Origin of the sequence: Cellulomonas gelida (assembly GCF_006538725.1) — a bacterium.
Taxonomy (GTDB): Bacteria; Actinomycetota; Actinomycetes; order Actinomycetales; family Cellulomonadaceae; genus Cellulomonas; species Cellulomonas gelida.
Genome location: NZ_BJLQ01000003.1, coordinates 170,370 through 225,995 on the forward strand (window position 1 = coordinate 170,370; position 55,626 = coordinate 225,995).

Genomic DNA, 55,626 nt, shown 5'->3' on the forward strand with positions numbered 1-55,626 from the left:
CGGGCGCCCCGGTGTCCGAGACGAACCTGCTGGGCAACTTCATCTACGAGCTCGGCATGAGCCGCCAGGACTTCGGCGGCGCGGCCGCCGTCTCGATCTTCGTGCTGCTGCTCACCGTCGCGCTGAGCTGGCCGTACGTCCGCAGCCTCATGAAGGAGGACGCATGAGCGCCGTCGCGCCCGTCCGCACGCCGCACGTCAGGGCGAGTGCCGTCGCGGCCAAGAAGCACGCCCCCCGGGCGGGCCGCCGCCGGGTGCGCTCGTTCGCGCTCGGGACCCTGGGCGTCCTCGCCTCGCTGCTGTGGGTGTTCCCGGTCTACTGGATGGTCCTGTCGGCGTTCACGCCCGCGGCCTACCTGCGTGCGACGACCCCGCAGTTCCTTCCGCTGCACGCGACCGCGGTCAACTTCCGGCGCGTCCTGGAGGGCGGCAGCTTCACCGCGGCGCTGGGCATGAGCGTGGCGATCACCCTGCTCACGGTCGTGCTGGTGCTGGCCTTCGCGTTCCTCGGGGCGCTCGCGATCAGCCGGTGGAAGTTCCGTGGCCGCACGTCGTTCGTGCTCGCCGTGCTGTTCATCCAGATGCTGCCCGCCGAGGGCCTGTTCATCGCGCAGTACAAGATGCTCTCGGGCGCGCACCTGCTCGACTCGGTGATCGGCGTGACCGTCCTCTACACCGCGGCCATCATCCCGTTCACGATCTGGATGCTGCGCGGCTTCGTCGCGGGCGTCCCGGCCGAGCTCGAGGAGGCGGCCATGGTCGACGGGCTCTCGCGCACGCAGGCGTTCCTGCGCATCACGTTCCCGCTGCTCGCGCCGGGGCTCGTGGCCTCGGGCGTGTACGCGTTCCTGCAGGCGTGGAACGAGTTCACGATCGCGCTCGTCGCGCTGAACTCGAACCAGACTCTGCCGCTGTGGCTGCGCAACTTCCTGTCGGCGTCGGCGAATCGCGGCGTCGACTGGGGCCAGGTGATGGCCGCGTCCACGCTCATCGCGATCCCCGTCATCGTCTTCTTCCTGTTCGTGCAGGGCCGGATGACCTCCGGCCTCGTGTCCGGCGCGGTCAAGGGCTGACGCGCATGTCCCAGCACAGCACGCCCGCCCCCGGCCCGGCCGGGCGCGGCGGGACCCCCGGGCGCGATGCGGTCGGTGTCGACATCGGCGGCAGCAGCACGGTGACCATCCTGCTCGACGACCGCGGGCAGGTCGTCGCACGCGACGTCATGGTCACGCGCACGGGCGCCGAGCAGATCGCGTCCGACGTCGGGCACGCGGTGCGCCGCGTCCTGGCGACCGCGGGTGTCGACCCGGCCGACGTGGCCGGCATCGGTGTCGGGGTCCCCGGCGTGGTCGACCCGGAGAGCGGCACCGTCGCCAACGCGGTCAACCTCGGGATCGAGGGCAGCGCACCGCTCGCGGCGCTCGTCTCCCGCGCGCTCGACGGCCTGCCGGTCCGCCTCGAGAACGACCTCAACGCGGCCGTCCTCGGCACCGCGCAGCACCTCGCGCAGGCGGGTGAGGGCCCGGTCGACGACCTCGCGTTCATCGCGCTCGGCACTGGGCTCGCGGCCGGCCTCATGCTCGACGGGCGTCTGCGTCGCGGTCCTCACCGCGCCGCGGGCGAGATCGGTCACCTGCGGTACGTGCCCGACGGGCTGCCGTGCAAGTGCGGCCAGTCGGGCTGCCTCGAGCGGTACGCGTCCGGCTCGGCGCTCGACGCCGCGTGGCCGTCCCGCACGGGTCGTCCGGCGCCCGTCGAGGTGTTCGAGGCGGCGGCCGCGGGCGACGAGCACGCGGTGCGCGTCCGCGACGAGTTCCTGGCCGCGGTCGCCGGCGCCGTTCGTGTGCTCGTCCTGACGTGCGATGTCGGGCGGATCGTGATCGGGGGAGGGGTGAGCCAGCTCGGCGAGCCGCTGCTGCGGGGCCTCGTGACCGAGCTCGACCGCCAGGCCGCGTCGTCGCCGTTCCTCGCGGCGGCCCACCTGCCGAGCCGCGTGCGGCTCGCGCCGGCCGGCGTGCCGCTGGGTGCGGTCGGAGCCGCGCTCGTCGGACGAGGAGGCCACTGATGGAGGTCGTCATCGCCCCCGGGCCCACGCTGGCCCGGCTCGCGGCCGACGCGATCGAGCGGCTGCTGCGGGCGCGCCCGCAGACCGTGCTGGGGCTCGCGACGGGGTCGAGCCCGCTCGCGGTCTACGACGAGCTCGTGCGCCGCCACGACGAGGCCGGGCTGTCGTTCGCCCGGGCTCGAGCGTTCATGCTCGACGAGTACGTGGGCCTGCCCGCGGACCACCCGCAGCGGTACCGCAACGTCATCGAGTCGGAGATCGCCTCGCGCGTCGACCTCGCGCCGGGAGCGGTGCAGGGGCCGGACGGCAACGCCGAGGACCTGGTCGCGGCCTGCGCGGCGTTCGAGCAGGCGATCGCGGACGCGGGCGGCGTCGACCTGCAGCTGCTCGGGATCGGCACGGACGGGCACGTCGCGTTCAACGAGCCTGGCTCGTCGCTCGCGTCGCGCACGCGCATCAAGACGCTCACGCGCCAGACCCGCGAGGACAACGCGCGGTTCTTCGACGACGACGTGTCGCAGGTCCCCACGCACTGCCTCACGCAGGGGCTCGCGACCATCATGTCGGCGCGGCACCTCGTCCTGCTCGCACAGGGGCGCGGCAAGGCCGAGGCGGTGCACCAGCTCGTCGAGGGTCCCGTCTCCGCGATGTGGCCCGCGACCGTGCTCCAGCACCACCCGCACGTGACCGTGCTGGTCGACGACGCGGCGGCCAGCAGGCTGCAGCTCGCCGACTACTACCGCGAGACGTACGCGGCCAAGCCCGCGTGGCAAGGGCTCTGAGCGCGGTCCGGGTGGGCGTGCGCGCGTCGTCGCAGGTGGCGTCGCGGCCCACCCGGACTGTGGGCGGCGCGGGAGGAGTGTCCGACTCCCGACGTAGACTTCCCCGCATGAGCGAACCGCTGTCCTCGCCCGCCGGCCCCGACGACCCGTTCGGTCCGGACCAGGCGACGGGGACGAGCGTCCTCGAGCGCGCCGAGACGACCGAGCAGGTCGAGCCGGGCGACCACGAGCGCTTCGCGCACTACGTGCGCAAGGAGAAGATCACCGAGTCCGCGGTGACCGGCAGGCCGGTCGTGGCGCTCTGCGGCAAGGTCTGGGTGCCGGGCCGCGACCCGAACAAGTTCCCGGTCTGCCCGGTGTGCAAGGAGATCTACGAGGGGCTCCGGCCGCCGCAGGACGGCGAGGGTGGCTCCGACGGATCGTCGGGCGGCTCGGGCGGCGGACGCCGCTGGGGCTTCGGCCGCGGCTCGTCCGGACGTTGAGCGCCGCCTTCGAACCGTCCACCACCCACGCGTCGTCGTCCGCGGCATCACACCTGCCGCCGGCCTTCCCGTCGCGTGCGCCGTGGGGGACGGCCGGCAAGCTGCGCGCCTGGCAGGCCGAGGCGCTCGAGCTCTACCGCGCCCGCTCGCCGCGGGACTTCCTCGCGGTGGCGACCCCGGGTGCGGGCAAGACGACGTTCGCGCTGCGCATCGCGACCGAGCTCCTCGAGGCCCGCGTGGTGCGGCGCGTGACGGTCGTCGCGCCCACGGACCACCTCAAGCGCCAGTGGGCCGATGCCGCGGCACGCGTCGGGATCCGGCTCGACCCGGGCTTCAGCAACGCGCAGGGCCGCCACGGGCACGGCTTCGACGGCGTCGCGGTGACGTACGCGCAGGTCGCGAACAAGCCCGCGCTGCACGCGGCCCGCACGAGCGCCGCGCCCACCCTCGTGATCCTGGACGAGGTCCACCACGGAGGTGACGCGCTGTCCTGGGGCGACGGCGTGCGCGAGGCCTTCGAGGGCGCTACCCGGCGGCTCGCGCTGACCGGCACGCCCTTCCGATCGGACACCGCCGCGATCCCGTTCGTGCAGTACGAGCGCGACCAGCAGGGCATCCGGCGCTCGGTCGCGGACTACAGCTACGGCTACGGCGACGCGCTGCGCGACCACGTCGTGCGCCCCGTGATCTTCCTGTCCTACTCGGGCAGCATGCGCTGGCGCACCAAGACGGGCGACGAGATCAGCGCGCGCCTGGGCGAGGCGCTCACCAAGGACATGACCGCGCAGGCGTGGCGCACCGCGCTCGACCCGGGCGGTGAGTGGATCCCCGCGGTGCTCGCCGGCGCGGACCGGCGGCTGACCGAGGTGCGCCGCACGGTGCCGGACGCGGGCGCGATGATCATCGCGACCGACCAGACCGACGCGCGCGCGTACGCCGGGCACCTCGCACGGCTCACGGGGGAGTCGCCCACGGTCGTGCTGTCCGACGAACCGGGTGCGAGCGACCGGATCGACGAGTTCTCGCGTGGCGACTCGCGCTGGCTCGTCGCCGTCCGAATGGTCTCCGAGGGTGTCGACGTGCCGCGTCTCGCGGTGGGCGTCTACGCGACGAGCACCGCGACGCCGTTGTTCTTCGCGCAGGCGGTCGGCCGGTTCGTGCGTGCGCGCAAGCGCGGCGAGACGGCCTCGGTGTTCCTGCCGTCGGTGCCGCAGCTGCTCGCGCTGGCGAACGCGCTCGAGCTCGAGCGCGACCACGCGCTCGACCGGCCGAAGACCGCGGAGGAGGACGGCGCCGGGTTCAACCCCGAGGACGCGCTGCTCGCGGCGGCGAACGCCGAGCGCAACGGCCCCGACGCGGTCGGGTCGGACGGCATCCAGGGGTCGTTCGAGGCCCTCGAGGCGCAGGCGTCGTTCGACCGCGTGCTGTTCGACGGGGGCGAGTTCGGCACGGGCGCCGAGGTCGGTTCCGACGAGGAGCTCGACTTCCTCGGGCTGCCCGGGCTGCTCGACGCCGACCAGGTCTCGGCGCTCTTGCGGCAGCGCCAGGCCGACCAGCTCAAGGGTCGTCGCGCCCCGCGCGACCAGGCGGCCGAGCTCGAGGCGATGGACCACCGTCGCCAGGCCGAGCTGCGCAAGGAGCTCGCGCAGCTCGTGGGGGCGTGGTCCCGGCGCAGCGGGCAGCCGCACGGTGCGGTGCACACGGAGCTGCGGCGACGGTGCGGGGGCCCCGAGGTCGCACTCGCGGACCCGGGCCAGCTCGAGTCGCGCGTCGCGATGCTGCGGAGCTGGTTCGTCGGCAAGCGCTGATCGTCGGTGAGCGCTGATCGTCGGGAGCGCTGATCGTCGGCAGGGCCGATGGCGCCTCGGGGCAACCGCTCCACACTTCTCCGCGGCGCCCTCGACCACAATCCCCGTCTCACGATATGGACAGCCGATGAAGGGCGTCTTCCGTGAGAAGTCGCAGGTCACAGCCGTGGGAGCGCGTGCCATAGCAGGCCTGTCGGCGTGCGCAAGTCGTCAGTTCGGCGTGCCGAGGAGCGTCCACCGCGGGACTGTTGAGGTGCTTCGGGACCCGGAACACCGGATCCCGTCCCTCGCCGGCAGCAGTCCTGCCGGCCGACGAAAGGAGTACGCGATGCCCTCGTGGCTCATCCTCGTCATCATCGGCGTCGTCCTGGTCATCCTCGGCTTCAGCGGGGTCGGCACGTTCCTGCTGTGGATCGGCGTGGCCGTGCTCGTGATCAGCCTGATCCTGGCCCTCGCAGGGGGCCGCCGCCGCGTGTAGCGACGCGACACGTCGCCGGCACCCCCGTCCGGCGCACCTCAGACACGTCGAACGCCGACCGCTTGCGATGAGCGGGTCGGCGTTCGGCGTTCCCGGGCCCGCTGGACGGGCGGGAGCAGTCCGGGCCGGTCGGCTCAGGCGGGGAGTCGGCTCAGGCGGGCAGGTCGGCTCAGGCGGGGGGCAGCGCGAGGGTCACGGTCGGGAGGGCCGCCTCGTCGGCCGACAGCCGGCGCGCCCCCCGCGGGAGCGCCGCGCGGGACAGCCGGTGCCGCTCGGCCGCGGTCCGCACACCGTCTGCGCCGGTCCAACGGTCGTCGACGTGCCCGTCGACGACGAGCGGCACGTGCAGCGGCCGCAGCTCGCCCGGCCCGTCCGTCGCGGCGAACGCCTCCCGGGCGACGTCCCACGACGCGGAGACCGCGCGGACGCGGTCGTCGTCCCCGGCCACGAGCACCTCTTCGACGTCGCGCCCGTCGACCGAGCGCCGCGCGGCGGACTTGCGCCCCCCGACGCTGGTCTTGGCGGTCGACGCCTTCGCGACCGGCTGCATCACGCCGGTGGCGTCCTCGCGCGCGACGAGCTTGTAGACCATGCCGCACGTCGGAGCGCCCGAGCCGGTGACGACCGACGTGCCGACCCCGTACGAGTCGACGGGCGCGACGGCCAGGGCCGCGATGGCGTGCTCGTCGAGGTCGGAGGTCACGGTGATGCGCACCTCGTGCGCGCCTGCGGCGTCGAGCTGGGCGCGGACCTCGTGCGCCAGGACGCCGAGGTCGCCCGAGTCGAGGCGCACGGCGCCCAGGCCGGACCCGGCGACCTCGAGCGCGCGCGCGACCCCGGCCTTCACGTCGTAGGTGTCGACGAGCAGCGTGGTGCCGGGGCCGAGCGCGTCGACCTGGGAGGCGAACGCGGAGCGCTCGTCGTCGTGCAGCAGGGTGAACGCGTGCGCGGCCGTGCCGATCGTCGTGAGCCCGTACCGGCGGCCCGCCTCGAGGTTGGACGTCCCCGCGAACCCCGCGACGACCGCCGCGCGCGCCGCCGCGACGCCCGCCCACTCGTGCGCACGCCGTGAGCCCATCTCCAGGCAGGGACGGTCGAGCGCCGCGCTCGTCATGCGGGAGGCGGCCGAGGCGACGGCCGAGTCGTAGTTGAGGACGGACAGCACCAGCGTCTCGAGCAGCACGGCCTCCGCGAACGTCCCCTCGACGACGAGCAGGGGCGAGTGCGGGAAGAACACCTCGCCCTCCGCGTAGCCGACGACCGTGCCGCCGAACCGGTAGCCCGCGAGGTACTCCAGGGTCGCGTCGTCGACGACGCGCTCGCTCGCGAGCCACTCGAGCTCGGCCGCGCCGAACCGGAACTGCGCGAGCTCCTCGAGCACGCGGCCCGTGCCGGCGACCACGCCGTAGCGGCGCCCGTGCGGCAGCCGGCGCGTGAACACCTCGAACACGCAGCGACGGTCGGCCGTGCCGTCACGCAGCGCGGCCTGCAGCATCGTCAGCTCGTACCGGTCCGTGAGCAGCGCCGAGCTCGACAGCGTCGTCATGCGCACACGGTAGGCCGAAGCACGTCCGCCGCGCGCTGCCTAGAGTGGACTCGTGAGCTCCGCACCCCACCTCGACGAGGTCGTCGCGTCCGACGCCCAGGCGTCGTTGGACGCCCCGTGGGTGACGATCGTGTGGAACGACCCGGTCAACCTCATGACCTACGTGACCTACGTGTTCGAGACGTACTTCGGGCACCCGCGTCAGGTCGCCGAGCACCTCATGCGGCGCGTGCACACCGAGGGCCGGGCCGTCGTGTCGCGCGGCACGCTCGAGGCGATGGAGGTCGACGTGCAGGCGATGCACGGGTTCGGCCTGTGGGCGACCGTGCAGAGCAGCAGTCGGTGATGCGGGGGTTCGTCGCGCGCCAGCAGGAGTACGTCGCCCGGCTCGACGCCGACGAGCGCGCGGTGCTGGCGGGGATCGCCTCCGAGGTCGGCGTGCTGCTGGGTGCGACACCGTTCCGCAGGGCCGCGCGGGTGGCGCAGCAGACCGCACCCGACCCGCAGGTCGACGAGAGCGACGACGAGGACGACGAGCCAGGCGACGTGCTCGACGACGGCCCGCCGCTGTCGGCGCTGGGCTGGCCGTGGCAGCGCCCCGTCGAGCGGCCCACCGACTCGGCCGTGCGCCGGTTGCTGCCGGACGCGAGCGAGGACCCCGAGCAGGCCGCCGAGTTCCGCCGCCTGACCGACGCCGACCTGCGCGAGCGCAAGATCGCGGGCCTGCGCACGTGGTGGCAGGCGCTGCGCGCACCCGGGGGCCGGCACGGCGACGCGGTCGCGGTCACCGCCGCCGAGGCCCCGGCCGTCGCGGCCGCCATGACCGACGTCCGGCTCGTGCTCGCGGACCGCCTCGGTGTGCGCACCGACGAGGACGGCGAGCGGATCTACCAGGAGCTCACCGAGCCCGTGCCGCCCGGGTCGGGGGGCAGGGACAGCGAGGCGATCGCGGTGCGCCGCGCGTTCGTCGGGGTCTACGCGATGCTCTCCGAGCTCCAGGAGACGCTCGTGGGCGCGATGCTCGAGCAGTCCCGTGCGCGTCGGACGTCACAGGGTGGCGCGGACGGCCCGCGCGGCACCGGCGGTTAGGCTCATCCGCGTGAACGACGCGCCCATCGGGATCTTCGACTCCGGCGTCGGGGGCCTGACGGTCGCGCGAGCGATCCTCGACCAGCTCCCGAACGAGTCGACGCTCTACATCGGCGACACCCTGAACACGCCGTACGGCACCAAGCCGCTCGCCGCGGTGCGGGCGTTCGCGCTCGAGGTCATGGACGACCTCGTCGACGCGGGGGTCAAGGCCCTGGTCATCGCGTGCAACACGGCGTCGGCCGCGATGCTGCGCGACGCGCGCGAGCGCTACACGCTGCGGCGCGGCATCCCCGTGGTCGAGGTGATCCTGCCCGCGGCCCGTCGCGCGGTCGCCGCCACGCGCACCGGCAAGATCGGCGTGATCGCCACCCGCGCCACGGTCGAGTCGCTCGCGTACGACGACGCGTTCGCGGTCGCGCCGGGCGTCTCGCTGGTCACGCAGGCGTGCCCCCGGTTCGTGCAGCTGGTCGAGGCGGGCGTCACGTCAGGCCCCGAGGTGCTCGCCGTCGCGCACGAGTACCTCGACCCGGTCCGTGCCGCGGGCGTCGACACGCTCGTGCTGGGCTGCACCCACTACCCGCTGCTGACCGGCGCGATCTCCTACGTCATGGGCGACGAGGTCACGCTCGTCTCGAGCGCCGAGGAGACCGCCAAGGACGTGTACCGCACGCTCGTGGCGCACGGCCTGGAGCGCACGGCCGACGAGGGGCCGCCGCAGCACCGGTTCCTCGCGACCGGCGACCCCGACTCGTTCCGCATCCTCGCGCGCCGGTTCCTCGGCCCCGAGGTCGACTCGGTCGAGCGCCTCGGAGCACTGCGATGAGCGCGGCTGAGACGGGGGAGCTGCGGTGAGGCTCGTCGTCCTCGGGTGCGCCGGGTCGTACCCGTCGGTGGCCGCCGCCGCCTCGTCGTACCTGGTCCAGGCGGACGACGCCCACGGCCGCACCTGGAACGTGCTGCTGGACCTGGGCAACGGCGCGCTGAGCCCGCTGCAGCGCTACGGCGACCCGACGACCCTGGACGCGATCGCGGTGTCGCACCTGCACTCCGACCACGTCGCCGACCTCGTCGTGCTCAACGTCCTGCGCCGCTACCGCCCCGACGGCCCCCTCCCGGCGATCGACGTGTGGGGTCCGGACGGGACCGCGGAGCGACTCGCGGAGATGGCGGGCAAGGACCCCGCGACCGGGCTCGACGGGCAGTTCCGATTTCGCACGTGGGACCCGGCGGCGCCCGTCGTCGTCGGGCCGCTGACGCTCACGCCCGTGCCCGTGGAGCACCCGGTGCCCGCGTTCGGCGTGCTCGTGACCGGACCCGCCGAGGGCGAACCGACGCGCGCCGTGACGCTCGGGTACACGGGCGACACCGACGAGTGCGCCGGGCTGGACGTCCTCGCGGCCACCGACCTCCTGCTGTGCGAGGCGGGCTTCCGGGACGAGCTCGACGACGACCTGCGTGGCATCCACCTGACCGGCGCGCGCGCGGGCCGCGCGGCGCACCGGGCGGGCGCCGGACGCCTGGTCCTGACGCACCTGACGGCCTGGGAGGACCCGAGCGACGTGGTGGCGCACGCGGCCTCGTCGTACGCGGGCCCGATCGACGTCGCCACTCCCGGGGCGACCTTCCGCCTGTAGGTCCCGCGGACGGCTCGGGCGGTCGAGGTCGTTAGGCTCGGGGCATGTCTGCTTCTCCCGTGACCTCTGCGCGCCCGGACGGCCGTACCCCCGACGAGCTGCGCCCCGTGACGATCACGCGGCGGTTCCTGTCCGCGGGCGAGGGCTCGGTCCTCGTCGAGTTCGGCGGGACCAAGGTGCTCTGCGTCGCGTCGTTCACCGAGGGCGTGCCGCGCTGGCGCAAGGGGTCGGGTCAGGGCTGGGTGACCGCCGAGTACTCGATGCTGCCGCGCGCGACCGACAGCCGCTCGGACCGCGAGTCGGTCCGCGGCAAGATCGGCGGCCGCACGCACGAGATCTCGCGGCTGATCGGCCGCTCGCTGCGCGCGGTCATCGACGTCGGCGCGCTCGGCGAGAACACGATCGTGCTCGACTGCGACGTGCTGCAGGCCGACGGCGGCACGCGCACCGCGTCGATCACGGGTGCGTACGTGGCGCTCGCCGACGCGGTCGCGTGGGCCAAGGAGCGGGGGATCATCGCGCGGGGCCGCACGGTGCTGCGCGACTCCGTCTCGGCGGTGAGCGTGGGCATCGTCGACGGCGTCCCGGTGCTCGACCTGCCGTACGTCGAGGACGTGCGCGCGGACACCGACATGAACGTCGTGGTCACCGGGTCGGGCGCGTTCGTCGAGGTCCAGGGCACGGCTGAGCACGCGCCGTTCGTGCGTTCCGAGCTCGACGCGCTGCTCGACCTGGCGCTCGCCGGGACGTCGCGGCTGGCCGCGCTGCAGGCCGCCGCGCTCGCGCAGCCGGCGTCCGACGGGTCCGCGACCCGTGCGGCCGAGCCGGAGGCCGCGCAGGGGTCGGGCTCAGCCGGCGCGACGACCGCGGCGCAGGCGTGAGCGTGCCCGCAGGCGCCCGGCTGGTGCTGGCGACCCACAACGCCCACAAGCTGGGTGAGCTGCGCGCGATCCTCGCGCCCGTGCTGCCGGGTCTGCCGCCCGAGGCGGTCGTCGGCGCACGGGACGTGGGCGCGCCCGAGCCGGTCGAGGACGGCGTGACGTTCGCGCAGAACGCGCTGCTCAAGGCGCGCGCGCTCGCGGCGTTCACGGGTCTGCCCGCCGTGGCCGACGACTCCGGCCTGGCGGTCGACGTGCTCGGCGGCGCGCCGGGGATCTTCTCGGCGCGCTGGGCCGGTCGGCACGGCGACGACGCGGCGAACCTCGCGCTCCTGCTCGCGCAGCTGTCCGACATCGCCGACCCGCACCGCGGCGCGCGGTTCGTGTGCGCGGCCGCGCTCGTCACGCCCGACGGGTTCGAGCACGTCGAGACCGGCGCGCTCGTCGGCACCCTCGCGCACGCGCCGCGCGGCACGGGCGGGTTCGGGTACGACCCGGCGCTCGTGCCGCTCGGCGAGACCCGCACGTGCGCCGAGCTCAGCCCGACGGAGAAGAACGCGATCAGCCACCGCGGGCAGGCGTTCCGCGCGCTCGCGCCCGTCGTCGCCCGCGTGCTCACGGGCGGCCCGACGCACGACCCGGTGGCTGATGCCGCCCGGTGACCCCGCTCGTGGCGGCGTGCAGCTCGTCGCGGACGCCGTCTCGTTCGGGTACCCCGGACGCCCGGTGCTGGACCGGCTCGACCTGACGGTGTCCGCGGGCGAGCGCGTGGGCCTCGTGGGCGAGAACGGCGCGGGCAAGACGACGCTGCTCCGCGTGCTGGCCGGCGACCTCGTCCCGTCGTCGGGCACGGTGCGCCGGACCGGCACGCTCGCCGTGGTCGACCAGGAGCTCGTCGTGACGCCCGGCGACACGGTGGGCACGCTCGTCGCGGCGACGGGCGCCACCGTGCGCGCGGTCGCGGCCGAGCTCGAGGCCACCATCGCCGCGTTCGACCACGAGGACGGTGACCTCGCCGCGCTCACGGCCGCGATGACCCGGTACGAGCAGCTGGCCGCGTGGGACGCCGACCGGCGCGTCGACGAGGCGCTCACGCGGTTCGGGGCGCCGCGCGACCCGGACCGCCGCCTGGACACGCTGAGCGTCGGCGAGCGTTACCGCGTGCGACTCGCGTGCCGGATCGGCGAGCGCGCCGACGTGCTGCTGCTCGACGAGCCGACGAACCACCTCGACGCCGCCGGGATCGACTACCTGACCGGGCTGCTGCGCGAGTGGGCCGGCGCGGTCGTGATCGTCACGCACGACCGCCAGCTCCTCGACGACGTGATGACCGCGATCCTCGACCTGGACCCCGCGATGGACGGCCGTCCTGCGCTCTACGGCGCGACGCGGTACGCGGACTACCGGTTCGCCAAGGACCAGATGCTGCGGCGGTGGCGCGCGCGGTACCGGCAGGAGCGCAAGCGCGCGGTGCAGCTCGCGCAGCGGCTCGACGCGTCCTACGAGGGCCTGTCCGACGAGTGGCGCCCGCCCAAGGGGTCGAACAAGCACCGGCGTGCCACGGGCGCACGCATCCACGTCAAGGCGGCCGACCGGCTGGTCCAGAAGCTCGAGGCGCAGGCGGTGGCCGTGCCCGTCCCGCCTCCGTCGTTGGTCTTCCCGGACCTGCCGAGCCTGCCGCGCCGGGCCTCGACCGGTGCGGACCCGGACCGGCCGCTCGACCCCGACGCCGACCGTCAGGCCTCGCACGGCGGCCCCCTGCTCGAGCTCCGCGCGCCGCGCGTCGTCGGGCCGCACGGGCCCCGGCTCGACCTGCCCGGGCGGCGGCTCGAGGTCGCCCCGGCCTCGCGCCTGCTCGTCGTCGGGCCGAACGGGTCCGGCAAGTCCACGCTGCTCGCCGCACTCGCCGGACGCACCGAGCTCGACCGCGGCACGCGGGCGCTCGCACCGGGCGTGCGGCTCGGGGTGCTCGCGCAGGAGGGACCCACCGAGCACGCCGACGTCGAGGGCGCGCCCACGGGCGGCCCGACCGCGTTCGACGCCTACGCGCGGCACGCGCTCGACCTGCTGGACGGCGGGCTGCTCGACCCGGACCAGCTCGTCCCCGTCGCGGCGCTCGGCCTGCTGACCGAGGAGGACCTCGAGCGGCCGGTGCGCGAGCTCTCGGTCGGTCAGCGCAGGCGGTTCGACCTCGCGTGCGCGCTGCTCGCTGCGCCGCACGTGCTGATCCTCGACGAGCCGACCAACCACCTGTCGGTCGGGCTGGTCGACGAGCTCACGAGGGCGCTGCGCGCGACGTCCGCCGCGGTCGTCGTCGCGACGCACGACCGGCGCATGCGCGCCGACCTCGCGGACTGGCCGGTGCTCGACCTGTCCTGAGCCCGGCGGTGTCAGCCCAGGCGACCCACGTGCGCCATCGCCTGACGCAGCAGCACGCCCTGCCCGCCGGTCATCTCGACCTGGACCTGCTCGGCGCACGCCTCCTCGGGCGTGAGCCAGGCGAGGTCGATCGCGTCCTGCTGCGGGCGGCAGTCACCCAGCACGGGCACGACGTACGCGAGCGACACCGCATGCTGGCGCGGGTCGTGGTACGAGGTGATGCCGGGCGTCGGGAAGTACTCCGCGACCGTGAACGGCTGCGGCGCGGCGGGGATCTGGGGGAGCGCGACCGGCCCGAGGTCCTTCTCGATGTGCCGCACGAGCGCGTCGCGCACCCGCTCGTGGTACATCACGCGCCCCGAGACCAGGGCGCGCGACATCACGCCCTCACGCGTCACGCGCAGCAGCAGCCCGACCGCGACCACGTCGCCCGAGTCGTCGACGCGCACGGGGATCGCGTCGACGTACACCAGCGGCATCAGGCCGCGGATACGGGCGATCTCCTCGGAGGGCAGCCACCCCGCGGGGCGCTCGGGGGTCGGGGGGTAGTCGGCCGTCTCGGTCACCGTGCCGTTCTACCTCGTCGCGCCGCCACGCCGCCACAGGCGCGCAGGCGGTGTCCGAACCTCATGGGCCCGCCACGGGCGCGTCCGCCCCGGTGGCGGGAATAGTCCGGCCCGGTGGACGCTTGCACGAGGCGCACCCGAGATTCCAAGGAGGGCCGGATGGCCACCACCACACTGACCGCCGAGACGATCGGTCAGACCATCAGCGAGAACGAGATCGTGCTCGTCGACTTCTGGGCCGAGTGGTGCGGGCCGTGCAAGCGGTTCGGACCCGTCTTCGAGGCCTCGTCGGACACCCACCCCGACGTGGTCCACGCCAAGGTCGACACGGAGGCTGAGCAGCAGCTCGCCGCCGAGCTCCAGATCTTCTCGATCCCGACGCTCATGGCGTTCCGGGACGGGATCCTCGTGTTCAACCAGGCCGGCGCGCTGCCGGGCCCGGCGCTCGAGCAGGTCGTCCAGGCCGTCAAGGACCTGGACATGGACGAGGTCCGCGCGAAGATCGCCGCGACGTCCGACGGCCAGGCCTGATCGCCCCGGCGCCACAGCACGAGACGAGCCCACTCCCCGTTGGGGGTGGGCTCTTCTCGTTCCTGACGGGCCCCGACGAGCGCGCCGGGTGACGGTGGTGGTCAGCAGCCCACGCGGGTGCTCGCGATGACGACGTCGTCGAACCAGAGCGTGTCGGCGCCCTCGCCGTAGGACTCCCACCCGAGCCGCAGGTCGGTGAGCCGCGGGGACCAGGGCTTGCTCAGCCACTGGCCGTCGAGGTCGTGCGTCGGCGTGCCGTCGACGATCAGGCCCGGCACGGCCCAGCCGTCGAGCCACGTGGTCAGGCGCCCCGTGGCACCCTCGACCAGCGCCTCGGCGCAGTGCCACGACCCGCCCGCCGGCAGCTGTGCGGTGCGGGACAGGCCCGCGGGGCTCTGCTCGGGCAGCGTCGCGTCGTCCGACGAGCGGTTCCACTGCATCAGGGAGTTCTGCCCACCCATCCGCAGGTCGCGGTTGCCGTCGTTCGCGTCCCGCATGGCCAGGTACGTCGTGTGCTGCACGGGCAGGGCCGTGGTGTGGCGGACCCAGAACCGCACGTACACGGTGCTGCCCAGCGCCGAGGTGGGCTGTGCCTGGACGAACACGTGGTTGCAGTACCCGGCGCCGCCGTCGACGCGCAGCGACTTGCCGCCGCTGTGCGCGACCGTCGAGTCGACCGACGCCCGTCCGCTGCCGGAGCAGTCGGGGTACGTGACGGCCCAGGTGCCTGACGGCGTGCTGCTCGCCTGCGTCTCCAGCCCGTCGCAGAACAGCGCGGTCCCGCACTCGGTGGGCGTGCCCGTCGGGTCGGGGGTCGGCGTCGGTCCCTGGGTCGGCGTGGGCGTGGGTGTGGGCGTCGGGGTGGGCGTGGGTGTCGGGGTGGGCGTGGGTGTGGGTGTGGGCGTCGGGGTGGCCGACGGGCTCGGGCTCGTCGTCGTGCCGCCGTTGCACGCGACGCCGTCGAGCGCGAAGTCCGTCGGCGCGGTGTTCGTCCCGCTCCACGTCCCCTGGAACCCGAACGACGCCGTCTCGCCGGCCCGGAGCTCGCCGTTCCACGGCGCGTGGGTGACGGTGACCGCGGAACCCGACTGCGTGAGCGTCGAGCTCCACGACTGCGTGACCCGCTGGCCGGACGGCCAGGTCCACGTCAGGCGCCACCCGTGCGTCGCCTCGCTCGGCGTCACCCGCACGTCGGCGGTGAACCCGCCGGGCCACGAGTTCACGCTCCACGCCACCTGACAGCTCCCCGCGGCCTGCGCCGCGCTGCCGACGGCGACGCCCGCGAGGGTCGTCCCGATGAGCGCCGCGGCGGCGGTGACCGCCGCCAGAGCCGTGCGCCAGAGCCTCGTCGTGCGGTGCATGGTGGTCCGTCCCCTCGCCGGGGCCCGTCGTCGCACGAGCCGCAGCGACGCGGGCCGTGTGCCCCCGAGGCAGCGTGCTCCCGATGCACGGCCCGGCGGAAGCGCTCAATCGCTTCACCCGTACGAGTGACACCACGAGGCGGGGGTGCGTCACGCGGACGCGGAGGGCGTGGGGCGGACGGGCACGACGACGCGCCGCGCGCGCCGTGCACTCTGGGTGCGGGAGGCGGGACTTGAACCCGCACGCCCGTGAGGGCACCAGGACCTAAACCTGGCGTGGCTGCCGTTTCACCACTCCCGCCGGCCCGCCGATCCTCCCACAGCGGGCGTGCGCGTCAGTCGAGACCGAGATCGCGCCGCAGCTTGGCGACGTGGCCCGTGGCACGCACGTTGTACTGCGCGAGCTCGACCGTGCCGTCGGCGTCGAGCACCACGGTCGAGCGGATCACGCCCGTGACGGTCTTGCCGTAGAGCTGCTTCTCGCCGTACGCGCCCCACGCCTCGAGCACCTGGCGCGACTCGTCGGACACGAGCGGGAACGTCAGCCCCTCCTCGGCGGCGAACGTCTCGAGCTTGGCGACGGGGTCGGGCGAGACGCCGACGACCGCGAAGCCGGCACCCTGCAGCGCGGACAGGGAGTCCCGGAAGTCGCACGCCTGCTTGGTGCACCCCGGGGTGCCCGCCGCGGGGTAGAAGTACACGATGACGCGTCGGCCGCGCAGGTCCGACAGCGTGAGGCTGCCACCGTCGGCCGTCGGGAGCGTGAAGTCGGGTGCGGTGTCGCCGACGGCGAGGCGGGGCATCGGGGCTCCTTCGAGGTGCGTGCAGGTCAGGTGCCAGCCTAGGCGGCGGCCGCGGGTCCGACGACGTGCGCGAGATACCGTGCGGGTGTGACCGCAGCGCACTCCGACCGCCCTGACAGCACCACCAGCACCACCAGCACCCCCAGCCCCGCAGGCACCCCTGGCCCTGCCGGGACCGCACCCGCGGCGTCCGCCGCCCCGACGGTCCGGCGCTCCGAGGCGGGTGCGCTGCCGATCCGCATGCTCAACGACCGCGTCCTGGTCGAGCTGGACTCCGCGGGTGCCGAGCGACGCTCCGCGGCCGGCATCGTCATCCCCGCGACCGCCACGGTCGGCAAGCGGCTCGCGTGGGCGCACGTGCGCGCCGTCGGGCAGCACGTCCGGCAGGTCGAGGTGGGGGACCGCGTGCTGTTCGACCCGGACGAGCGCGCCGAGGTCGAGCTCGAGGGGCAGACGTACCTCCTGCTGCGGGAGAAGGACGTCCACGCGGTCGCGGCGCCGCGGGCGACGGGCGAGGGCACGGGCCTGTACCTGTGACGGTCGCCGTCCGACGACGGGGGCGTCGTGGCGGCCTGCCCGTGACCCTCGTCACGGGCAGGCGTACCGGTTCGCTCCCGGGGCCAGGTGCCTGCTAACGTTTCCTCCCGCGCGGCACTAGCTCAACTGGCAGAGCAGCTGACTCTTAATCAGCGGGTTCAGGGTTCGAGTCCCTGGTGCCGTACCACCTCGAAAGGCCCCTGACGCTCTCGCGCGTCGGGGGCCTTTCGGTTCGTCGGCGCAGGTGATGGGGCTCGGGCGGGTGGCTCGGCTGCTGCCCTGGGTACGCTTCGAGCGTGACCACGCCCTCGAGCACCACCACGCCCTCGAGCACGCAGCCCGCACGACTGGCTCTGGCGACCTGCGCCGAGCTGCCCGAGCTGGACCCCGACGACGTCCCGCTGCGCGAGGCGCTCGAGGCGCGGGGCATCGCCACCGACGTCGTCGTGTGGGACGACCCGACCGTCGACTGGGGCACGTACCACCACGTCCTGATCCGCTCCACGTGGGACTACTCGCAGCGCCCCGTGCAGTTCGTCGACTGGACCCGCCGCGTGGAGGCCTCCAGCACGCTGCTCAACCCCGCGGCCGTGGTGCAGTGGAACATCGACAAGACGTACCTGCGCGACCTCGAGGCGCGCGACGTCCCGACCGTCCCCACCATCTGGCTCGACCCTGCGCGCAACTTCGACTCGCGCGCGATCCACACGCGGTTCCCGGCCTTCGGCGACTTCGTCGTCAAACCCACCGTGAGCGCGGGCTCGCGCGACACCGGTCGGTACCGCGCGGACGAGACGCCCCAGCGCTCGCAGGCGATCATGCACGCCAAGAACCTGCTCGGGGTGGGGCGGTGGGTGATGATCCAGCGCTACCTCACGCAGGTGGACTCGGTCGGCGAGACCGCGCTGGTCTTCGTCGAAGGCGAGTTCTCGCACGCGGTGCGCAAGGGCGCGCTGCTGTCCGGGCCGTACAAGGAGGGCTCCGACGAGGGGCACCTGTACCGCGAGGAGACGATGTCGCCCGTCGAGCCGAGCGAGCGCGAGCTCGAGCTGGCGCGCACGGTCGTCGCCGCGCTGCCCGACGTCCTGGGGCTCGACGGCCCGCTGCTGTACGCGCGCGTCGACCTGATCCCCGACGACGAGGGCAACCCGGTGCTGCTCGAGCTCGAGCTCACGGAGCCGAGCCTGTTCTTCGCGCACGCGGCGGGGTCGCTCGAGCACTTCGTCGACGCGGTGGTCGCACGCGTCACAGCCTGACCGGCGGCACCGTGTGCGAACCGGTGCCGCAGAGCCGTTACACTCATCCACGGCTCGGTCTCACCGGGACGTGGTGGCTATAGCTCAGTAGGTAGAGCACCTGGTTGTGGTCCAGGGGGTCGCGGGTTCAAGTCCCGTTAGCCACCCCATACATGACGAAGGGCGCCGACGATGTCGGCGCCCTTCGTCATGTCCGGCTGGTCGTCATGTCCGGCCGGACGTCACGTCCGCCCGGGACCCGACCCGCGCGGCTCAGGCCTTGGTGACCGAGGTCGCGACGATCTGCGCGGCGATGCGGCGGGCGGCGTTCGAGTCGGGGCCCGGGGCGGCCGGGAACAGCGCGGCGCGGTAGTAGCGCAGCTCGTCGATGCTCTCGAGGATGTCGGCCAGCGCGCGGTGCCCGCCGTTCTTGGGCGGCGAGGCGAAGTAGACCCGCGGGTACCAGCGGCGCGCGAGCTCCTTGATCGACGACACGTCGATGATCCGGTAGTGCAGGTGGCCGACGAGGTCCGGCATGTCGCGCTCGAGGAACGCCTTGTCGGTGCCGACCGAGTTGCCCGCGAGCGGCGCCTTGCCCGGGTCCGGCACCCACGTGCGCACGTAGTCGAGCACCTGGCGCTGTGCGTCCTCGAGAGTGGTGCCGGTCGGCAGCGCGTCGAGCAGGCCCGAGGTCGTGTGCATGGTGCGGACGAACTCGCCCATCTGCTCGAGCGCCTCCGGCGGCGGGGCGATGAGCAGGTCCACACCTTCGCCGAGCACGTTGAGCTCGGAGTCGGTGACGACGACCGCGACCTCGACGAGGGCGTCGGCCGCGAGGTCGAGCCCTGTCATCTCGCAGTCGATCCACACGATGCGGTCGGCGCTCTCGTGGCCGTTGGGCTGGCTCGTCGTACTCGTCACTCGGGTCAGCCTAGGGCGGCGGGCGGTCTGCTGCCGCCAACGGCTCTCCGGGAGGTGCGTCAGCGGCGCTCGTCGGGCCGCTCGTCGTGCTCGTCGTCGGGTGCGTCCGACGACGGGACCGTCGAGGCGACCCAGGCGGCGAGCGGGACGAAGAGCAGGACGGCCACCCCGACGACCACCGACGTGCTCGCGGACGTGCCGGCCCAGCGCAGGACGACGGCGATGACGCCGCCCGCACCGATCCCGACGAGCAGACGCTCGAGCCACACGGTGACCCGGGTGCGCGGATCGACCGGTGGCGTGCTCCCGGCGTGGCGACCCATCAGCGGTCCCGACCTCGCGCGCCGTCGGTGCGGGCCTGACCTGCGTGCATGGCGACATCGTGGCACGCGCGGCAGTCGAGGGCCGTCCACCACGCGGCGCGTGCTCACACGGGCGCGCGGCACCCCTCCGGACGCGAGAACGGGCGTGGCCCGGCAGGGGGCCACGCCCGTTCGTGGGGCTGGTCGTGCGTCGCCATCGTCAGAAGGCGGCGCGGACGTGCGCGGGTGGCCGCGCGGCGACGAGGGACCGGCGCGCGCGACGGCGTTCCGGTGGATGGCTCGAGGCGTGCGCTAGATCGTGCGCGCGCTCGTCGCGACGACGCGCGAGCTCGGAGCGGGCCTGCAGCTCGCGCTGCTGGGTCTGGAAGAGGTCGAAGGACAAGAAGGCATGCATGACGAAGCTCCTGACGAAGGGTGGATGAGTTGCGGTCGAGCCGCAGACGAGCCGCCGGCCGATGACCCTCGGCGCGACGACTGAGCAGGACCACTCGACCACGCGCCTGATACCTCGGTCACGTTCTTTTCGGCGGCCGGCTCGACCGCCCGCCCGCCCGCCCGCCCTGCTCGACCGGCCGGACGCAGGGGACCTGCTCGGCTCAGTCCGTGCCCGCGGCCTCGTCCTCGAGCCGACGACGGTCGAGCACCGCGGTCCAGCGACGCCCGGAGTCGATGATGCGCTCCTTCTTCCAGCGGCTCATGACCCGCGACACCGACTCGGGCGTCGAGCGGGCGAGGCCCGCGAGGTCGGCGCGCGACAGGGGGACCTCGAGCAGCACGCCCGCCGCGCCGCGGTCCCGGCCCAGCTTGTCCGCGAGGCGCAGCAGCGTCGTCGCGACGCGCTGCGCGACGGTGTCGGTGGTCTGCCCGCCGATGTCGCTGTGGGCGCGCGCCAGCCGCGCGGCCACGTCGTCGAGCACGCGCAGCGCGACCACGGCGTGCTCGCTCAGCACCTCGCGGAAGTCGGCCTGGTCGATGCGCAGCGTGCACGACCCGACGAGCGCGGACGCCGTCTGCAGGTGGTACGGCTCGCCCAGCGTGCCCATCGCGCCGAACAGCTCGCCCGGGACCAGGATCTCCGTGACGGTGGCCGTGCCGCCGAGTGTGACCTGCGACAGCTTCACCGTGCCCTCGGCCACCAGGTAGAGCGCGTCACCGGGGTCACCCGCCGCGTAGATGACGTCGTCCGCGGCCCACGAGCGCGTCTGCATGCGCCGGTCGATGCCGTCGAGATCGGGCTCGCTCAGCCCGCGGAAGTACGGCGCGCGGGCGAGGACGGCCATCCGGACCGGGCGCGGGCACCGGTGCGGCAGCGTGACCTCCCGCAGCGGGATGGTGCGCCGCGCGCCGCGCGGAACGCTGTGGCGCGCACGGGCGTCCTGGGCTGTCATCGCGTCGCTCCACGGCAGAGGCCTCCGGGGCCGCGAGGTCCGCCCCGGCGTCCCGCCACGCTACCGCGCACGGGCCGGGACCCGGGCTCGCCCTGGCCCTGGCCGGTGTGCGGCTGATGGGCGACGCGCGGTTGATGGACGATGCGCGGTCGACGGACGGTGCGCGGTCGACGGACGGTGCGCGGTTGATTGACGGCGGTCATGGTGGCCGCACCTGCGTCTTCCTAGCGTGACGTGTGCCGGGACATCCCCGGCGACCCGTCCACCAAGGAGCCAGACCATGTCCGCCACCAGCACCCAGACCGCCGCCAGCACTCAGACCGCCGACAGCACCGTCATCCGCACGGTGCTCCGCGCCGAGGGGTTCAGCTGCCCGTCGTGCGTCGCCACCATCCGGAAGCAGGTCGGCCGCCTCGCGGGGGTCCGTTCCGTCGAGGTGCGGTTCGCGTCCGGCCGCGTCGAGGTCGAGCACGACCCGGCCGTCACCACGGTCGACGAGCTCGTCGCCGCGATCGCCCAGGCGGGGTACCGGGCGGCTCCCGCGGCGTTCTGACACGCGCGGCCGCCGCCCCAGCCCCTGCCCGCTGCCACTCCTGCACACCCCAGCGGATCTGACTCGAAAGGCCTCGTCGTGACCTCCCTGCTCCTGCGCCCGCGCGACCCCCGCGTGCGGCTGGCCGCCTCCGGCCTGCTCGTGGCCGCTGCCTCGGTGCTGTCGCTGGTGGCGGGCGTGAACCCGTTCGCCGGCGGCCACGCCGAGGCCGTGCCGCTGTCCGGCACGCCCGGCCTGCTCGTCGCCTCCGACGGGCTCATGGTCGTCGCGGCCGTCGTCGCGGGTGGGCCGATCCTCGCCAGCGCGGTGCGCGCGCTGGCGGTGAAGGTCGTGAGCATCGACCTGCTCGTCTCGACGGCCACGGTCGGAGCGATCGTCATCGGCGAGTACTGGGAGGCCGCCGCGGTGACCTTCCTGTTCGCGCTCGGGCACTGGCTCGAGGCGGCGACCGTGAGCAGGACCCGCTCGGCGCTCGCCGAGCTCGTCGCGGTCGCACCGCAGACCGCGGTCGTCGTGCGCGAGGGCACGCAGGTCGAGGTCGCCGCGACCGCGGTGGCGCACGACGAGATCGTCCTGGTCAAGAACGGCGCCAAGGTGCCGGTCGACGGGGTCGTCGTGGCCGGTGTCGGCGCGCTCGACGAGGCGTCGATCACGGGCGAGTCGATCCCGGTCGAGAAGGCGGCGGGCGACCGCGTCTACGCCGGGACCGTGTCGGCCGGGGGGTTCCTGCAGGTGCGGGCCACCGGGATCGGCGCGGACACGACCCTCGCCCGCATCATCCACCGCGTCGAGGAGGCGCAGGACGCCAAGGCGCGCACCCAGACGCTCACGGAGTCGTTCGCGGCCTGGTACACCCCCGCGGTCATCCTGCTCGCGGTCGTCGCGGGGCTCGTCACGGGCGACGTGGTCCTGGCGCTGACCCTGCTCGTCATCGGCTGCCCCGGGGCGCTGGTCGTCTCGATCCCCGTGGCGGTCGTCGCCGGGATCGGGCGCGGCGCCCGCGACGGCATCCTCATCAAGGGCGGCGAGCACCTGGAGCGGTCGGCGCGGATCAGCGCCGTCGCGCTCGACAAGACCGGCACCCTGACCGAGGGCGCACCGCACGTGACCGACGTCGTGGTGCTCGCCGCGGACCTGACGCGCCGCGACGTGCTCGCGTGGGCCGCGCGCGCCGAGGCCGGCTCCGGGCACCCGCTGGCGCGGCCGATCCTCGACGCCGCCGCGGCCGAAGGGGTGCCGGTCGACGCGCTCGCGGAGCACACCGAGCCCGTCGTCGGCAGGGGCGTCGTCGCGACCGTCGACGGCCGCCGGGTCGCGGTCGGCAACCTGCGGCTGCTCGACGGCGTGGAGCGCGACGACCGCGCTGCGGCCGAGGTCGAGCGGCTCTCGTCCGCCGGTCGCACGCCCGTGGTGGTCGCGCTGGACTCGCGGGTCGTCGGCGTCGTCGGTGTCGCGGACACGGTCCGGGCCGACGCGCGCGCGATGGTCCGGCGCCTGCGCGCGGCGGGGGTGACCAGGGTCGTCATGCTCACCGGGGACACGCGCGGCGTGGCCCGCGCGGTCGCCGCGCAGGTCGGGATCGACGACGTGCGGGCCGAGCTGCTGCCCGAGGACAAGCTCGAGGTCGTCGCGCGGCTCCAGGCCGACGGGCACACGGTGGCGATGGTGGGCGACGGCGTCAACGACGCGCCCGCGCTGGCCACGGCCGACATCGGTGTGGCGATGGGGGCGGCGGGCACGGCCGTCGCCGTCGAGACCGCCGACATCGCTCTCATGAAGGACGACCTCCTGAGCCTGCCGCGGGCCGTCGACCTCGCGCGGCGCACCGTCGCGGTGATGCGCCAGAACATCGCGATCGCGCTGGTCACGGTCGTGCTGCTCGTCGTCGGCGTCGTGGCCGGAGGGGTCACGATGGCGGTCGGCATGCTGGTGCACGAGGCGTCCGTGCTCGTCGTGATCGCCAACGCGGTCCGGCTGCTGCGGCGCCGCGCGGACGACGACCGCCCTGCCGCGCCGCACGTCGCCGCCGGACGTCGGTGGGAGGTGAGCGAGGCGGTTCAGTAGCCTGTGCGCGGGGTGCACCCGCCGCGACCTCGCCGCCGAGGCCGGACGGGTGCGCCGTGTGTCCCGCCCCCGTAGCTCAGTGGATAGAGCAGCCGCCTTCTAAGCGGTCGGTCGCAGGTTCGAGTCCTGCCGGGGGCACACCGCACCCGCACCCCGCCGCGCGCGCGGCGAAGGCGCCCAGGATTCGGGACGAATCGGGACGGCGTCGCCCGCGTGGCGCGTTTGTGCAGGTCATCCCTCGCCGCGACAATGGACGCCGTGAGCGTCCGGCCCGACACGACGGCAGCACAGCCCGCGGGAGACGCCCCGGCGGGCGCAGCCGCGAGCCTGCTGACCGACGGTCCGGCAGGCGGTGGGGCACGTCATGCCCTCCCGGAGGTCGAGGACGCCGACCGGCGCGCCGGTCGCCACACCGCCGACGACCCGCGCTCGATCCTCGCCCGGCCGCTCGCCGCGGGCTCGTTGCTCGACGCCGTGCGGGACCTGCGACGCGACGTCGAGGAGACCAGCTTCCCGCTCGACCTCCCGGGGACGGACGCCGCGCGCGCCTCCCGGGCACGCCTCGTCGACCAGCTCGGCGAGCACCTCGTGCCGCGCCTGACGGAGCTGTCGGCGCCGGCCGTCGTCGTCGTCGCCGGTTCGACGGGTGCGGGCAAGTCGACGCTGGTCAACTCGATCGTCGGGCGCGAGGTCACGACCGCGGGCGTGCTGCGGCCGACGACGCGCGAACCCGTCCTCGTGCACCACCCGGGCGACGCCGACCTGCTCGAGGCGCACCCGCTGGTCGGCACCGCGCAGGCGGTCGCCGACGAGGCCGTGCCGCGCGGGATCGCGCTGCTCGACGCACCCGACCTGGACTCGGTGCTCGACGCCAACCGCGACTCCGCGCACCGGCTGCTCGAGGCGGCCGACCTGTGGCTGTTCGTCACGACCGCCGCGCGCTACGGCGACGCGCTGCCGTGGCGCGTGCTGCAGGACGCGGTGGCCCGCGGGGCGTCGATCGCGATGGTGCTCAACCGCGTGCCCCCGGCGTCGCTGCCCGCGGTTCGCGGCGACCTGCTCGCACGGCTGCGCGAGCACGGCCTCGCCGGGTCTCCGCTGTTCGTGGTGCCCGACCAGGGTCCGCACGAGGGGCCGCTCGAGCCGCGCGTCGTGGCGCCCGTGCAGCGCTGGCTGCTCATGCTCGCGGGCCCGGACCGGGCGCGCGCGGTGATCGGGCGCACGCTGCGCGGGTCGCTGACCGCGCTGCGCGCCTGGGTCGACGAGCTGGCCGAGGCCGTGCAGGACCAGGCCGACGCCGCGGCGCACGTGGGCACGCTGCTCGACGAGGCCGTCGTCGAGCCGCTCGGACGCGCGAGCGCGGCGGTGGCGAGCGGCGACGTGTCCCGGGGCGCCGTGGGCGTCCGATGGGCCGAGCTGACCTCGCCGCGCGGCGCGATCGGCTCGGTGGTGCGCGGCGGCAAGGTGCGCGGCTCGGGTCGTCGGCAGGCCGAGCGCGAGCACGCGATCGACGCGTTGCGCTCCGAGGTCACGCATGCCGCGACCGCCGTGCTGACCGCCGCCGCGCGCGACGCCGACCGTGACCTGCGGGCCGCGCTCGCCGACGGCCCGCCGGGAGCGGTCGCCGTGCTCGCCCGGTGGGCGCCGCGGCCGACCGGACCGGACGGCGCCTCCGAGCAGGCGGCGCGCGCGTGGGTGGGCCAGGGTGTGCGCGCGGTACGCGCAGCGCTCGCGGACGCCGGCGTGGACCCCGCGACGCGCAAGCGACGCGAGAAGGCGGTCAAGGCGCTCGGCGAGGAGTCGCTCGCGTCGGTGGCGCTCGCCGCCGCGGCGGGCCTGGACGACGCACGCGAGACGCTCGCGACGCTCGTCGGACCGGACGCCCAGGCAGTGGTGAGCGACCTGCGCGACGACCTCGACCGACGCGCGCGTGCCCGCGTCGCGCTCGTGCGCGCGGAGGCCGCCGGACCGCTGGCCGACCCCGACCTCGCCTCCGACGCCGCGTCGCGCCTGCGCCTGCGGCTCGCCGTGATCAAGGGACTCACATGAGCGTGCCGACGACGAGCGTGGCGGTGGGTGAACAGACCCGGGCGCTGCAGGCGCGGGTCGGGGCGCTCGAGGACGCGCTGGACGAGGGCGGCACGCGGCTCGACGCGGACGGCGTCGCCGAGGCCCGTGCCGCGATCGCCCGGCTGCGCGAACGTCTCGAGCTCGGGGTGGACCACACCGTGGTGGCGCTCGCGGGCGGGACCGGCTCGGGCAAGTCCAGCCTGTTCAACCGGATCTCCGGGCTGCAGTTCGCCGAGGTCGGCGTGCGCCGCCCGACGAGCTCGCAGGTCACGGCATGCGTCTGGGGGCCGGGAGGCGACGCCGTGCTCGACTGGCTCGGTGTGCACGCCGAGCTGCGGATCCAGCGCGAGAGCCTGCTCGACGGCGAGACCGAGGCCCCGCTGCGCGGGCTCGTCCTGCTCGACCTGCCGGACCACGACTCCGTCGAGCCCGCGCACCGCGAGGTCGTCGACCGCCTGCTGCCGCAGGCCGACCTGCTCGTCTGGGTGGTCGACCCGCAGAAGTACGCCGACGAGGCGCTGCACGCGGGCTACCTACGCGCGCTCGCGGGCCAGGACACCTCCATGCTCGTCGTGCTCAACCAGGTCGACACCGTGCGCGAGGAGCAGCGCGAGTCGCTGCTCGCCGACGTGTCGCGGCTGCTCGCCGACGACGGCCTGCCCGACGTGCCCGTGGTCGCGGCCTCCGCGGAGACCGACGAGGGCGTGCCCGAGCTGCGCTCGGGCCTCGCGGCCGTGGTCGCGGGCCGGTCGCTCGCGGCGCGTCGGGCCGAGCAGGAGGTCACGGCGACCGCGCGTCGGCTCACCGAGGGCGTCGCGACGCGCGAGCCCGCACCGGCCGCGCTCGCGACCGGGCCGATCGTGTCCGCCCTCGCCGAGGCCTCCGGGATGGACGCCGTGACCGATGCCGTGGCGGCGGCCGTGCGCGGCCGTGGCGTGCGGGTCCCGCAGATCGTGCCGGTGCACCCGGACGCGGTGCGCCTCGCGCGCGACTCGTGGCTCGCGGGCGCGACCGCGGACCTGCCCGCGCTGTGGGCGCGCGCGGTGCGCGAGCGGGTCGCGAGCGCGCAGGACCTGGGCCGGCACCTCGGCGAGGCGCTCGGCGACGTCACGGTGACCGTGCGCCGCTCGCGCGCCGCTGCGCTGCTGACGGGCCTGGGGGCGGTGCTCGGCCTGGCGGCGCTCGTCGTCGGCGGGATCGGCGTGGGCGAGCTGGTCGGCGGCAGGGGAGTGGGCGTCGCGCTCGAGATCGGGGTCGCGTGCGGCGTCCTCGCGGTGGTGAGCGTCGTGGTCGCCCGGCTCGTGCGCGGCCGTGCGGCGCAGCGCAGCAGCCAGCGCGTGCGCGACGAGGGCCGGGCCGCGATCGAGGAGGTCGCGAGACGCGACCTCGTCCAGCCCGCCGCCGAGGTCGTGGCCGAGCACCGGCGCGTGCGCGGCCTGCTCGAGGCCGCGCGCGGCTGACCGCGATCCGACCCCAGCCCCGACCGTCGTCGCCCTCGTCCCCAGACCCGGACGCCGCCACCCCGCTCGCCGCCCTCCGGCCGCGAGGCTGCGGGCACGCGCTCCGAACTCACGGGGCCACCGCGCAGGGAGGCAGCATGAGCAACGGGACCCTCGACCTCACGGTCACGGGGTGGGTCGGCAGCGAGGTCACGACGCTGCCCGCACAGGACGGGCGGGCGGCGTACACGACGTTCCGTCTCGGCAGCACGCGTCGCTGGTGGAACCGGCAGACGGGGCAGTGGCAGGACTCGCAGACCGAGTGGTTCCAGGTCAAGGCGTGGCGTGCGCTCGCGGTCAACGCTGGGCTCTCGCTGCGCAAGGGCGTGCCGGTCGTGGTGCAGGGGCGGCTCTCCACACGCGAGTGGCAGGACCAGGGCGGCGCGCTGCGCACGTCGCTGGTCCTCGAGGCCACCGCGATCGGCATCGACCTCAGCTTCGGGACGGTCGGCCCGTTCCAGAGGACGCTGTCCGGCGTCGCCACGCAGTCGCCCGACGAGGTGCGCGACGAGCGCCCGGTCGACCTCTCGCGTCTCGCCGAGGTGGCCGACGGGACCGCGCGTGACGAGCGGCTCGTCGACGAGAGCGACGTGCTCCGGTTCGAGGACCGTGACGACCTGACGGGTGACTCTGCGGCTGACCCGGCCGTGGGCGACGCCGAGCTCGTCGCAGGAGGGCTCGGCGGTCGGTGAGCGTCTAGGCTGGGGCACCGCGACCCGACGACGACCGGCCCGCACGTCCGCGACGTGCGCGGCCGGCGTCGACGGGTGATCGCCGATCGCGCCCCGAGGGCGCGATCCCCAGAACCCGAGCATCGAGGCGGAGAACCGAGCCAGTGGCTGAGTTCATCTACAGCATGTACAAGGCGCGCAAGGCGCACGGAGACAAGGTCATCCTCGACGACGTCTCCCTCAACTTCCTGCCCGGCGCCAAGATCGGCGTCGTCGGGCCGAACGGCGCGGGCAAGTCCACGATCCTGAAGATCATGGCCGGGCTGGACCAGCCGTCGAACGGCGAGGCCCGCCTGAGCCCCGGGTACACGGTCGGCATCCTGCAGCAGGAGCCGCCGCTCAACGACGACAAGACGGTCCTCGGCAACGTCGAGGAGGGCGTGGCCGAGATCAAGGGCAAGCTCGACCGCTACAACGAGATCTCCGCCCTGATGGCCGAGCCGGACGCCGACTTCGACGCCCTGCTGGTCGAGATGGGGCAGCTCCAGGAGGCGATCGACGCGGCCGACGCGTGGGACCTCGACGCCCAGCTCGAGCAGGCCATGGACGCGCTGCGCTGCCCGCCCGCGGACGCCGACGTCAAGATCCTCTCGGGCGGTGAGCGGCGCCGCGTCGCGCTGTGCAAGCTCCTGCTCGAGAAGCCGGACCTGCTGCTGCTCGACGAGCCCACGAACCACCTGGACGCCGAGTCCGTGCAGTGGCTCGAGCAGCACCTGAAGTCGTACGCGGGCGCCATCCTGGCCGTCACGCACGACCGGTACTTCCTCGACAACATCGCCGAGTGGATCTGCGAGGTCGACCGCGGTCGCCTCTACCCGTACGAGGGCAACTACTCGACCTACCTGGAGAAGAAGCAGGAGCGCCTGCAGGTCCAGGGCAAGAAGGACGCCAAGCTCGCCAAGCGCCTCAAGGAGGAGCTGGAGTGGGTGCGGTCGAACGCCAAGGGCCGCCAGACGAAGTCCAAGTCCCGCCTCGCCCGCTACGAGGAGATGGCGGCCGAGGCCGAGCGCACGCGCAAGCTCGACTTCGAGGAGATCCAGATCCCGCCGGGCCCGCGCCTGGGCAGCCTCGTCCTCGAGGCGACCAAGCTGGAGAAGGGCTTCGACGGGCGCACGCTCATCGACGGTCTGAGCTTCACGCTGCCGCGCAACGGCATCGTCGGCGTGATCGGCCCGAACGGAGTCGGCAAGACGACGCTGTTCAAGACGATCGTGGGGCTCGAGCCGCTCGACGGCGGCGAGCTCAAGATCGGCGAGACCGTCTCGATCTCGTACGTCGACCAGTCGCGTGGCGGCATCGACCCCAAGAAGACGCTGTGGGAGGTCGTGTCCGACGGGCTCGACTTCCTCAAGGTGGGCAACGTCGAGATCCCGTCGCGCGCCTACGTCGCGTCGTTCGGGTTCAAGGGGCCGGACCAGCAGAAGCCCGCGGGCGTCCTGTCGGGTGGTGAGCGCAACCGTCTCAACCTCGCGCTCACGCTCAAGCAGGGCGGCAACCTGCTGCTGCTCGACGAGCCGACCAACGATCTCGACGTCGAGACCCTCGGGTCGCTCGAGAACGCGCTGCTCGAGTTCCCCGGCTGCGCCGTGGTGGTCTCCCACGACCGGTGGTTCCTCGACCGGGTCGCGACGCACATCCTCGCCTACGAGGGCACCGAGGAGGACCCGGCGAACTGGTACTGGTTCGAGGGCAACTTCGCGTCCTACGAGGAGAACAAGATCTCGCGCCTCGGCGCCGACGCGGCGCGTCCGCACCGCGTGACGTACCGCAAGCTGCGTCGCGACTGACGCGCGCGGGCACACGCCCCACGAGCACATCAGGTGCCCCGGTCCGCTCCTCGGGCCGGGGCACCCGTGCTCGGGCAGACTGGCCACGTGCCAGAACCCGAGGTCGCGGGCCCGTCCGGCGCCTCTGACGACGTCACCGGCGCTGCGCTCGTCGCCGCGCTCGAGCGGCTGCGCAGCCGCCTCGTGGCGCTCGAGCTCCCGCTGGACGCCCCGGGCGTCGAGCAGGCGAGGGCCGACCGGGCCGCGGCGATCGACCAGCTCGACGACTACCTGCTGCCGCGGCTGCGCGCGCACAGCGCCCCGCTGCTCGTCGTCGTCGGCGGCTCGACCGGCGCCGGGAAGTCGACGCTCGTGAACTCGCTGCTCGGCGAGCAGGTGTCCGCGCCGGGCGTGCTGCGGCCCACGACGCGCGCGCCGGTCCTGGTGCACCACCCGCTCGACGAGCGGTGGTTCTCGACCGATCGCGTCCTGCCCGGGCTGCCGCGCGTGGCGGCGTCCCGGTCGTCGTCGGGCACGGTCCGGCCCGAGGTCGGTCGGCCGGACGCCGCCGACGACGACGGTGCCGCCCACGGCCGCGCGCTGCGCCTCGTCGCGTCCGACGCGCTGCCGCCGGGCCTCGCGCTGCTCGACGCGCCCGACGTCGACTCGGTCGAGGTCGCCAACCGCGTGCTCGCGAGCCAGCTCCTCGACGCGGCCGACCTGTGGCTCTTCGTGACGACCGCGGCCCGCTACGCCGACGCGGTGCCGTGGGAGCTCCTGCACCGGGCCGTGCAGCGCCACGCGCAGGTCGCGCTCGTGGTCGACCGCGTGGACCCCGGAGCGCGCGCCGCGAGCGACGACCTGCGCCGCATGATGCAGGAGAACGGGCTCGAGCAGGCCCCGCTGTTCGTCGTCGCCGAGGCAGCGCTCGTCGAGGGGCTGCTGCCCCCGGAGGCGGTCGCGGAGGTCGCGACGTGGCTGACCGCGCTGGGCGCGGACGCTCCCGCCCGCGAGGCCGTCGCGCGCGCGACCCGCGACGGCGTCGTGGACGACCTCGCCGGGCGCGCGCAGAGCATCGCGGCCGCGGGCGATGCGCAGGTCGCGGCCGACACCCGGCTGCGCGGCGCCGTCGCCGGCGCGTACGGGGACGCGGCGGCGACGGTCCGCGAGGCGACGTCCGACGGCGCGATGCTGCGTGGCGAGGTGCTCGCCCGCTGGCAGGACCTCGTCGGGACGGGCGATCTGCTGCGCTCGGTCGAGGAGGGCGTCGGGCGGTTCCGCGACGCCGTCGGGAGGTTCTTCCGGGGTCGGCCGACGCCGGTCCCGCCCGTCGAGCATGCCATCGCGGTGGGGCTCGCGGCGATCGTGCTGGATGCGGCCGACGAGGCGGCCGAGCGCGCGCACGCGGCCTGGCGGGGCGACCCGGCGGGTGCCGCGCTGCTGACCGGGCTCGACCTGGCGCGCGGCTCGGCGGGCCTGCGCGGCCGCGTCGACGCCGAGATCCGCGCGTGGCAGTCCGACGTGCTCGCGCTCGTGACCGACCAGGGCGCGGCGCGTCGCGGGACCGCGCGCGGGCTCTCGTTCGGCGTCAACGCGCTCGGCGTGAGCCTCATGGTGCTCGCGTTCGCCTCGACCGGCGGGGTGACGGGCGTCGAGGTCGGCATCGCCGGCGGCACCGCGATCGTCGCGCAGCGGCTGCTCGAGGCGGTGTTCGGCGACGACGCGGTGCGCCGGCTCACGGTCCAGGCCCGCGACCTGCTCGACGCGCGCGTCCAGCGGCTGCTCGACGACGAGGCCACGCGCTTCACGGCCCAGCTCGACGCGCTCGGCGCCGCCGACGCTCGGGGCGACGCGCTGCGGGACGCGGGTCGCGACGTGGCGCACGCGGCGCGCGCGGAGCGGGCGAGCCGACCGGCCGTGGCGAGGACCGCGACGCCCGCGGGCGGTGGACGCGCGCTGCGCGGCGCAGGGCAGGGTGCCGGGCAGGGCGCCGGGGCCGGGCCCGCCGAGTCCGGGCACCCGGGGGAGGGCGACGCGCGCACAGGGCTGTGGCAGCGGCTGTTCGGGCGGCGGACGCGAGGTGAGGACGCGTGAGCCTGACCCTCGAGGAACGCTCCGAGGCGCTGGCAGCCGCGGTCGACGCGGGTGACGGACGGCTCCCGCCGGCCCTCGTGGACGGCGCGCGTGCGCTGCTGCTCCGGGTCGCGCAGCGCGTGGGGCTGTCGTCGGAGCACACCGTGGTCGCGCTCGCGGGGGCGACCGGCTCGGGCAAGTCGTCGTTGCTCAACGCGCTCGTGGGGATGGACCTCGCCGAGACGGGGGTGCAGCGACCGACCACGTCGCACGCGCTCGCGGTCGTCGTGGCAGCCGACGACGAGGGTGCCCGTGATGCGACGCGTCGTGCCTCACCGCGGCCCGACACCGCGCCCGGTGCGGTGGGGCCGCTGCTCGACTGGCTCGAGGTCGACCGTCGGCACACGGTCGTCGCGTCGCGCGAGGTCGGGGGCGGGTCGCACCGGCGCCGGTCGGACCGACGCGCACCCACCGCCGGGACGGTCCCGCCGGGCCTGGTGCTGCTCGACCTGCCCGACCACGACTCGGTCGTCGTCCAGAACCGCTTCCGCGCGGAGCGGCTCGTCGACCGCGCCGACCTGCTGGTGTGGGTCGTCGACCCGCAGAAGTACGCCGACGCCGCGCTGCACGAGCGGTACCTGCGCACGCTCGTCGGGCACGACGACGTCGTGGTGCTCGCGCTCAACCAGGCCGACCGGCTCAGCGCGGCCGAGGCGGACGCGGTGCTCGCCGACCTGCGTCGCCTCGCGGCGCTCGACGGGCTCACCCGCGCCCGGACGCTCGCGGTCTCGGCACGCACCGGCGAGGGCGTCGACGCGCTGCGGGGTCTCGTCGCGCGGGCCGTCGAGCGGCGTGAGGCGACCACGCAGCGGTACGGCGCCGACCTGCGCGCGGTCGCCGAGACGGTGGTCCGCGCGTGCGGCGAGCCGACGCCGTCGCGTGCCCGGGCGAGCACCGACACGCTGCTCGACGCGCTCGAGGACGCCGCGGGCGTGCCGACGGTCGTGGACGCGGTCCGCCGCTCGGCCGTGCGCCAGGCCCGCGCCCGCACCGGCTGGCCGCCGGTCCGCTGGCTCGCGCGACTACGGCCCGACCCGCTCCGACGCCTGCGCCTGGCGCCCCGTCCCGAGCGGCAGGCCGAGCTGACCCGCACGTCGCTGCCCGCGGCCGGTCCCGGCCCGCGCGCGCTCGCGGCGACCGCGGTGCGCGAGCACGCGCGCGACGCGCTCGCGGGTGCGCCCGACGCATGGGTGCTCGCGGCGCGTGCGAGCCTCGACGTCGCCGCGCTCCCGGACGCGCTCGACCACGCGGTGGCGCGCACGCCGTTGCTGCCCGAGCGTCCGGTGTGGTGGTGGCGCGCGCTGGGGGCCGTGCAGTGGGCGCTGCTCGCGGCGGCGCTGGTCGGCGGGCTGTGGCTTGCCGGGCTCGCGCTGCTCGCGTACCTCAGGCTCGACGAGCCGGTCACGCCGGTGTGGGGGCCGGCGCCCGCGCCCACGGTGCTGCTCGTGGGCGGGGTGCTCGCGGGCGTGCTCCTCGCGGCGCTCGGCGCGCTCGCGGCGCACGTGGGCGCGCGTCGCCGTGCGCGAGCGGCGCGCCGACGACTGCGCGCGTCCGTCCGCGAGGTCGCGCAGCGGCTGGTCCTCGACCCGCTCGCGGCACAGGTCGACGCGCTCACGCGGTGCCGGAGCGAGGCGACGCGCGCCGCCGCACGCTGAGCGAGTTCGTCGTCGTCGCCCGCCGCGGGGGAGGATGCCGGGTGGCGCGGCGCACGCCCGCCGCGGCGAGGAAGGACGTGCATGGCCAGGCTCGAGATCCCGGTGCAGCTGCGTTGGTCCGACATGGACGCGTACGCGCACGTGAACAACGTGGAGATGCTCCGGCTCCTGGAGGAGGCGCGCATCGAGGTCTTCTGGCAGCACCCCGTGGGTCCGGACGGCGAGCGCGCCGGGACGCGGTCGACCGCGGTGATCGATGCGGGCCCGGGTGCCCAGGTCGCGACGTTCATCGCGCACCAGGAGATCCAGTACGTCAAGCCGCTCGGCTATCGGCGTGCGCCCGTGGTCGTCGAGCTGTGGATCGGTCACCTGGGCGGCGCCAGCCTGGACGTCTGCTACCAGGTGCGCGACCTGCCCGCCGCGGACCCCGCGTCGGTGGTGTACGCGCGGGCCGTCACGACGCTCGTGCTCGTCGACGCGGCGACGGGCTCGCCCACGCGCATCGGCGCGCACGAGCGAGCCGCGTGGGAGCCGTACGTCGAGGAGCCCGTCGTGATCCGCCGCCGAGGCTCGCGATGAGCGCCGAGGTCCCGGTCACCGGACAGGTGCTGGTCCGCGAGGGTGTGTTCCGGCTGCGCGTGCCGGACGGCTGGGCGGCGACCGGGCTCGAGGGTCACCGCTACCGGCTGCGCTGCCCCGACGTCGACGCGTCGATCGACGTGTCCGTCCACCGTGGCGAGGCCGCCGCACCCGACGCCCGTGAGACGGTCCGCGCGTTCGCGCGGTCGGCCGGGGCCGACGAGCCCGCGCTCGTGCCGCTGCACGGCGACGACGAGGCGACGGCGTCGCGCGCCGGCGCGCGCTGGGCCGACGGCGACGGCTGGCGCGTGGTCGCCGCGCTGAGCCACGGACGCGACGTGGTGCTCGCCGCGGGCGTCGCGGGCGACGAGGACGCGCGCTCGGCGGTCGAGCGGATCGTCACGACGCTCGAGCCGCACGCGCGCGAGCGTCGCTGGTGGCGCCGGGGCTGACCGGCGTGGCCCGCGCCGCCGCGCGCTCAGGGGCTGCGGCGCACCATCGCGCGGTGGGCGCGCTCGGCGGCCGCGGCGATGTTGCGCTGCATGCCGCCGAAGACGACGCCGTGGAACGGCGCCACGGACCACCAGTACACCTGCCCGGCCAGGCCGGTGGGGTGGAACAGGGCCCGCTGGACGAACACGACGGGCGCGCGCGTCCACGCCTCTGCGTCGCTCTCGTCGCCCGGGTCGTCGTCGGGCGGCTCGACGCGTAGCTCGAGCCACGCGAGCCCGGGCACGCGCATCTCGGCGCGCAGGCGCAGCAGCCGACCGGGCTCGAGCGCCTCGACGCGCCACCAGTCGACGGCGTCGTCGACCAGGAGGTGGCCGGGGTCGCGTCGGCCGCGCCGCAGCCCGGGCCCTCCCGCGAGCCGGTCGACGAGGCCGCGGACCCGCCACGCGAGCGGCCACGAGTACCAGCCGCGCTCACCGCCCACGGCCTCGATCACGCGCCACAGCGCCGCGGGCGACGCGTCGACCTGCACGCGTCGCTCGTCGACGTACAGCGACCCGCCTGCCCAGTCCGGGTCGCTCGGCAGCGGGTCGGAGGGCGCGCCCGCGACGGACGCCGACGACCAGCGCGTCGTGACGGCGGCCTCCTGCACCCGGTGCAGCGCGAGGCGCACCGCGCGCTCGAACCCGACTACGCCGCCGGGCGGGTCGGGGACGTGCGCGGCGATGTCGTGCTCCTGGCACACGACCTCGTGCACGAGCGACTCCACGAGCGGTCGCGCGAGCCCGCCGGGCACGGGCGTGACCAGCGAGACCCACAGGCTCGACAGGCGGGGCGTGAGCACCCCGACCCCCACGATGAGCCGCCTGCGCAGCCCGGCGACCTGCGCGTAGCGCTGCATCATGTCGCGGTAGGTCAGCACGTCGGGGCCGCCGATGTCGAACGCGCGGTTGACGTCCGCGGGCATCGCCGCCGCGCCGACGAGGTAGCGCAGGACGTCCCGGATCGCGATCGGCTGGATGCGGTTGTCGACCCACCGCGGCACCGTCATCGCGGGAAGCCGCTCGGTGAGGTAGCGCATCATCTCGAACGACGCCGACCCCGAGCCGAGGATCACCGCGGCACGCAGCACGGTCGTGGGCACGCCGCTGGCGAGCAGGATCTCCCCGACCTCGGCACGTGACGCCAGGTGCGCCGAGAGCTCCTCGTCGTCCGGTGTGAGGCCGCCCAGGTACACCAGGCGGCCCACGCCGGCCGCGTGGGCGGCCTGTGCGAAGGCGGTCGCGGTGGAGCGGTCGCGCTCGGCGAACCCGCGGCCCGTGCCGAGCGCGTGCACGAGGTAGTACGCGACGTCGGCGCCGCGCAGCGCGGGACCGATCTCCTCGGGACGCGCGGCGTCGGCCCGGACGACCTCGACGTCGTCGTACCAGGGGCGTCCGCGCAGGCGGTCAGGAGTCCGCGCGAGCGCGCGGACGCGGTAGCCGGCGGCGAGGAGCTCGGGGACGAGCCGACCGCCGACGTAGCCCGTCACGCCCGTGACGACGGCCAGCGGCGCGTCGGCGCGCGGTCGCCCGCTCGCGTCCGTGCCCGGGACGAGCCCGACGAGCGTGTCCGCGACGGGCTGCGGTGCGAGGTCGGGTGGCAGGGTCATCGTCGCAGTCTGCGGTCGCGGACCCGCGCGCGCACCCGGAGCGCGCCTCAGGTCAGCAGAGCGAGCGTCTCGCGCTCGGCCACCGCCTGCGAGCGGGTCGGCCGGATCGTCGTGCCGCGCTCCCACAGGTCGACCACGCGCGGGTCGATGTACGACGCGCGGCACACGGCGGGGGTGTTGCCGAGCTCGTCGGCGACGTCCTGCACCACGCGCGTCACGACGCGGCGGCGCGCACGGTCCGACGACGGGGCGGCACCGGCCGCGGCGAGGCCACGCGCGGCCAGGACGGTCGCGTGCCACGTGCGGAAGTCCTTGGGCGTCGCGTCCTCGCCGAGCCGCGCCTTGACGTACGCCGAGACGTCGGCGCTGGTCACGTCGTGCCAGCCGGCGTCGTCGCGCCACGCGAGCAGCTCGTCGCTGTCGTCGCGGCGGCGCACGAGCGTGCGGACCAGGCGCGCGACGTCGTCGTCCTCGACGACCGTGTCGCGGACCTGACCCGACTTGGCGGGGAAGTGCAGGTGCACACGTCCCGGGTCGTCCTGCGTCACCGGAGGCAGGACTCGCACGTGGTCCTTGCGCAGCGTCGCGAGCCCGTACGACCCGTGCCGCGCGGCGTACCCCTCGCCGCCCACGCGCAGGTAGGCGAGGTCGAGCAACCGGAACGCGAGCGCGAGCGCCTTGTCCCTCGGGAAGCCGTCCAGCTGCAGGTCGCGGCGCACGCGGCGGCGCGCAGCGGGCAGCCGCGCCGCGACCTCGAGCACGTGGTCGTGCTTGAGGCGGTCGCGGCGGGCGCGCCACTGCGCGTGGTACAGGTACTGCCGCCGACGAGCGTCGTCGAGGCCCGCCGCCTGGATGTGCCCGTGCGGCAACGGGCAGATCCAGACGTCCTGCCACGCGGGCGGGATCGCGAGCGAGACGATCCGCGTCAGGTGCTCGTCGTCGGTGATCCGGACGCGGTCCAGGTCGAGGTAGACGAACCCCGACCCGGCACGGCGTCGCGTCCAGCCGGGCGCGTCGATCCGGACGCGGCGTAGTCGCACCATCCGCGCAGTCTCACCCGGCGTCCGGGCGCCCGCCCGTCGGACGCTCGACGGCAGGCGCCTCGACAGCGGGGACCTCGACAGCGGGGACCTCGACAGCGGGAGCCGCGACGCGCGTGCCCGTGCGGCGCGCCCCGATCCGGGCCGGCCACCAGGCGCGGTCGCCCAGGTCGTGCACGAGGGCCGGGACGAGCAGCGAGCGCACGACGAAGGTGTCGAGCAGCACGCCGAACGCGACGAGGAAGGCCAGCTGCACCAGGAACAGCAGCGGGATGACGGCGAGCGCCGCGAACGTCGTCGCGAGGACCACGCCGGCGGACGTGATGACGCCGCCCGTCACCGCGAGCCCGCGCACGACGCCCACGTGCGTGCCGTCGCGCACCGACTCCTCTCGCACACGCGTCATGAGGAAGATCGAGTAGTCCACCCCGAGCGCGACGAGGAACACGAACGCGAACAGCGGGACGGTCGGGTCGGCGCCCGGGAAGTCGAAGACGTGCTCGAACAGGATCGCGCCGAGCCCGAGCGTCGCGGCGAACGAGAGCACGTTCGCGACGAGCAGCAGCAGCGCGGCCACGACCGAGCGCAGCAGCAGCATGAGGATCAGGACGATCACGACGAGCACGATCGGCACGATCACCTGCAGGTCGCGCTGCGCGGCGTCGATCGTGTCGACCTTCTCGGCCGCTGCGCCACCCACGAGCGCGTCGGGCGACGTCGCGTGCGCCACGGTGCGCACGTCGCGCACGGTGTCCTGCGCCTCGACGGTGTCGGACGGGGCGGTCGTGGTCACGTCGAGCCGGATGTCGCCGTCGACGACGAGCGGCGGCGCGTCGCCGCTGCCGGGCGCACCCGCGGGGGCGCCGGTGTACGGCGCGACGGCCTCGACGCCCTCGACCGCGGCGACCGCCTCGCTCACCGCGGTCGCGTCCGCCTCCGGCACGATGACCGTGATCGGCTGGACCGCACCCGCGGGGAAGTGCTCGGCGAGCACCTGCTCGCCGGTCACCGCGTCGACCTCGGTGCGGAAGACGTCGGAGTCGCTCGTGCCGGACGCGTCGAACGTCGGCAGGAACGCCGCGAACCCGAGCAGCACGACCGCGGTCACCACCCACACCCGCCGCGCGCGGTGCGCGACCCACCGGGCCAGTCGCCCCCACAGCCCGCCCGCGCCCTGCGTGGTGACGTCCGGCGCGGCGGGGGCGTCGGCGGCGGCCGGGCGCGGGACGCGCGGCCAGAAGAAGCCGCGCGAGCGCCGACCCGCGACCAGCAGGATCGCGGGGAGCAGCGTCAGGGCGGCGAGCAGTGCGGACGCGATGCCGATCGCCGCGACCGGTCCGAGGCTCCGGTTCGAGCCGAGGTCCGAGAGCAGGAGGCACAGCACACCGGCGATGACGGTGCCGGCGGACGCCGCGATCGGCTCGAGGCACGCGCGCCACGCACGCCGCATCGCCTCCGCAGGGTGCTCGGCGTGCCGCAGCTCCTCGCGGTAGCGAGCCACCAGCAGCAGCGCGTAGTCGACGCTCGCGCCCACGACCAGGATCGACAGGATGCCTTGCGCCTGCCCGTTGAGCACGATCGTGCCCGCGTCCGCGAGGGTGTACACGACGAGCCCCGCCAGGCACAGGCCGAAGACGGCGGTGAGGATCACGACGAGCGGCAGCAGGGGAGAGCGGTAGACCACGACGAGGATGAGCAGGACCGCGACGAGCGCGACGATCAGCAGGACGCCGTCGATGCCGCCGAACGCGGTCACCAGGTCGGCGACGAAGCCCGCGGGGCCCGTGACCCAGGCGTTGAGGCCGAGCTCGCCGGCGGAGTCGGCGCTCGCGCCGAGCTCGTCCAGCAGCGTCGCGCGCAGGTCGGTGACGAACGCGTTGGTGACGGACTCCTCGTCGCCGATGAGGTCCTCGGCGCGGTCCGCGTCGAGCGAGTAGATGACGAGCAGGGCCTCGCCGTCCTGCGAGGGCGTGACCACGGGCTCGGCGGTCAGGTAGTCCGCCCACGTCTCGTCGGTGCCGGGCACGGCGTGGTCGGGGAACGACTGCGCGACCTCGGTCACCGCCGCGACCTGCTCGTCGGAGACCGGGCCACCGTCCTGCGGGGTCAGGACGACGAGCGCGGGCAACGCGGGGGACTCGACGAACTCCCGGCTCGCCTCGGCGGCGAGCGTCGACTCGGCCGACGACGGCAGGAACGCGGCGGCGTCGTTCGTCTGGACCTGCGACAGCTTGCCCTGGGCGGCGCCACCGAGGGAGCCGATCAGGAGCCAGGCGACGATCGCCACGAGGATCAGGAGGGCACGGGTCAACGACGGACGGAGCGACGGCATGGACCGCAGCATGCGGCACCGCGGGCCGGTGCGCGCGTCGAACGCGCGCTACGTCCGGAAGGTGAGGAACGTCGCAGGTGGGGGCGGGTTCCGCGGCCCTGCGACGCAGCCTCAGGGGACCCGGATCATGCCCTCCTGGGCGATCGACGCGACGAGGATGCCGTCCCGCGTGAACACGCGCGCCGCACCCAGCCCCCGACCACCCTGCGCGCCGGGGGTCGACTGCACGTACAGCAGCCAGTCGTCGACGCGGACGTCGCGGTGCCACCAGATCGCGTGGTCGAGGCTCGCGATCGCCATCCCGGGGGTGACCCACGAGCGGCCCGCACGGCGCAGCACGGGCTCGAGCATCACCTGGTCGCACGCGTAGGCGAGCAACGCGCGGTGCAGCAGCTGGTCGTCGGGCAGGGGCGAGCGCGCGCGGATCCACACCATCTGCCGGCCCGTGCGCTCGGGGGCCGGACCCAGGTAGAGCGCACCCTCGACGTGCCGCACGTCGAACGCCGACTCCTGCGACCAGAAGCGAGCGACCGGGTGGTCGATCGGGCCGAGCACGTCGAACACCGAGCGCACGTCCTCGGGGGCCGGGACGTCGTGAGGCATCTCCTCGGCGTACTCGATGCCGTCCTGCTCGACCTGGAACGACGCGGTCATCGACAGGATCGGCTCCCCGCGCTGCAGCGCGTGCGTGCGGCGGGCCGAGAACGAGCGACCGTCGCGCAACCGCTCGACGGCGAACGTGATCGGCTCCTCGATCACGCCCGCGCGCAGGAAGTAGCCGTGCAGCGAGTGCGGCAGACGGTCGCCCTCGACGGTCGCGCCGGCCGCGAGCAGCGTCTGCGCCAGCACCTGGCCGCCGAACACACGGCCGTGCGGCTGCGGCAGGCTCGTCCCCGTGAACCGGTCCGGGTCGGTCGCGTCCGGCTGCAGGCGCAGGGCGTCGAGGACCACGGTCGTGGGGTCGGGCGTCGTCATGCCCCGCACACTCTCACGAGCCTCACTCATCGAACGTGTTGATCATCGAGTGGGCCGCGCGCTCGAGGTAGTCCCACAGCTCGGCGCGGTGCAGCGGCGCCAGGTCGAGCGAGTCGACCGCGGTGCGCATGTGCGCGAGCCACCGGTCGCGCGCGGCCGGGTTGACCTTGTACGGCGCGTGCCGCATCCGCAGGCGCGGGTGGCCCCGCTCCTGCGAGTAGGTCGTCGGGCCGCCCCAGTACTGCTCGAGGAACGCCGTCAGACGGTCCTGGGCGGGGCCCAGGTCCTCCTCGGGGTACATGGGCTTGAGCAGGGGGTCGGTGGCCACACCCTCGTAGAACTTCGCGACGAGTGCGACGAACGTCTCGTGGCCGCCCACGGCCGCGTAGAAGGAGTCCGGTCTCACCGAGCCATCCTCACACGCAGGCGGCCGCCGTCGGACGGCCCCCGCGTGTGAGGTCGCACCCAGCGGCGCGCTACAGGCCGAGCTCGGCGAGCACCGGGAGCGCCGCGCGCACCGTCTCGCGCGCGTCGGCCGCGGACTCGGCCGCGAGCGCGAGCGTCGCGAGGCGCACGCACTCGTCGTACGTCGTCGTCTGCAGGACCGCCGCGACGTCCGCGATCGCGCGCGGCGTCATGGACAGCGACGAGACCCCGAGCCCGACGAGCACGACCGCGAGCGCCGGCACGGCCGCGGCCTCGCCGCACACGCCCACGGGCCGGCCCTGCGCCGCGCCGCCGCGGCACGTCTCGGCGACCAGGCGCAGCACCGCGGGGTGCCACGCGTCGGACAGGTGCGCGACGGCGCCGAGCAGGCGGTCGGCGGCCATGGCGTACTGCGTGAGGTCGTTGGTGCCGATGCTCGCGAACGCCGCGTGCGCCAGGATCCGGTCGGCGACCAGCGCGGCGCTCGGCACCTCGACCATGACGCCCGCGGTGGTCAGGCCGTGCTGCGCGCAGCGGGCCACGAAGTCCTCGGTCTCCGCGACGGTCGCGACCATGGGCGCCATGACCCACACGTCGGCGGTCTCGGCCGCCGCCGCGCGGGCGATGGCCGTGAGCTGGTCCTCGAGCACCTCCGGGTGCGTCGCGGCCGTGCGCAGGCCGCGGACGCCGAGTGCCGGGTTCGCCTCGTCGTCGGCCGTGAGGAACGGCAAGGGCTTGTCGGCGCCCGCGTCGAGCGTCCGGATCACGACCTTGCGGCCCGCGAACGCGGCGAACACCTGGCGGTAGGCGGCCACCTGCTCGTCGATGCTCGGCGCCTCGTCCCGGTCCAGGAACTCGAACTCCGTGCGGAACAGGCCCACGCCCTGCGCGCCGGCGGCCGCGGCGTCGGCGGCGTCCGCGGGTGCGCCCACGTTGGCGAGCAACTCGACGCGGCGCCCGTCGGCCGTCCGACCGTCGCCGTCGAACGTGCGTGCCACCGCCGCGAGGGCCTTGGCCCGTGCGACCTGGTCGTCGTCGGGGTGCAGCGTGACGGTGCCCGCGCCGCCGTCCACGACGAGCAGGTCGCCGTCGGTGACCTGGGCGTCCAGACCGCGTGCGGCGACGACGGCCGGGATGCCCCGGGCCCGCGCGAGGATCGCCGTGTGCGCGGTCGGGCCGCCCGCGGACGTGGCGATCGCGAGCACCCGGGCCGTGTCGAGCGTCGCCACCAGGGCGGGGGCGAGGTCGACCGCGACGAGGACGAACGGCTCGTCGCGCTGCGGGATCCCGGGCGCGGGGCGACCTGTGAGGTCGGCGACGAGCCTGTCGCGCACGTCGTGGATGTCGCGCGTGCGCTCGGCGAACAGCCCGCCGAGCGCCTCGAACTGCGCCGCGACCTCCTCGGCGGCCTCCCACACCGCGCGCTCGGGCACGAGGTGGTCCTGCATGACGCGCTGCACGGCGTCGGCGACGAGCGTCGGGTCCGCGGCGATCGCGGCGGTCGCGTGCAGCACGTCGGCCGCGTCGCCCTCGGCTCCGTCGGCGGCCGCGTCCAGCGCGGCGCGTACGCGCTCGGAGGCGAGCGCGATGCGGTCCGCGGCGGCGCGGTGGTCGTCGCTCGGCGGGAGCCGCCGTCCGGACGGCGGCTCGGTGACCGGCGGGGGCATCAGCACGGCGGGCGCGACGACCCGGCCGGGGCTGACCCCCAGGCCCTGGAGCACCGTGGGGGACGGGGTGGTACTCACGTGCTGCGACCTCCGTGTCGTGGTGCTCGCAGTGTGGCCCGCCGCCGACCACCGCCGCCACCCGGACACGCGGGGGGCGGCGGGCGGGCTGAGCGTTAGGCTGGTGGTGCTGCGACGGCCAGGTCGCGCAGGGCAGCTCCAGGCGCACGCGCCCGGAGCGGAGCAGAGCGGGAGTCGCATTGAGCAAGGCAGAGCAGATCCTCGCGGCGCTGGGCGGCGACGGGAACGTCGTCGACCTCGAGCCGTGCATCACGCGCCTGCGGGTCGAGGTCAGCGACGCCCAGCTCGTCGACGAGCAGGCGCTCAAGGCCTCCGGCGCGTTCGGCGTCGTGCGCTCGGGTCGCATCGTGCAGGTGATCGTCGGCCCGGAGGCCGACAACCTCGCTGCCGAGCTCGACTCGCTGCGCTGACCGGGCACCGGCCCGCCCACCCACGTCGATGAGCGAGCTGCGCATCCTCGCGCCCGTGCCCGGGGTCGTGCACGCGATCGGTCAGGTCCCCGACCCGGTGTTCGCCGAGCAGATCGTCGGGCCGGGCATCGCGATCCTGCCCGACCACGTCGCACGGCTCGACGTGGTCGCGCCGTGCGACGGCGTGATCGGTGCGCTGCACCCGCACGCGTTCGCGCTCGAGGTCGACGCCGAGCGCTCGGTGCTCGTGCACCTGGGCATCGACACGGTGAGCCTCGCGGGCCTCGGATTCGAGCTGCTCGTGCAGCGCGGCGAGACCGTCACGGCCGGGCAGAGGCTCCTCACGTTCTCGCCGGTCGACGTCGCCGCGTCCGGCATGTCGACGATCTGCCCCGTCGTCGCGCTGCAGGCCGACCCGGCGGCGATCCGTCTCGACGCCGCCGCGGGCGACCGCGTGAGCGCGGGAGACCCGCTCCTCACCTGGAGCTGACCCCCGTCACCTGGAACTGACCCCCGTCGGCTGGACCGGCGAGACCTCAGCTCGCCGGCGGGTCCTGGCGCGGCGTGCGCAGCGCGTCGTCGAGCGGGGTGTCGTGCGGGTCGCGCGGTGCGTCGTCGGCGGACCGCTCCTGCGGATCGCGCGGTCCGTCCTCGGTCGACGGGTCCTGCGGGTCGCGCCCGGCGTCGTCCACGGACGGGTCCGGGGTGGCACGTGACGCGCGGTGCGTCGCGAGCGCGTCGCGCTGACCCGCGAGCGGGACGTCGGCTTCCTCGAGCACCCGGCGCGCCGCGGCGCGCAGCGCCCGCGCGACCTCCCACTGGCGGGCCGGGGTCGTGCGCAGCCGCATGCGCAGCGTGATCGCCTCGGCGGTGAGCCGCTCGATGCCCGTGATGGTCGGCGCGCCCTGCACGGCCGGTCCGACCTGAGGGTCGGCCGCGACCTGCGCCGCGGCCTGCTCGAGCAGCTGCTGCACCTGGTCCAGGTCGGCGAAGTAGTCCACGTCGATCTCGACGACCGCGGTCGACCAGCCCTGCGTCTTGTTCCCGACGCGCACCATCGTCCCGTTCGGGACGTACCAGAGCGTGCCGTCGCCGTCGCGGACCTTGGTGATCCGCAGCGTGACGGCCTCGACCGTGCCGGTGGCCGGGCCCACGTCCACCACGTCCCCGACGCCGTACTGGTCCTCGAGCAGCATGAACATGCCGGTGAGGAAGTCCTTGACGAGGCTCTGCGCCCCGAAGCCGAGCGCGAGCCCGACGATGCCTGCCGAGGCGACGAACGGCGCGATGTTCACGCCGAGCGTGTCGAGGATCAGGAAGACGGCGATCGCGCCGACGAGGACCGCGGCGGACGAGCGCAGGACCGAGCCGAGCGTCCGGGCGCGCTGCGCGCGACGGGCCGTCGCGAGCGGGTCGACCTTGAGCAGCGTCTGGCCGACGCCGGACCCGCCGAGCGGCTTGAGCACCCCGCGCTCGGTCACCGGGGTGCCCTCCGCGATGTGCTCGGTCACCCGCCGGATCGCTGCGCGCAGCAGCATCAGCACGAGCGAGCTGACCACGACGATCACGAGGATCGTGAGCGGCACGCCCGTGAGCCAGTCCCACCACGCGGCCGGCGAGAGCTCAGCCGGAGGGGCGACGGGGTCGGTGGTCCCGCTGGGGGACGGCGCGGGCTCGCCGACGACGCCCGCCCACAGGGCGCTCATCGTGCCTCCTGCCCGACGAGCACCGCGTCGCCGCCGAGCACGGACGGCCCGACGAGGGCGGCCGCGTCGACCAGACCGGTCTGACGCCCGACGAACTGGAGCTGTTCGACGCTGAGCCCGATCGTGCGCGACAGCGCGCGACCGCCGTGCCCGACCCCGGTCTCGCGCCGCACCAGCACGGGGGCGTCCTGCCACGGCGCGGACGTCGCGTGCTGCAGCGCGGCCGCGAGCTTGCGCGCGTGCAGCGGGTCGACGCGCGTGTCGCCCTCGAAGACCGTGAACAGGGTCGCGGGGTACGCGGTGCCGTCGGTCACGTGGTGGTAGGGCGAGTAGCCGAGCAGCCAGCCGAGCTCGGTCGGGTCGTCGGCGTCGCCGTACTCCTCGGTCCACGTCACGCCCAGGCCGAACCGCTGGTAGCGGACCATGTCGAGCAGGGGCGCCGAGCACACGACCGCCGCGAACAGGTCCGGCCGCTGCGTGAGGGCGGCGCCCACCAGGAGGCCGCCGTTGGACCCGCCCCAGCACGCGAGCTGCGCGGGCGTGGTCCAGCCCTCGGCGACGAGCGCCTGCGCCACGGCGTGGAAGTCGTCGAACACGTTCTGCTTGTGCTCGCGCATCCCCGCGCGGTGCCAGTCCTCGCCCTCCTCGCCGCCGCCGCGCAGGTTCGCCACGACGTACACGCCGCCCGCCTCGACCCACGCGAGCGTGCTCGCCGAGTACGCCGGGTCGAGCGAGATCTGGAAGCCGCCGTAGCCGTACAGGATCGTCGGGCGCGGGCCCGTCGGGCGTCCGTCGTCGTCCACGAGGTCCGCGCGCGCCACGACGAACGCGCGCACGACCGTCCCGTCGGGCGAGGACACGGCGACCTGGCGCACGCGCACGTCCGGCACGTCCGCGACGACGCCGGGCGCCGCGGCCCACAGCGTCACCTCGCGCGTCGTGGCGTCGAACCGGTGCACGCGGGGGACGGTGGTGTGGTCGGTGTAGGAGAACCACACGTCGGGTCCGCCCTCGGGACGGGTCATCAGGCCCGAGACGGACCCGAGCCCCGGCAGTGCGACACGGCCGGCGTCGTCGGGCAGGCGCTCGCCCGTCGCGGGGTCGTGCACGGTGATCTCGGAGACCGCGTGACGCCGCCAGGACGCCAGGAGCAGCCGGGGCGTGGTGTCGTCGCCCCCGCCGTCGGTGAACGCGACGTCCTCGAGCACCGCGGTCTCGTCCTGTGCGACGAGCGTGCGCCAGTGCGTCACGCCGGGCTCCGTCGGGTCCGTGACGACGACGCGGCCGCGCGGGGCGTCGAGGTCGGTGTGCACGTACAGGCGGCCGTCCCGGCCGACCCACGCGCCGCTGCGCGCGTCGAGCCCGACCGCGACGTCGACGAAGACCGGGGCGTGCGCGGGCGAGGCGTGCAGGTCCGCGATCCACACGTCGTTGCGTGGCGCGGTCCCGGCCGACGCGGACACGACGAGCCAGCGCCCGTCGCGCGAGACGGACACGCCGTAGTAGTTCGTCAGGTCCAGGCCGTCGCCGAACACCTCGACGTCCTGCTCGGCGGGTGTGCCCACGCGGTGCAGCCACACGCGGCGGTGGTACTGGCGCTCGTCGTCCGGCAGCAGCTCGGGTGCGAGCCGGCGCACGTAGAAGAACGCCTCGCCGCCGGGCAGCCACGCGACGGGGGAGTAGCGCGCGCGGTCGATCGGCCCGTCCACGACCTCCCCCGTGGCGACGTCCAGCACGCGCAGCACCGACTCCTCGGTGCCGCCCGTGGACGTCTGGAACGCCAGCAGCGAGCCCTCCTTGGACGGCTGCCACGCGTCGAGCGTGGTCGTGCCGGCCGGGTCGAGGGCCATCGGGTCGACGAGCACGCGCTCGACCTCGGCGGCCGGCGCCCCGGTCGCGTCCGTCGCGCCCGGACCGGGCTCGACGACGACCACGACCGCGTGCTCCTGGTCGCCCGCGCGCCGCGAGAAGAACCGTCGCTCGCCGCGCCACGCCGGAGCGCCCACGAACCCGGCGCCGAGCAGCTGCTGCAGGCGTGCGGTCAGCGCCTCGGTGGCGAACGGTGAACCCTGCGCGACCTGCGTCGCGCGGTACTGCGCGTACAGCTCGTCCTGCGCCCGGGACCAGGCCTGGGTCGCCACGGCATCGGCGTCCTCGAGCCAGCGGTAGGGGTCGGCCACGGTGCGGCCGTGCAGCTCGTCGCGGTGGTCGTCGCGGTGCGCGGCCGGGTACGTCGCGGGAGGCGTCATGGTCCGCAAGGTTACGACGAGCGACGGTGTGCGCGACCGTCCGCACGGCCGCCCGAGCGAGACTCGCACGGTCCCGGCACGGGGCCCGCGCCGCGCGCGGACGGCTCTGGCAGGATCGTCGTGTGGTCGACGACTCCCCGGCACCCTCCGACGCGCTCCTGCGGCTCGCCGCCGCGCACGGGGTCGTGCCCGACCACTGGGGGTTCCACGGTGACCTGCGGCGCGCCTCGTCGGCGACGCTGCGCGCGATCCTCGCGGCCCTGGGGGTCGACGCGAGCTCGCCCGAGCGGATCGACCTCGCGCTCGCGCACGTCGACGACATGCCGTGGCGGCGCGTCGTGCCGCCCACGACCGTGGTGCGCGCCGGGCGGGAGCAGCACGTGCCGGTTCACGTCACGCACGGCGACCCGGTGCACGTCTGGCTCGAGCTGGACGCCGAGGCGGGCGGCGGTCGGCGCGACCTGGGGCAGGCGGACGTGTACGTCGAGCCCCGCACGGTCGACGGCCGGCAGGTCGGGCGCGCGACCTTCGTGATCCCCGGCGACCTGCCGCTGGGCTGGCACTCGATCCACGCGACCGGACCGAGCGCGGCCGCGCGCGGCGTCGTCGTCGTGACGCCCGACCGGCTCGAGCTGCCCGCCGGGCTGCGCGACGGACGCGCCTGGGGCTACATGGCGCAGCTCTACTCGGTGCGGTCGCGGCGCTCGTGGGGCGTGGGCGACCTCGCGGACCTCGCGGACCTCGGCTGGCTCGCGGCGCGCGAGACCGGCGCCGACTTCCTGCTCATCAACCCGCTGCACGCGGCCGAGCCGGTCGCGCCGCTCACGCCCTCGCCGTACCTGCCGAGCACCCGACGGTTCGTCAACCCGATCTACGTGCGGCCCGAGGCGGTCCCCGAGGCCGCTTACCTCACCGCTGCCGACCGCGCGCTCGTCGAGTGGGCCGCCGAGTCCGTGCTCCCGCTCGACCTCGAGGCCGGCCCGATCGACCGCGACGCGGCGTGGACCGCCAAGCGCACCGCACTCGACGTGATCTTCGCCCACCCGCGGTCGCAGCCGCGCGAGGCCCAGCTCGCCGCGTTCGTCGCGGAGCAGGGACCCGGGCTGCGGACGTTCGCGCTGTGGTGCGCGCTCGCGGAGAAGTACGGCAGCGAGACGATCCCGCCCGAGCTCGCGGACCCGGCGTCGCCGGCGGTGGCAGCCGAGGCGGAGGCGCTCGCGGACCGGGTGGACTTCCACGTCTGGCTGCAGTGGGTGGCCGACGAGCAGCTCGCGGCGGCGCAGCGGGCGGCCCGCGAGGGCGGCATGAGCATCGGGATCATGCACGACCTCGCCGTCGGCGTGCACCCCGCGGGTGCGGACGTCTGGTCGCTCGGCGACGTGCTCGCGCGCGGCGCGACCGTCGGTGCGCCTCCGGACATGTACAACCAGCAGGGCCAGGACTGGTCCCAGCCGCCGTGGCGGCCCGACGAGCTCGCGCGCGCGGGCTACGCGCCGTACCGCGACATGCTCCGCACCGTGCTGCGCCACGCGGGCGCGATCCGCATCGACCACGTGATCGGCCTGTTCCGGCTGTGGTGGATCCCCACCGGCGCCGCGCCGGGCGACGGAGCGTACGTCCGCTACGACCACGAGGCACTCGTCGGGATCCTCGCGCTCGAGGCGCGCCGTGCCGGCGCGATCGTGATCGGCGAGGACCTGGGCACGGTCGAGCCGTGGGTGCGCGACTACCTGTCCGAGCGGGGCATCCTCGGCACGTCCGTGCTCTGGTTCGAGAACGGTCCCGACGGCCAGCCGCTGCCCGCCGAGCACTACCGCCGGCTCGTCCTGGCCACGGTCACGACGCACGACCTGCCGCCCTCGGCGGGGTACCTCGCGGGCGAGCACGTCGCGATCCGTGAGCGGCTGGGTCTGCTCACGGATCCCGTGGCGGTGGTCCGCGCGCAGGCCGAGGCCGAGCGTGACCGGATGCTCGCCGCGCTGCGCTCGCGCGGCCTGCTCGGGCCCGACCCGTCCGAGCGGGAGGTCGTCGAGGCGTTGCACCGCTACGTGATGGCGACCCCGTCGGTGCTCGTCGGCGTCGCGCTCGCCGACGCGGTCGGGGAGCGGCGCGCGCAGAACCAGCCCGGGACGGACCAGGAGTACCCCAACTGGAAGGTGCCGCTCGCGGACTCGGTCGGGCAGGTCGTGCTCGTCGACGACCTGTTCGCCAACGCGCGCCTGCGCAGCCTCGCGGCGGTCCTCGACTCCTGAGGCTGGGTCGCCGGGCCCCCGCCCGACGATGGTCCTGCCGCTGTGCCGGGCCGGCCGGGCCCGAGCGTGCTGCTTCAGGCCCGGCCAGGCAGGGTCACCCTGCGGTCAGGCGCGGCGGCGGTCGGCCTCCTGCGCCGCGAGCGCGCGGCGCACGCCGTCGCGCGACTCGATGACGAGACGGCGCAGCGCGGGCGGGGCGTCGACGTGCGACTCGAGCCACGCGTCGGTGTGCGCGAGCACGTCGGCCCGCTCGTCGTCCGCGAGCGTCGTGGGGTAGAGGCCCACGACGACGTTCTGGGCGATCTCGTTGGTCTTGTCCTCCCACACGGTCGTCAGCGCGTCGAAGTAGGGGCCGACGAACGGCAGCAGCAGCCCCCGGTCGCGCACGCGGGTCAAGCCCGCGATCGTGGCGACCTGGATCGCGTTGGGCAGGTCGCTCTCGACGGCTGCCGCCCACGCCGCCGACTTCGCGGCAGGGGTGGGGATCGCGGCCCGGGCTGTGGCGGCGGCGCGCTCGCCGGTCGCCGTGGGGTCGTCCGCGAGCTGCGCGGCGATCTGCGTCTCGTCGGCGCGTCCGCCGGCCACGAGCGCGGTCAGCAGCTCCCAGCGGAGGTCGGTGTCGATCGTCAGGCCCTCGAACGAGGTCCGACCGTCGAGCAGGTCGGCGACCGCGTCGAGGTGCTCGGCGGTCGTGGCGCGCGCGGCGAAGCCCTTGACGAGCTGGAGCTGCAGGTCGGAGCCTGCGGCCGCGCCGCGGGCGAGCTCGAGCAGGCGGTCGGCGGCGGCCAGCGCGGTCGCCTCGCGGTGCTCGGGCGCGACGTAGAGGTCGAGCGTCGTCGTCAGCTGGCGCAGCAGGACGAGCACGACGGTCGAGTCGGTCTCGTGCGCGAGGTTGCCCAGGATCAGGTCGACGTAGTCGCGGCCCGGCGTCTCGCCGTCGCGCGTCGCGTCCCACGCCGCGGCCCAGATGATCGTCCGGGGCAGCGAGTCGTCGAAGTCGGACAGGTGCTCGATCGCCGCGGACAGCGACAGCTCGTCGAGCCGGATCTTGGCGTAGGCGAGGTCGTCGTCGTTCACCAGGACCAGCAGCGGGCGCTGGTTGCCGAGGAACGCGGGGACCTCGGTGCGCGGCCCGTCGATGTCGAGCTCGGCGCGCTGCGTCCGGACCAGCCGGCCGTCCACCAGGTCGTACCCGCCCACGGCGATGCGGTGCGGCCGCTGGACGGGGTGCTCGGCGGGGACCTCCTGGAGGATCGCGAACGACGTGACGATGCCGTGCGTGTCGACCTCGATCGAGGGGCGCAGCAGCGTCACGCCCGCCTTCTCGAGCCACAGTGCGGACCACGGCGACAGGTCGCGGCCCGAGGTCGCCTCGAGCTCGGTGAGCAGGTCGCGCAGCTCGGTGTTCCCCCACGCGTGCTTGGCGAAGTACGCCTGGACGCCCGCGAAGAACTCGTCCTGGCCCACCCACGCGACGAGCTGCTTGAGCACGCTCGCGCCCTTGGCGTAGGTGATGCCGTCGAAGTTGACCTCGACGTCCTCGAGGTCGCGCATGTCGGCGACGATCGGGTGCGTCGACGGCAGCTGGTCCTGCCGGTAGGCCCACGACTTCTCGAGCGAGGAGAACGTGGTCCACGCGTTCGTCCACCGCGTGGCCTGCGCGGTCGCGAGCGTCGAGGCGTACTCCGCGAACGACTCGTTGAGCCACAGGTCGTCCCACCAGCGCATGGTCACCAGGTCGCCGAACCACATGTGCGCGAGCTCGTGCAGGATCGTCACCGCGCGGCGCTCGACGGTCGCCTCGGGGACCTTGGAGCGGAACACGTAGCCCTCGAGGAACGTGACCGCGCCGGCGTTCTCCATCGCACCCGCGTTGAACTCGGGGACGAAGAGCTGGTCGTACTTCGCGAACGGGTAGGGCGCCGCGAACTTCTCCTCGTAGAACGCGAAGCCGCGGCGCGTGACGTCGAGGATCTCGTCGGTGTCGAGGTACTGCGCGAGCGACCCGCGGCAGTACACGCCGAGCGGGATCTCGCGACCGTCGGAGCTCGTGAGCGAGCCGTGCTCGTGGTGGTACGGCCCGGCGACCACGGCGGTCACGTACGACGACAGGAGCGGCGTGGTCTCGAAGGTCCACGTGGCCGTGCCCTCGTCGCGCCCGCCGTTGCGGTTCACGCCGTCGGGGACCGGGACGGGGTCGCCGACCTGCGGGTAGTTCGACACGACGACCCAGTGCGCCGGGGCCGTGACCGTGAACGTGAAGGCCGCCTTGAGGTCGGGCTGCTCGAACACCGCGAACACGCGGCGCGAGTCCGCGACCTCGAACTGCGAGTAGAGGTACACCTCGTCGTCGACCGGGTCGACGAACCGGTGCAGGCCCTCGCCGGTGTTCATGTACGCGCAGTCCGCGACCACGACGAGCTCGTTCTCGGCCGCGAGGCCGTCGAGCTGGATGCGGGACTCGGTGAACACCTGCGCGGGGTCCAGCGCGCTGCCGTTGAGCGTGATCTCGTGGACCGTCGGCGCGATGAGGTCGACGAACGTGCTCGAGCCGGGGATGGCCGAGAACCGCAGGACCGTCCGGGACGAGAACGTCGTCGGGCCGGTCGTCAGGTCGAGCGTCACGTCGTACGTGTGCGTCGTGACGGTCGCGGCGCGGTCGCGCGCCTCGGCTCGCGTGAGGTTCTCGGCGGGCACGGGTGCTCCTTCGCTCGGGGTGCAAGCTGCGCACGGCCCCGGTTCGGGCCGTGCGCCGATCATCCCACGCGTGCACGCGCGGACCCGGCGCGGCGTCTCGCCCGGTGAGGCGGCGGGAATGCCCGCGGCACGTGCGCGATTGTGGCTGACGACCGGCGATCGCCGGCCGCGCCGCGTCTGCGCGCGATCGAGCTGCTGCGAACGGAGACCTTGTGAGCGTCACGCCCGTCGTCGACTTCTGGTTCGACCCCGCCTGCCCCTGGGCGTGGATGACGTCCCGCTGGATCGACGAGGTCGCCGCCCAGCGCGACGTCGAGGTGCGCTGGCACGTCATGAGCCTCTCGGTGCTCAACGAGGGCCGCGACCTGCCCGAGAACTACCGGCGGCTCATGGACGAGTCCTGGGCGCCGGTGCGCGTGATCGTCGCGGCCGCGCGCGACCATGGCGACACCGTGATCAAGCCGCTGTACGACGCGATGGGCACGCGCCGCCACCCGGGCGGTCGCAGCGACACCGCGGCGATCATCGCCGAGTCGCTCGAGGAGGTCGGGCTGCCCGCCGAGCTCGCCGCGGTCGGCGGGACCACGGACGTCGACGACCTGCTGCGCGCGTCGCACGGTGAGGCGATCGCGCTCGTCGGCGACGAGGTGGGCACGCCCGTCGTCGCGATCGACGGCGTCGGCTACTTCGGTCCCGTGGTGACGCCCGCGCCGACCGGTCAGGCCGCGCTCGACCTGTTCGACGGGCTCGTGCTCATGACGCGCGTGCCGGGCTTCTACGAGCTCAAGCGCACGCGGACCTCCGGCCCGATCCTCTGACGCGTCGGCTGGTCGGGGTGCGCCGAGCGCCCCGACCAGCGCGACTGGCACGCCCCGTGCCGGTGGTGTGATGCTGTCCCGGCACGTCCCGCACCGGCGGGCCGTCGGCGCTGCGACGAACGCGCGCGGGCCACGTGCGCACACCACAGGAGGCACAGGCGATGGCGACGCAGCGGACGATCCGGACGTGGATGGCCGTCGACGCCGTCCTCGTGGTCGTGCTGCTCGTGCTCGTCGTCGGCCGCCTCGCGGGCGGTTCCGGCACCGACGACCAGGCCGGCCCCTCCGCGTCGCCCACCGTCCAGGTGCAGGGCCCGACCGCGCCCTCGACCGAGCCGGTGAGCTTCCGGCTGCCGAGCGGAAACATCGCGTGCACGCTCGCCCCGGGCGGCGTGACCTGCACGATCGCGAGCTTCACCTACAGGCCCCCGGCCGTCGCCGGGTGCGACGGCGACACCGGGCACGTGCTCGTGCTCAACGCCGACGGGTTCGCGTTCGACTGCGTCAACGGCCCGGCCCCCGCGGTGGCGGGCGACGACGTGCCCGTCCTCGAGTACGGCTCTCAGGTCACCTCGGGCGCCTACACCTGCTCGAGCGCGACCAACGGCGTGACGTGCACCGACGACCAGGGCGTCGGCTTCGTCCTCGCGCGTGCCTCCTGGCGAGAGCTGCCCTGACCCGAGGGCCGGGCAGCTCCCGCCGGCGACACCTCACCAGATGCGCACGCGCTCCTGCGGCGCCAGGTACAGGGCGTCGCCCGGCTGGACGTCGAACGCCGCGTAGTACTCGTCGACGTTGCGTACCACCCCGTTGCAGCGGAACTCGTCGGGCGCGTGCGGGTCGGTCGCGAGGCGGCGGATGACCTCCTCGTCGCGGCCCTTGGTGCGCCACGCCTGGGCCCAGCCCAGGAAGAACCGCTGCACGCCCGTGAGCCCGTCGATGACGGGGGCCTCCTCGAGCGGGCGTCCCAGCGCGATCCGGTAGGCCTTGAGCGCGATGGACAGCCCGCCCAGGTCGCCGATGTTCTCGCCGATCGTCAGCGCGCCGTTCACGTGGTGCGACCCGCCGAGCTGCGTGGGGGAGAACGCGTCGTACTGCGCGATCAGCGCGCTCGTGCGGCGCTCGAACTCCGCGCGGTCGTCGGCGGTCCACCAGTCCTCGAGGCGGCCCGTCCCGTCGTACTTGCTGCCCTGGTCGTCGAACCCGTGCCCGATCTCGTGCCCGATCACGGCGCCGATCGCCCCGAAGTTCACCGCGTCGTCGGCGTCGGCGTCGAAGAACGGCGGCTGCAGGATCGCCGCGGGGAAGACGATCTCGTTCATGCCCGGGTTGTAGTAGGCGTTGACCGTCTGCGGGGTCATGAACCACTCGTCGCGGTCGATCGGCTTGCCGATCTTCGCGAGCTCGCGATCGAGCTCGAACGCGTTCGCGCGGCGCACGTTCCCGACGAGGTCACCGGCCGCGACCTGCAGCGCCGAGTAGTCGCGCCACTTCGCCGGGTAGCCGATCTTCGGCGTGAACGCGTCGAGCTTGGCGAGCGCCTTGGCGCGCGTGTCCGGACCCATCCAGTCGAGCGCGGTGATCGACTCGCGGTACGCCTCGACGAGGTGCGCGACGAGCTCGTCCATGCGCTCCTTGTGCGACGGCGGGAAGTGCCGCGCGACGTACACCTCGCCGACGGCCTCGCCGAGCACGCCCTGCACGAGCGAGACGCCCCGCTTCCAGCGGTCGCGCAGCTCCTGGGCGCCCGTGAGCGTGCGGCCGTAGAAGTCGAAGTTGGCCTCGACGATCTCCTGCGTCAGGTACGGCGCGCGGTCGCTGATCACGTGGTACGAGAGCCACGCCTGCCAGTCCTCGAGCGGCGCGTCGGTCCACAGCTGCGCGAAGCCACGCGCGAAGTCGGGCTCACGCACGACGAGCTGCTCGAGCGCGCCCTGCGGCGCCCCGAGCGCCTGTGCCCACACGGGCCAGTCGAAGCCCGGCGCGCTGGTGGTGAGGTCCGCGAGCGTCGTCGGGTTGTAGGTCAGGTCCGCGTCGCGGTCCTTGACGACGTCCCAGTGGTGGGCCGCGAGCTTCGTCTCGAGGCCGACGACGCGCGCGGCGAGCTCGTCCGCGTGCTGCGCGTCGGTCGCGACGCCGCCGAGCCGCAGCATGCGCGCGACGTGCGGGGCATAGGCCGCCAGCACCGCGGCGTACTGCTCGTCGCGGTAGTACGCCTCGTCCGGCAGGCCCAGGCCGCCCTGGTTGAGGTAGACGACGTACCGCTCGGGGTCGTCGGCGTCGTTGTCGACCCACATGCCCACCGCGCCGCCCGCACCCGTGCGCTGCAGCGCGCCGAGGACGCCCGTGAGCTCGGCCTGCGAGGTGGCGCCGGCGACGAGCGCGAGGTCTGCGCGCAGCGGGTCGGTCCCCGCAGCCTCGATCGCGTCGGTGTCCATGAAGCTTGCGAACACCGCGCCGATCTTGGCGCCGACGCTCGCGGTGCCGGGCTCACCCGCCGACTGCTCCTGCGCGGACTGCTCGGCGTCCTGCGCGCCGAGGTCGGCGATGATGTCGCGGACGTGCTCCTCGGCCGCGTCGTGCAGCGCGCGGAAGGTGCCGTCCATCGCGCGGTCGGCCGGGATGACGTGCTGGGCGGCCCACCGCCCGTTCACGTGCCGGTACAGGTCGTCCTGGGGGCGGACGGTCGGGTCGAGGTCGGTCAGGTCGAGGCCGCTTCGCGTCATGTCGACAGCCTACGGACGACGGCGGGTGCACCCGCGCAGGTGCGGCAGGATGAGGCCATGCGTATCCACATCGGTTCCGACCACGCCGGTTTCGAGCTCAAGGTCGCGCTCGTCGAGCACCTGCAGGCCGCAGGGCACGACGTCGTGGACCACGGCGCGCACGAGTACGACGCCCAGGACGACTACCCGCCGTTCTGCTTCGCCGCGGGCGAGGCCGTCGTCGCGGAGCCCGGCTCGCTCGGCGTCGTGCTCGGCGGCTCGGGCAACGGCGAGCAGATCGCCGCGAACAAG

At 74.7% G+C, this 55,626-nt stretch carries 50 protein-coding genes, 4 tRNA genes and 1 pseudogene (2 of these 55 running past the window's edge); 36 read left to right on the plus strand and 19 right to left on the minus strand.

The window, feature by feature from the left end:
- The 7 genes from CGE01nite_RS02190 to CGE01nite_RS02220 all read left to right on the plus strand — a co-directional run.
- Positions 1 to 167 carry the final stretch of a carbohydrate ABC transporter permease gene (locus CGE01nite_RS02190; RefSeq protein ID WP_141368704.1) on the plus strand. Its footprint begins 808 nt before the window's first position, so the window shows 167 of its 975 coding nt (coding positions 809-975); the start codon falls outside the window, past its left edge; the stop codon is at positions 165 to 167.
- Positions 164 to 1,072, plus strand: coding sequence for a carbohydrate ABC transporter permease (locus CGE01nite_RS02195; protein WP_048342589.1), 909 nt, complete (start codon positions 164 to 166; stop codon positions 1,070 to 1,072). Before CGE01nite_RS02190 ends, CGE01nite_RS02195 begins: the two co-directional genes overlap by 4 nt.
- Before the next feature lie 5 nt (positions 1,073 to 1,077).
- Positions 1,078 to 2,064 carry an ROK family protein gene (locus tag CGE01nite_RS02200; RefSeq protein WP_141368706.1) on the plus strand — a complete coding sequence of 329 codons (987 nt, stop codon included), beginning with the start codon at positions 1,078 to 1,080 and terminating at the stop codon, positions 2,062 to 2,064.
- Positions 2,064 to 2,846 carry a glucosamine-6-phosphate deaminase gene (gene nagB / locus CGE01nite_RS02205; RefSeq protein WP_048342590.1) on the plus strand — a complete coding sequence of 261 codons (783 nt, stop codon included), beginning with the start codon at positions 2,064 to 2,066 and terminating at the stop codon, positions 2,844 to 2,846. Before CGE01nite_RS02200 ends, nagB begins: the two co-directional genes overlap by 1 nt.
- A 107-nt stretch (positions 2,847 to 2,953) precedes the next feature.
- Positions 2,954 to 3,328: a DUF3039 domain-containing protein gene (locus CGE01nite_RS02210; protein WP_048342591.1), complete on the plus strand. Its 375-nt coding sequence runs from the start codon at positions 2,954 to 2,956 to the stop codon at positions 3,326 to 3,328.
- Entirely contained in the window at positions 3,325 to 5,136 is a 1,812-nt protein-coding gene (locus tag CGE01nite_RS02215) for a DEAD/DEAH box helicase (RefSeq protein WP_141368708.1), read from the plus strand. Before CGE01nite_RS02210 ends, CGE01nite_RS02215 begins: the two co-directional genes overlap by 4 nt.
- 328 nt (positions 5,137 to 5,464) lie before the next feature.
- Entirely contained in the window at positions 5,465 to 5,614 is a 150-nt protein-coding gene (locus CGE01nite_RS02220) for a DUF4175 domain-containing protein (RefSeq protein WP_141368710.1), read from the plus strand.
- A 169-nt stretch (positions 5,615 to 5,783) separates the two neighbouring features.
- Here CGE01nite_RS02220 and CGE01nite_RS02225 read toward each other — a convergent pair whose 3' ends face one another.
- The gene (locus CGE01nite_RS02225; RefSeq protein ID WP_048342592.1) at positions 5,784 to 7,160 is read right to left on the minus strand and encodes a nicotinate phosphoribosyltransferase; all 1,377 of its coding nucleotides are present in this window, start codon (positions 7,158 to 7,160) and stop codon (positions 5,784 to 5,786) included.
- Positions 7,161 to 7,212: 52 nt separating this feature from the next.
- Between CGE01nite_RS02225 and clpS the strand changes: the two genes are divergently transcribed.
- The 7 genes from clpS to CGE01nite_RS02260 are packed head-to-tail and all read left to right on the plus strand — an operon-like array spanning position 7,213 to position 13,143.
- Positions 7,213 to 7,506: an ATP-dependent Clp protease adapter ClpS gene (clpS, locus tag CGE01nite_RS02230; protein WP_048342593.1), complete on the plus strand. Its 294-nt coding sequence runs from the start codon at positions 7,213 to 7,215 to the stop codon at positions 7,504 to 7,506.
- Positions 7,476 to 8,249, plus strand: coding sequence for a DUF2017 family protein (locus tag CGE01nite_RS02235; protein ID WP_053071604.1), 774 nt, complete (start codon positions 7,476 to 7,478; stop codon positions 8,247 to 8,249). The genes clpS and CGE01nite_RS02235 overlap by 31 nt, the downstream gene beginning before the upstream one ends.
- Positions 8,250 to 8,259: 10 nt before the next feature.
- Positions 8,260 to 9,075, plus strand: coding sequence for a glutamate racemase (gene murI, locus CGE01nite_RS02240; protein ID WP_048342594.1), 816 nt, complete (start codon positions 8,260 to 8,262; stop codon positions 9,073 to 9,075).
- A gap of 25 nt (positions 9,076 to 9,100) precedes the next feature.
- The gene (locus tag CGE01nite_RS02245; RefSeq protein ID WP_141368712.1) at positions 9,101 to 9,886 is read left to right on the plus strand and encodes an MBL fold metallo-hydrolase; all 786 of its coding nucleotides are present in this window, start codon (positions 9,101 to 9,103) and stop codon (positions 9,884 to 9,886) included.
- A 44-nt stretch (positions 9,887 to 9,930) separates the two neighbouring features.
- Positions 9,931 to 10,767, plus strand: a complete 837-nt coding sequence (gene rph / locus CGE01nite_RS02250) for a ribonuclease PH (RefSeq protein WP_048342596.1) — start codon at positions 9,931 to 9,933, stop codon at positions 10,765 to 10,767.
- Positions 10,764 to 11,426, plus strand: coding sequence for an RdgB/HAM1 family non-canonical purine NTP pyrophosphatase (gene rdgB, locus CGE01nite_RS02255; protein WP_048342597.1), 663 nt, complete (start codon positions 10,764 to 10,766; stop codon positions 11,424 to 11,426). Before rph ends, rdgB begins: the two co-directional genes overlap by 4 nt.
- Positions 11,413 to 13,143, plus strand: a complete 1,731-nt coding sequence (locus CGE01nite_RS02260) for an ABC-F family ATP-binding cassette domain-containing protein (protein WP_141368714.1) — start codon at positions 11,413 to 11,415, stop codon at positions 13,141 to 13,143. The genes rdgB and CGE01nite_RS02260 overlap by 14 nt, the downstream gene beginning before the upstream one ends.
- 11 nt (positions 13,144 to 13,154) lie before the next feature.
- Here CGE01nite_RS02260 and CGE01nite_RS02265 read toward each other — a convergent pair whose 3' ends face one another.
- Positions 13,155 to 13,709: an NUDIX hydrolase family protein gene (locus CGE01nite_RS02265; protein WP_048342599.1), complete on the minus strand. Its 555-nt coding sequence runs from the start codon at positions 13,707 to 13,709 to the stop codon at positions 13,155 to 13,157.
- Positions 13,710 to 13,868: 159 nt separating this feature from the next.
- On the opposite strand from CGE01nite_RS02265, the gene trxA reads away from it, so the two are divergent.
- Positions 13,869 to 14,240: a thioredoxin gene (gene trxA / locus CGE01nite_RS02270; protein WP_048342600.1), complete on the plus strand. Its 372-nt coding sequence runs from the start codon at positions 13,869 to 13,871 to the stop codon at positions 14,238 to 14,240.
- A 101-nt stretch (positions 14,241 to 14,341) separates the two neighbouring features.
- Here the strand turns inward: trxA and CGE01nite_RS02275 are convergent, their stop codons facing one another.
- From CGE01nite_RS02275 to bcp, 3 genes are all read right to left on the minus strand, one after another.
- Positions 14,342 to 15,601, minus strand: coding sequence for a cellulose-binding domain-containing protein (locus CGE01nite_RS02275; RefSeq protein WP_141368716.1), 1,260 nt, complete (start codon positions 15,599 to 15,601; stop codon positions 14,342 to 14,344).
- 218 nt (positions 15,602 to 15,819) lie between these two features.
- Positions 15,820 to 15,902, minus strand: a tRNA-Leu gene (locus tag CGE01nite_RS02280).
- 34 nt (positions 15,903 to 15,936) lie between these two features.
- Entirely contained in the window at positions 15,937 to 16,404 is a 468-nt protein-coding gene (gene bcp, locus CGE01nite_RS02285; protein ID WP_048342602.1) for a thioredoxin-dependent thiol peroxidase, read from the minus strand.
- A gap of 240 nt (positions 16,405 to 16,644) precedes the next feature.
- Here bcp and CGE01nite_RS02290 point away from each other — a divergent pair, with 240 nt between their 5' ends.
- The 4 genes from CGE01nite_RS02290 to CGE01nite_RS02305 all read left to right on the plus strand — a co-directional run bounded on the left by CGE01nite_RS02290 (position 16,645) and on the right by CGE01nite_RS02305 (position 18,346).
- A complete protein-coding gene (locus tag CGE01nite_RS02290) occupies positions 16,645 to 16,941 on the plus strand; it encodes a GroES family chaperonin (protein WP_048342614.1) in 297 nt (98 codons plus the stop codon).
- 111 nt (positions 16,942 to 17,052) lie between these two features.
- Positions 17,053 to 17,128, plus strand: a tRNA-Lys gene (locus CGE01nite_RS02295).
- A 109-nt stretch (positions 17,129 to 17,237) separates the two neighbouring features.
- Positions 17,238 to 18,197 carry an ATP-grasp domain-containing protein gene (locus CGE01nite_RS02300; RefSeq protein WP_048342603.1) on the plus strand — a complete coding sequence of 320 codons (960 nt, stop codon included), beginning with the start codon at positions 17,238 to 17,240 and terminating at the stop codon, positions 18,195 to 18,197.
- Positions 18,198 to 18,270: 73 nt separating this feature from the next.
- Positions 18,271 to 18,346, plus strand: a tRNA-His gene (locus CGE01nite_RS02305).
- 103 nt (positions 18,347 to 18,449) lie between these two features.
- On the opposite strand, the gene orn is transcribed toward CGE01nite_RS02305, so the two are convergent.
- From orn to CGE01nite_RS02320, 4 genes are all read right to left on the minus strand, one after another.
- On the minus strand, positions 18,450 to 19,097 hold the full coding sequence (gene orn / locus CGE01nite_RS02310; RefSeq protein ID WP_369796512.1) for an oligoribonuclease: 648 nt from the start codon (positions 19,095 to 19,097) through the stop codon (positions 18,450 to 18,452).
- 59 nt (positions 19,098 to 19,156) lie between these two features.
- Positions 19,157 to 19,420: a hypothetical protein gene (locus tag CGE01nite_RS16835; protein WP_170210866.1), complete on the minus strand. Its 264-nt coding sequence runs from the start codon at positions 19,418 to 19,420 to the stop codon at positions 19,157 to 19,159.
- 199 nt (positions 19,421 to 19,619) lie between these two features.
- Complete coding sequence (locus CGE01nite_RS02315; RefSeq protein ID WP_141368718.1) at positions 19,620 to 19,814, minus strand: hypothetical protein; 195 nt, start codon at positions 19,812 to 19,814, stop codon at positions 19,620 to 19,622.
- Positions 19,815 to 20,016: 202 nt separating this feature from the next.
- Positions 20,017 to 20,808, minus strand: a complete 792-nt coding sequence (locus CGE01nite_RS02320) for a Crp/Fnr family transcriptional regulator (RefSeq protein ID WP_048342605.1) — start codon at positions 20,806 to 20,808, stop codon at positions 20,017 to 20,019.
- A gap of 280 nt (positions 20,809 to 21,088) precedes the next feature.
- On the opposite strand from CGE01nite_RS02320, the gene CGE01nite_RS02325 reads away from it, so the two are divergent.
- The 11 genes from CGE01nite_RS02325 to CGE01nite_RS02375 all read left to right on the plus strand — a co-directional run bounded on the left by CGE01nite_RS02325 (position 21,089) and on the right by CGE01nite_RS02375 (position 34,310).
- Positions 21,089 to 21,361, plus strand: a complete 273-nt coding sequence (locus CGE01nite_RS02325) for a heavy-metal-associated domain-containing protein (RefSeq protein ID WP_141368720.1) — start codon at positions 21,089 to 21,091, stop codon at positions 21,359 to 21,361.
- A gap of 78 nt (positions 21,362 to 21,439) precedes the next feature.
- Positions 21,440 to 23,425, plus strand: a complete 1,986-nt coding sequence (locus CGE01nite_RS02330; protein WP_371857558.1) for a heavy metal translocating P-type ATPase — start codon at positions 21,440 to 21,442, stop codon at positions 23,423 to 23,425.
- A 65-nt stretch (positions 23,426 to 23,490) separates the two neighbouring features.
- Positions 23,491 to 23,563 (plus strand) — tRNA-Arg (locus CGE01nite_RS02335).
- 111 nt (positions 23,564 to 23,674) lie between these two features.
- Positions 23,675 to 25,474 (plus strand): GTPase domain-containing protein, encoded by a 1,800-nt coding sequence (locus CGE01nite_RS02340; RefSeq protein WP_141368722.1) that lies wholly within the window; start codon positions 23,675 to 23,677, stop codon positions 25,472 to 25,474.
- Positions 25,471 to 26,955, plus strand: a complete 1,485-nt coding sequence (locus tag CGE01nite_RS02345) for a GTPase (RefSeq protein WP_141368724.1) — start codon at positions 25,471 to 25,473, stop codon at positions 26,953 to 26,955. The genes CGE01nite_RS02340 and CGE01nite_RS02345 overlap by 4 nt, the downstream gene beginning before the upstream one ends.
- Positions 26,956 to 27,092: 137 nt before the next feature.
- Positions 27,093 to 27,686: a single-stranded DNA-binding protein gene (locus CGE01nite_RS02350; protein ID WP_053071779.1), complete on the plus strand. Its 594-nt coding sequence runs from the start codon at positions 27,093 to 27,095 to the stop codon at positions 27,684 to 27,686.
- 143 nt (positions 27,687 to 27,829) lie between these two features.
- Complete coding sequence (ettA, locus tag CGE01nite_RS02355) at positions 27,830 to 29,512, plus strand: energy-dependent translational throttle protein EttA (protein ID WP_141368726.1); 1,683 nt, start codon at positions 27,830 to 27,832, stop codon at positions 29,510 to 29,512.
- An 87-nt stretch (positions 29,513 to 29,599) separates the two neighbouring features.
- A complete protein-coding gene (locus CGE01nite_RS02360) occupies positions 29,600 to 31,585 on the plus strand; it encodes a dynamin family protein (protein ID WP_229747450.1) in 1,986 nt (661 codons plus the stop codon).
- Positions 31,582 to 33,279: a GTPase gene (locus CGE01nite_RS02365; RefSeq protein WP_141368730.1), complete on the plus strand. Its 1,698-nt coding sequence runs from the start codon at positions 31,582 to 31,584 to the stop codon at positions 33,277 to 33,279. Before CGE01nite_RS02360 ends, CGE01nite_RS02365 begins: the two co-directional genes overlap by 4 nt.
- Positions 33,280 to 33,360: 81 nt before the next feature.
- Positions 33,361 to 33,858, plus strand: coding sequence for an acyl-CoA thioesterase (locus CGE01nite_RS02370; RefSeq protein ID WP_141368732.1), 498 nt, complete (start codon positions 33,361 to 33,363; stop codon positions 33,856 to 33,858).
- A complete protein-coding gene (locus CGE01nite_RS02375) occupies positions 33,855 to 34,310 on the plus strand; it encodes a hypothetical protein (RefSeq protein WP_141368734.1) in 456 nt (151 codons plus the stop codon). Before CGE01nite_RS02370 ends, CGE01nite_RS02375 begins: the two co-directional genes overlap by 4 nt.
- 26 nt (positions 34,311 to 34,336) lie before the next feature.
- Here CGE01nite_RS02375 and CGE01nite_RS02380 read toward each other — a convergent pair whose 3' ends face one another.
- The 6 genes from CGE01nite_RS02380 to ptsP form a co-directional block, all read right to left on the minus strand.
- Positions 34,337 to 35,959 (minus strand): SDR family oxidoreductase, encoded by a 1,623-nt coding sequence (locus CGE01nite_RS02380; RefSeq protein WP_141368736.1) that lies wholly within the window; start codon positions 35,957 to 35,959, stop codon positions 34,337 to 34,339.
- A 47-nt stretch (positions 35,960 to 36,006) separates the two neighbouring features.
- A complete protein-coding gene (locus tag CGE01nite_RS02385; RefSeq protein WP_048341688.1) occupies positions 36,007 to 37,002 on the minus strand; it encodes a DNA topoisomerase IB in 996 nt (331 codons plus the stop codon).
- Positions 37,003 to 37,012: 10 nt separating this feature from the next.
- Positions 37,013 to 39,331 (minus strand): MMPL family transporter, encoded by a 2,319-nt coding sequence (locus CGE01nite_RS02390; RefSeq protein ID WP_229747449.1) that lies wholly within the window; start codon positions 39,329 to 39,331, stop codon positions 37,013 to 37,015.
- Positions 39,332 to 39,442: 111 nt separating this feature from the next.
- Entirely contained in the window at positions 39,443 to 40,306 is an 864-nt protein-coding gene (locus tag CGE01nite_RS02395; protein ID WP_141368738.1) for an acyl-CoA thioesterase, read from the minus strand.
- 22 nt (positions 40,307 to 40,328) lie between these two features.
- Complete coding sequence (locus CGE01nite_RS02400; RefSeq protein ID WP_141368740.1) at positions 40,329 to 40,712, minus strand: globin; 384 nt, start codon at positions 40,710 to 40,712, stop codon at positions 40,329 to 40,331.
- A 70-nt stretch (positions 40,713 to 40,782) separates the two neighbouring features.
- Positions 40,783 to 42,477 (minus strand): phosphoenolpyruvate--protein phosphotransferase, encoded by a 1,695-nt coding sequence (gene ptsP, locus CGE01nite_RS02405; protein WP_141368742.1) that lies wholly within the window; start codon positions 42,475 to 42,477, stop codon positions 40,783 to 40,785.
- Positions 42,478 to 42,650: 173 nt separating this feature from the next.
- Here ptsP and CGE01nite_RS02410 point away from each other — a divergent pair.
- Both CGE01nite_RS02410 and CGE01nite_RS02415 read left to right on the plus strand, forming a co-directional pair.
- Positions 42,651 to 42,887, plus strand: a pseudogene (locus tag CGE01nite_RS02410) (PTS sugar transporter subunit IIB); the annotation flags it as partial.
- Positions 42,888 to 42,915: 28 nt separating this feature from the next.
- Positions 42,916 to 43,377 (plus strand): PTS sugar transporter subunit IIA, encoded by a 462-nt coding sequence (locus tag CGE01nite_RS02415; RefSeq protein ID WP_048341602.1) that lies wholly within the window; start codon positions 42,916 to 42,918, stop codon positions 43,375 to 43,377.
- A gap of 46 nt (positions 43,378 to 43,423) precedes the next feature.
- Here the strand turns inward: CGE01nite_RS02415 and CGE01nite_RS02420 are convergent, their stop codons facing one another.
- Both CGE01nite_RS02420 and CGE01nite_RS02425 read right to left on the minus strand, forming a co-directional pair.
- Complete coding sequence (locus CGE01nite_RS02420; protein WP_141368744.1) at positions 43,424 to 44,593, minus strand: mechanosensitive ion channel family protein; 1,170 nt, start codon at positions 44,591 to 44,593, stop codon at positions 43,424 to 43,426.
- Positions 44,590 to 46,842 (minus strand): prolyl oligopeptidase family serine peptidase, encoded by a 2,253-nt coding sequence (locus tag CGE01nite_RS02425; RefSeq protein WP_141368746.1) that lies wholly within the window; start codon positions 46,840 to 46,842, stop codon positions 44,590 to 44,592. Before CGE01nite_RS02425 ends, CGE01nite_RS02420 begins: the two co-directional genes overlap by 4 nt.
- Positions 46,843 to 46,964: 122 nt before the next feature.
- Here CGE01nite_RS02425 and malQ point away from each other — a divergent pair, with 122 nt between their 5' ends.
- Positions 46,965 to 49,094, plus strand: a complete 2,130-nt coding sequence (gene malQ / locus CGE01nite_RS02430) for a 4-alpha-glucanotransferase (RefSeq protein ID WP_141368748.1) — start codon at positions 46,965 to 46,967, stop codon at positions 49,092 to 49,094.
- Between the two features lie 105 nt (positions 49,095 to 49,199).
- Here the strand turns inward: malQ and pepN are convergent, their stop codons facing one another.
- A complete protein-coding gene (gene pepN, locus CGE01nite_RS02435) occupies positions 49,200 to 51,791 on the minus strand; it encodes an aminopeptidase N (protein ID WP_048341606.1) in 2,592 nt (863 codons plus the stop codon).
- Positions 51,792 to 52,003: 212 nt separating this feature from the next.
- On the opposite strand from pepN, the gene CGE01nite_RS02440 reads away from it, so the two are divergent.
- Together CGE01nite_RS02440 and CGE01nite_RS02445 are read left to right on the plus strand one after the other, a co-directional pair.
- Positions 52,004 to 52,609 carry a mycothiol-dependent nitroreductase Rv2466c family protein gene (locus tag CGE01nite_RS02440; RefSeq protein WP_048341607.1) on the plus strand — a complete coding sequence of 202 codons (606 nt, stop codon included), beginning with the start codon at positions 52,004 to 52,006 and terminating at the stop codon, positions 52,607 to 52,609.
- A 161-nt stretch (positions 52,610 to 52,770) separates the two neighbouring features.
- Positions 52,771 to 53,286: a hypothetical protein gene (locus tag CGE01nite_RS02445; RefSeq protein ID WP_048341608.1), complete on the plus strand. Its 516-nt coding sequence runs from the start codon at positions 52,771 to 52,773 to the stop codon at positions 53,284 to 53,286.
- Positions 53,287 to 53,319: 33 nt separating this feature from the next.
- Here the strand turns inward: CGE01nite_RS02445 and CGE01nite_RS02450 are convergent, their stop codons facing one another.
- A complete protein-coding gene (locus tag CGE01nite_RS02450) occupies positions 53,320 to 55,335 on the minus strand; it encodes a M13 family metallopeptidase (RefSeq protein ID WP_141368751.1) in 2,016 nt (671 codons plus the stop codon).
- 57 nt (positions 55,336 to 55,392) lie between these two features.
- On the opposite strand from CGE01nite_RS02450, the gene CGE01nite_RS02455 reads away from it, so the two are divergent.
- Positions 55,393 to 55,626 carry the 5' portion of a ribose-5-phosphate isomerase gene (locus CGE01nite_RS02455; protein WP_048341619.1) on the plus strand. It continues 213 nt past the right edge of the window, so only the first 234 of its 447 coding nucleotides appear in the window; it begins with the start codon at positions 55,393 to 55,395; the stop codon falls past the right edge of the window.

Bases quoted from the DNA above. Each gene is read 5' to 3' on its own strand.
- CGE01nite_RS02385 (WP_048341688.1), bottom strand. From the start codon at position 37,002: ATGGTGCGACTACGCCGCGTCCGGATCGACGCGCCCGGCTGGACGCGA.
- CGE01nite_RS02350 (WP_053071779.1), top strand. From the start codon at position 27,093: ATGAGCAACGGGACCCTCGACCTCACGGTCACGGGGTGGGTCGGCAGC.
- CGE01nite_RS02345 (WP_141368724.1), top strand. From the start codon at position 25,471: ATGAGCGTGCCGACGACGAGCGTGGCGGTGGGTGAACAGACCCGGGCG.
- CGE01nite_RS02380 (WP_141368736.1), bottom strand. From the start codon at position 35,959: ATGACCCTGCCACCCGACCTCGCACCGCAGCCCGTCGCGGACACGCTC.
- CGE01nite_RS02420 (WP_141368744.1), bottom strand. From the start codon at position 44,593: ATGAGCGCCCTGTGGGCGGGCGTCGTCGGCGAGCCCGCGCCGTCCCCC.
- CGE01nite_RS02315 (WP_141368718.1), bottom strand. From the start codon at position 19,814: ATGCATGCCTTCTTGTCCTTCGACCTCTTCCAGACCCAGCAGCGCGAG.
- CGE01nite_RS02325 (WP_141368720.1), top strand. From the start codon at position 21,089: ATGTCCGCCACCAGCACCCAGACCGCCGCCAGCACTCAGACCGCCGAC.
- CGE01nite_RS02260 (WP_141368714.1), top strand. From the start codon at position 11,413: ATGCCGCCCGGTGACCCCGCTCGTGGCGGCGTGCAGCTCGTCGCGGAC.
- CGE01nite_RS02390 (WP_229747449.1), bottom strand. From the start codon at position 39,331: ATGCCGTCGCTCCGTCCGTCGTTGACCCGTGCCCTCCTGATCCTCGTG.
- CGE01nite_RS02415 (WP_048341602.1), top strand. From the start codon at position 42,916: ATGAGCGAGCTGCGCATCCTCGCGCCCGTGCCCGGGGTCGTGCACGCG.
- CGE01nite_RS02445 (WP_048341608.1), top strand. From the start codon at position 52,771: ATGGCGACGCAGCGGACGATCCGGACGTGGATGGCCGTCGACGCCGTC.
- CGE01nite_RS02340 (WP_141368722.1), top strand. From the start codon at position 23,675: ATGGACGCCGTGAGCGTCCGGCCCGACACGACGGCAGCACAGCCCGCG.
- CGE01nite_RS02425 (WP_141368746.1), bottom strand. From the start codon at position 46,842: ATGACGCCTCCCGCGACGTACCCGGCCGCGCACCGCGACGACCACCGC.
- CGE01nite_RS02290 (WP_048342614.1), top strand. From the start codon at position 16,645: ATGCTCAACGACCGCGTCCTGGTCGAGCTGGACTCCGCGGGTGCCGAG.
- CGE01nite_RS02375 (WP_141368734.1), top strand. From the start codon at position 33,855: ATGAGCGCCGAGGTCCCGGTCACCGGACAGGTGCTGGTCCGCGAGGGT.
- bcp (WP_048342602.1), bottom strand. From the start codon at position 16,404: ATGCCCCGCCTCGCCGTCGGCGACACCGCACCCGACTTCACGCTCCCG.
- CGE01nite_RS02275 (WP_141368716.1), bottom strand. From the start codon at position 15,601: ATGCACCGCACGACGAGGCTCTGGCGCACGGCTCTGGCGGCGGTCACC.
- nagB (WP_048342590.1), top strand. From the start codon at position 2,064: ATGGAGGTCGTCATCGCCCCCGGGCCCACGCTGGCCCGGCTCGCGGCC.
- trxA (WP_048342600.1), top strand. From the start codon at position 13,869: ATGGCCACCACCACACTGACCGCCGAGACGATCGGTCAGACCATCAGC.
- CGE01nite_RS02225 (WP_048342592.1), bottom strand. From the start codon at position 7,160: ATGACGACGCTGTCGAGCTCGGCGCTGCTCACGGACCGGTACGAGCTG.
- CGE01nite_RS02200 (WP_141368706.1), top strand. From the start codon at position 1,078: ATGTCCCAGCACAGCACGCCCGCCCCCGGCCCGGCCGGGCGCGGCGGG.
- CGE01nite_RS02450 (WP_141368751.1), bottom strand. From the start codon at position 55,335: ATGACGCGAAGCGGCCTCGACCTGACCGACCTCGACCCGACCGTCCGC.
- CGE01nite_RS02370 (WP_141368732.1), top strand. From the start codon at position 33,361: ATGGCCAGGCTCGAGATCCCGGTGCAGCTGCGTTGGTCCGACATGGAC.
- CGE01nite_RS02195 (WP_048342589.1), top strand. From the start codon at position 164: ATGAGCGCCGTCGCGCCCGTCCGCACGCCGCACGTCAGGGCGAGTGCC.
- CGE01nite_RS02220 (WP_141368710.1), top strand. From the start codon at position 5,465: ATGCCCTCGTGGCTCATCCTCGTCATCATCGGCGTCGTCCTGGTCATC.
- CGE01nite_RS02320 (WP_048342605.1), bottom strand. From the start codon at position 20,808: ATGACAGCCCAGGACGCCCGTGCGCGCCACAGCGTTCCGCGCGGCGCG.
- CGE01nite_RS02395 (WP_141368738.1), bottom strand. From the start codon at position 40,306: ATGACGACGCCCGACCCCACGACCGTGGTCCTCGACGCCCTGCGCCTG.
- CGE01nite_RS02210 (WP_048342591.1), top strand. From the start codon at position 2,954: ATGAGCGAACCGCTGTCCTCGCCCGCCGGCCCCGACGACCCGTTCGGT.
- rph (WP_048342596.1), top strand. From the start codon at position 9,931: ATGTCTGCTTCTCCCGTGACCTCTGCGCGCCCGGACGGCCGTACCCCC.
- CGE01nite_RS16835 (WP_170210866.1), bottom strand. From the start codon at position 19,420: ATGGGTCGCCACGCCGGGAGCACGCCACCGGTCGATCCGCGCACCCGG.